The sequence below is a fragment of the Photorhabdus aegyptia genome (assembly GCF_000612035.1).
GTDB classification, from domain to species: domain Bacteria; phylum Pseudomonadota; class Gammaproteobacteria; order Enterobacterales; family Enterobacteriaceae; genus Photorhabdus; species Photorhabdus akhurstii.
On record NZ_JFGV01000033.1, the window covers coordinates 1 to 56,537 of the forward strand.

The 56,537-nt window shown below is 46.3% G+C and carries 40 protein-coding genes and 1 pseudogene; 2 read left to right on the top strand and 39 right to left on the bottom strand.

All coding sequences use genetic code 11. The annotated features are described in order from the left end of the window. Positions 1-100 precede the first annotated feature (100 nt). From BA1DRAFT_RS11605 to trmJ, 22 genes are all read right to left on the bottom strand, one after another. Positions 101-886, bottom strand: coding sequence for a toxin Tle1 chaperone Tla1 (locus BA1DRAFT_RS11605; RefSeq protein ID WP_036779173.1), 786 nt, complete (start codon positions 884-886; stop codon positions 101-103). A gap of 3 nt (positions 887-889) precedes the next feature. Next, positions 890-3,289: a type VI secretion system Vgr family protein gene (locus tag BA1DRAFT_RS11610; protein ID WP_036779176.1), complete on the bottom strand. Its 2,400-nt coding sequence runs from the start codon at positions 3,287-3,289 to the stop codon at positions 890-892. A gap of 177 nt (positions 3,290-3,466) precedes the next feature. After that, the gene (locus BA1DRAFT_RS11615; protein ID WP_036779179.1) at positions 3,467-3,958 is read right to left on the bottom strand and encodes an Hcp family type VI secretion system effector; all 492 of its coding nucleotides are present in this window, start codon (positions 3,956-3,958) and stop codon (positions 3,467-3,469) included. Positions 3,959-3,975: 17 nt separating this feature from the next. After that, positions 3,976-5,715 (bottom strand): OmpA family protein, encoded by a 1,740-nt coding sequence (locus BA1DRAFT_RS11620; RefSeq protein WP_036779182.1) that lies wholly within the window; start codon positions 5,713-5,715, stop codon positions 3,976-3,978. Next, on the bottom strand, positions 5,712-6,386 hold the full coding sequence (gene tssL, locus BA1DRAFT_RS11625) for a type VI secretion system protein TssL, short form (RefSeq protein WP_036779184.1): 675 nt from the start codon (positions 6,384-6,386) through the stop codon (positions 5,712-5,714). The genes BA1DRAFT_RS11620 and tssL overlap by 4 nt, the downstream gene beginning before the upstream one ends. After that, positions 6,383-7,732, bottom strand: a complete 1,350-nt coding sequence (gene tssK, locus BA1DRAFT_RS11630) for a type VI secretion system baseplate subunit TssK (protein WP_036779186.1) — start codon at positions 7,730-7,732, stop codon at positions 6,383-6,385. Before tssK ends, tssL begins: the two co-directional genes overlap by 4 nt. A gap of 15 nt (positions 7,733-7,747) precedes the next feature. Then, positions 7,748-9,280 carry a type VI secretion system contractile sheath large subunit gene (gene tssC, locus BA1DRAFT_RS11635; protein ID WP_036779188.1) on the bottom strand — a complete coding sequence of 511 codons (1,533 nt, stop codon included), beginning with the start codon at positions 9,278-9,280 and terminating at the stop codon, positions 7,748-7,750. A gap of 158 nt (positions 9,281-9,438) precedes the next feature. Next, positions 9,439-9,936, bottom strand: coding sequence for a type VI secretion system contractile sheath small subunit (tssB, locus tag BA1DRAFT_RS11640; RefSeq protein ID WP_036779191.1), 498 nt, complete (start codon positions 9,934-9,936; stop codon positions 9,439-9,441). Between the two features lie 1,008 nt (positions 9,937-10,944). Beyond that, the gene (locus BA1DRAFT_RS11645) at positions 10,945-26,553 is read right to left on the bottom strand and encodes a non-ribosomal peptide synthetase (RefSeq protein ID WP_036779194.1); all 15,609 of its coding nucleotides are present in this window, start codon (positions 26,551-26,553) and stop codon (positions 10,945-10,947) included. Between the two features lie 120 nt (positions 26,554-26,673). Beyond that, complete coding sequence (locus BA1DRAFT_RS23545) at positions 26,674-26,820, bottom strand: hypothetical protein (protein WP_160170004.1); 147 nt, start codon at positions 26,818-26,820, stop codon at positions 26,674-26,676. Positions 26,821-27,617: 797 nt separating this feature from the next. Beyond that, the gene (gene prtA / locus BA1DRAFT_RS11650; RefSeq protein WP_036779197.1) at positions 27,618-29,060 is read right to left on the bottom strand and encodes a serralysin; all 1,443 of its coding nucleotides are present in this window, start codon (positions 29,058-29,060) and stop codon (positions 27,618-27,620) included. Positions 29,061-30,220: 1,160 nt separating this feature from the next. Beyond that, positions 30,221-30,643, bottom strand: a complete 423-nt coding sequence (locus BA1DRAFT_RS11655; protein ID WP_036779200.1) for an enhanced serine sensitivity protein SseB C-terminal domain-containing protein — start codon at positions 30,641-30,643, stop codon at positions 30,221-30,223. A 36-nt stretch (positions 30,644-30,679) separates the two neighbouring features. Continuing rightward, positions 30,680-31,975, bottom strand: a complete 1,296-nt coding sequence (gene pepB / locus BA1DRAFT_RS11660) for an aminopeptidase PepB (protein WP_036779203.1) — start codon at positions 31,973-31,975, stop codon at positions 30,680-30,682. Positions 31,976-32,157: 182 nt separating this feature from the next. Further along, positions 32,158-32,358 (bottom strand): Fe-S cluster assembly protein IscX, encoded by a 201-nt coding sequence (gene iscX / locus BA1DRAFT_RS11665; protein ID WP_036779206.1) that lies wholly within the window; start codon positions 32,356-32,358, stop codon positions 32,158-32,160. A gap of 18 nt (positions 32,359-32,376) precedes the next feature. Continuing rightward, a complete protein-coding gene (gene fdx / locus BA1DRAFT_RS11670) occupies positions 32,377-32,712 on the bottom strand; it encodes an ISC system 2Fe-2S type ferredoxin (protein ID WP_036779209.1) in 336 nt (111 codons plus the stop codon). A 2-nt stretch (positions 32,713-32,714) separates the two neighbouring features. Further along, the gene (gene hscA / locus BA1DRAFT_RS11675; RefSeq protein WP_036779211.1) at positions 32,715-34,565 is read right to left on the bottom strand and encodes a Fe-S protein assembly chaperone HscA; all 1,851 of its coding nucleotides are present in this window, start codon (positions 34,563-34,565) and stop codon (positions 32,715-32,717) included. An 11-nt stretch (positions 34,566-34,576) separates the two neighbouring features. Then, positions 34,577-35,098, bottom strand: coding sequence for a co-chaperone HscB (gene hscB / locus BA1DRAFT_RS11680; protein WP_036779213.1), 522 nt, complete (start codon positions 35,096-35,098; stop codon positions 34,577-34,579). A gap of 37 nt (positions 35,099-35,135) precedes the next feature. Then, positions 35,136-35,459 (bottom strand): iron-sulfur cluster assembly protein IscA, encoded by a 324-nt coding sequence (gene iscA / locus BA1DRAFT_RS11685; protein ID WP_036779216.1) that lies wholly within the window; start codon positions 35,457-35,459, stop codon positions 35,136-35,138. Positions 35,460-35,561: 102 nt separating this feature from the next. Further along, entirely contained in the window at positions 35,562-35,948 is a 387-nt protein-coding gene (gene iscU, locus BA1DRAFT_RS11690; protein ID WP_011147477.1) for a Fe-S cluster assembly scaffold IscU, read from the bottom strand. Between the two features lie 24 nt (positions 35,949-35,972). Further along, on the bottom strand, positions 35,973-37,187 hold the full coding sequence (locus tag BA1DRAFT_RS11695) for an IscS subfamily cysteine desulfurase (RefSeq protein ID WP_036779220.1): 1,215 nt from the start codon (positions 37,185-37,187) through the stop codon (positions 35,973-35,975). A 49-nt stretch (positions 37,188-37,236) separates the two neighbouring features. Continuing rightward, entirely contained in the window at positions 37,237-37,731 is a 495-nt protein-coding gene (iscR, locus tag BA1DRAFT_RS11700) for a Fe-S cluster assembly transcriptional regulator IscR (RefSeq protein WP_036779223.1), read from the bottom strand. Between the two features lie 87 nt (positions 37,732-37,818). Beyond that, positions 37,819-38,544 (bottom strand): tRNA (cytosine(32)/uridine(32)-2'-O)-methyltransferase TrmJ, encoded by a 726-nt coding sequence (trmJ, locus tag BA1DRAFT_RS11705; RefSeq protein WP_036779225.1) that lies wholly within the window; start codon positions 38,542-38,544, stop codon positions 37,819-37,821. 132 nt (positions 38,545-38,676) lie between these two features. Between trmJ and suhB the strand changes: the two genes are divergently transcribed. After that, positions 38,677-39,480, top strand: coding sequence for an inositol-1-monophosphatase (suhB, locus tag BA1DRAFT_RS11710; protein ID WP_036779226.1), 804 nt, complete (start codon positions 38,677-38,679; stop codon positions 39,478-39,480). A 101-nt stretch (positions 39,481-39,581) separates the two neighbouring features. Here the strand turns inward: suhB and treC are convergent, their stop codons facing one another. From treC to glyA, 5 genes are all read right to left on the bottom strand, one after another. After that, positions 39,582-41,243, bottom strand: coding sequence for an alpha,alpha-phosphotrehalase (treC, locus tag BA1DRAFT_RS11715; RefSeq protein WP_036779229.1), 1,662 nt, complete (start codon positions 41,241-41,243; stop codon positions 39,582-39,584). Positions 41,244-41,301: 58 nt separating this feature from the next. Next, positions 41,302-42,723 carry a PTS trehalose transporter subunit IIBC gene (treB, locus tag BA1DRAFT_RS11720; protein WP_036779231.1) on the bottom strand — a complete coding sequence of 474 codons (1,422 nt, stop codon included), beginning with the start codon at positions 42,721-42,723 and terminating at the stop codon, positions 41,302-41,304. A gap of 148 nt (positions 42,724-42,871) precedes the next feature. Beyond that, positions 42,872-43,819 (bottom strand): trehalose operon repressor TreR, encoded by a 948-nt coding sequence (gene treR, locus BA1DRAFT_RS11725; RefSeq protein WP_036779233.1) that lies wholly within the window; start codon positions 43,817-43,819, stop codon positions 42,872-42,874. Positions 43,820-43,892: 73 nt separating this feature from the next. Next, on the bottom strand, positions 43,893-45,038 hold the full coding sequence (locus tag BA1DRAFT_RS11730) for a 3-phenylpropionate MFS transporter (RefSeq protein ID WP_036779235.1): 1,146 nt from the start codon (positions 45,036-45,038) through the stop codon (positions 43,893-43,895). 190 nt (positions 45,039-45,228) lie between these two features. Then, complete coding sequence (glyA, locus tag BA1DRAFT_RS11735) at positions 45,229-46,482, bottom strand: serine hydroxymethyltransferase (RefSeq protein WP_036779238.1); 1,254 nt, start codon at positions 46,480-46,482, stop codon at positions 45,229-45,231. 364 nt (positions 46,483-46,846) lie between these two features. On the opposite strand from glyA, the pseudogene hmpA reads away from it, so the two are divergent. Then, positions 46,847-48,040 (top strand): annotated as a pseudogene (gene hmpA / locus BA1DRAFT_RS11740) (NO-inducible flavohemoprotein); the annotation flags it as partial. Between the two features lie 244 nt (positions 48,041-48,284). Here the strand turns inward: hmpA and BA1DRAFT_RS11745 are convergent. The 12 genes from BA1DRAFT_RS11745 to BA1DRAFT_RS11795 all read right to left on the bottom strand — a co-directional run. Further along, positions 48,285-49,019 (bottom strand): ABC transporter permease, encoded by a 735-nt coding sequence (locus BA1DRAFT_RS11745; RefSeq protein ID WP_235201064.1) that lies wholly within the window; start codon positions 49,017-49,019, stop codon positions 48,285-48,287. Positions 49,020-49,071: 52 nt separating this feature from the next. Continuing rightward, positions 49,072-49,878, bottom strand: coding sequence for an ABC transporter permease (locus BA1DRAFT_RS11750; RefSeq protein ID WP_036779244.1), 807 nt, complete (start codon positions 49,876-49,878; stop codon positions 49,072-49,074). Then, on the bottom strand, positions 49,871-50,857 hold the full coding sequence (locus BA1DRAFT_RS11755; protein WP_036779247.1) for an ABC transporter ATP-binding protein: 987 nt from the start codon (positions 50,855-50,857) through the stop codon (positions 49,871-49,873). Before BA1DRAFT_RS11755 ends, BA1DRAFT_RS11750 begins: the two co-directional genes overlap by 8 nt. 404 nt (positions 50,858-51,261) lie before the next feature. Then, a complete protein-coding gene (locus BA1DRAFT_RS11760; RefSeq protein ID WP_235201071.1) occupies positions 51,262-51,729 on the bottom strand; it encodes a TauD/TfdA family dioxygenase in 468 nt (155 codons plus the stop codon). A 192-nt stretch (positions 51,730-51,921) separates the two neighbouring features. Then, positions 51,922-52,050, bottom strand: coding sequence for a PAAR domain-containing protein (locus BA1DRAFT_RS24380; RefSeq protein ID WP_268747235.1), 129 nt, complete (start codon positions 52,048-52,050; stop codon positions 51,922-51,924). 46 nt (positions 52,051-52,096) lie between these two features. Further along, positions 52,097-52,819, bottom strand: coding sequence for an Imm52 family immunity protein (locus BA1DRAFT_RS11770; RefSeq protein ID WP_036779248.1), 723 nt, complete (start codon positions 52,817-52,819; stop codon positions 52,097-52,099). A gap of 12 nt (positions 52,820-52,831) precedes the next feature. Next, positions 52,832-53,605: a Tox-REase-5 domain-containing protein gene (locus tag BA1DRAFT_RS11775; protein WP_051560757.1), complete on the bottom strand. Its 774-nt coding sequence runs from the start codon at positions 53,603-53,605 to the stop codon at positions 52,832-52,834. A 175-nt stretch (positions 53,606-53,780) separates the two neighbouring features. Beyond that, positions 53,781-54,503 (bottom strand): Imm52 family immunity protein, encoded by a 723-nt coding sequence (locus BA1DRAFT_RS11780; protein ID WP_036779251.1) that lies wholly within the window; start codon positions 54,501-54,503, stop codon positions 53,781-53,783. Positions 54,504-54,515: 12 nt separating this feature from the next. Further along, positions 54,516-55,277 carry a restriction endonuclease fold toxin 5 domain-containing protein gene (locus tag BA1DRAFT_RS11785; RefSeq protein WP_036779254.1) on the bottom strand — a complete coding sequence of 254 codons (762 nt, stop codon included), beginning with the start codon at positions 55,275-55,277 and terminating at the stop codon, positions 54,516-54,518. A gap of 20 nt (positions 55,278-55,297) precedes the next feature. Next, positions 55,298-55,408 carry a PAAR domain-containing protein gene (locus BA1DRAFT_RS24815; protein WP_477707062.1) on the bottom strand — a complete coding sequence of 37 codons (111 nt, stop codon included), beginning with the start codon at positions 55,406-55,408 and terminating at the stop codon, positions 55,298-55,300. Positions 55,409-55,454: 46 nt separating this feature from the next. Continuing rightward, complete coding sequence (locus BA1DRAFT_RS11790) at positions 55,455-56,177, bottom strand: Imm52 family immunity protein (RefSeq protein WP_036779257.1); 723 nt, start codon at positions 56,175-56,177, stop codon at positions 55,455-55,457. A 12-nt stretch (positions 56,178-56,189) separates the two neighbouring features. Next, positions 56,190-56,537: Tox-REase-5 domain-containing protein (locus BA1DRAFT_RS11795; RefSeq protein ID WP_036779265.1), on the bottom strand; the 348-nt coding region annotated here is incomplete at its 5' end.

Sequence of the window (56,537 nt, forward strand, 5' to 3'; positions counted from 1 at the left end):
GCTTCAATGATTCCCGCCTGTGCCGAAAACTGGCTACAGGCGGCCAGCAGCAGACATAAAACTGCCAGCCTCAGTTGTTGTTTTTTCATCTTCTATACCTTCACACTGGTGATAATCTGGATTTGAGGTGTTTAAGTACGAATGACTCTCTGTCGTCATCCAGTAAAATGGACTGGTCAGTTGCCTCAATCATCAATGCATAACAGTGGTTAAACAGTTGTTCATTCGAAGCTTCCAGAGATTCGTTCTTATCATCCAATTGCAATATCAGCCGATGCGCATCAGAAACACACAAGAGGCTCTCTAGTTGCTTATCAGTGAGATCAATTTTCTCAACGGCATCATTAACCGGTTCTTCATTCCCTTCACCCAAAAGAAAATTTGAAACGCCGTCACGATTAAGCCAGCTCCAGAACAGCGCTGGCCGAAGTAATTGTTGCTGTTGTCCCGTATCCAATACATGGGAAAACAGCACAGCAAAAATAGACGGATCAAAAAAGCGTAAAATTCCCGCCTGTCCCTCCCATGTTGCATCCACACATTGAATTAAATGCTGAGACAACAAATCAAATGACCATGATGAGCATAAAATTAGCAGCGACCGTTTTTCCTTTAAGCGCAGGATAACTTCCTGCATCCATTGCCACTGGTCAGGGTGTGTCAAATCAATCCGCATCAATATCGGCGCATCATCCGCCATAATTTCTTCAGGCAATCCCTGAAACAGCGAACACCATTTGATTTCAGGCGAAAAACTTTGCAGCTCTGGGATCAAGGAGAACGCTTCCCCAGACTGATCCACAATCATATTGAGGTAACTCATGTCGTTATCTGTTGCCGCCGCCTTAAGTGCGGCAATCCAGTCAGTGATCAAATCGTGATTCATTAGCTATTTCCTCAAAACAAACCCTTTCATGCTCTCTTTCGCTGCCTTAACGCACTCTACACACACCGATTCAGGCAGGTCAGGCAAAGGAAAGTCCTGTTTCGCCGGTGACGCCATTTTGTGCTGCCCTTTCAGGCTTAACAGGCCCGGCCCGTGAATTTCAATTTCTCCTGCCGGAGAAAGACGGATGTACGCGCCGCCACACGCCAATGTCAGGCCATTTTTCGCCGTAATCTGGACGTGACCCTGTGTTGAATTGACGGTGACATCGTTTAATGCGGTGATACCTAAACTATCGCCATGTGATTCAATGGTGAGCGGCCCTTTCCCTGACACCAGACGCATCCCTTCGTTTTGTGCTAACAGGGAGATAGCCTGTGTCGCATTCATCCCAATCCGGTTTGCACTGGCAATATGCACATCCCCCGCACTTTGTGCATAGAGCGCCTGACCACTTTGCACCATCACGGTCTGCGGGCTGACAATCCCCACTCCTTCCGGCGCACTGAGCAGCATGGCCGCCATTTTCAGTTGATCCACATGCTGTAAGTAGGTTTTCAGGCTTTCAGTATCCGGCTGATGATTCAGGTGAGTTTTGGTCACCGTTCCCCACTCCAGCACCTGATTCACCGCGCCTTTGACCAGACTGATTGCCGGCGCCATCTCCAGCACTTCGCCACCCGCGCGGGCCTGTTTATCCGCGCTGATAAACAACCCTTTACCGGCCCGGATCACGCCCCAGTCGTCGGTTCGCAGCTCAAAGCCTTCTCCCCGTTTATCCGGGTGTGGGCGCTGGCTATCAACGAGATGACCGAGATTTAACTGGCTTTTACCGCCGTATTCGGTACTCAGTTTGATATGTTCCCGACCGCGTTCGTCATCCATCCGCAGTTTGTTATTCGCCGGGGTGCGCAGAACGTTGCGTTTGTAGTTGTAGAGATTGACGTGATCCGGGTGCACTGAGTCGTGCAGAGCATGGGCAATATAGGGCCGGTCCGGGTCGCCCCCTTCAAAGGCGATCGCGACTTCGGTGCCTTCCAGCAACGGCCAGTGAAAGCCATAGTTCTCCCCCGCGTACGGGCGTGCCAGACGCACCCACAGGCTTTCGCCCCCTTGCGGCCATTTCTCCCGGTCAAAGTTAAACGCCACCCGATACAAGCCGTCTTTGTCGATATCGCCGTAGATATCATTCACTTTCGTGCTGCTCACCCGCGCGGGTATCGTGCCGGCCATCACCGGTTTCGGCACCCGTTCCGGGCGAAAGCACACGGTCTCGGAATAGGGAATGGCGGTGAATGTCATCTCAAAACTGCTGTCCCGGCGGGCGCTGTTGGTGATCTGGGTGATGATCGCCCCTTTGCGAAACGCTTCCGGCGCGTCGCCCTTCACTTTCAATTCCTGCCCCGGCACCAGCGTGGCGGAAGTGGTCATCCCCCGCAGGCGGATGCGTTGATTCAGGTAACGCTCATGATGCAGGCGGGCATAAAACACCCCACTTTCCGTCTCCGGTTGATAGGCGTAACGGTCACCGGGTATCCGGTAGTCATCGCGGTAATGGTACGCTTCGCCATAGGTGGTTTGGTCGCCCCGTGCCACATCTACCTCGGTGTTCAGGCCGGGATACGGCCGGGCATCGTGGTAGTCATAATTCCGAGTCGCAATTTTTCCCTCCACCACCTGATACGCGGTCTCCATGCCCCAGACCACCGCGTCTTCCTCGCCGTGCATGCCTGACGGATTACGGGCAGGCAGGTAGACGTTGAACTGGTAGTCACGCTGGTCGTCGTAAAATTCCACCACATCAATCTTTAACCGGTCATCCGCCGTCACTTTGTACCAGATACCCACTTCCGCCAGCAGGCGTTGGATAAAGCGCAGGTCATCTTCGCCATACTGCATCACCTGTTCCCGCCTCGGATAGTTGTGTGTCAGACTGAACAGGAAGTCCTGCCCGCGAAAGCCATGCCGCTCACGCAGGACTTTCTCCACAATCTCCGGCACGGAGAGTTTTTGGTAGATGGCGTATTGATGGCTTCTCGCCAGCAGCGCCAGCCGGGGCTCCAGCGTCACTTCATAACGGCTTTCGTCCCGCGAGGTGGAGAGCAGTTTAAAGCCGCTGATCACCCCGTAAACCGAGCGCAGCGGCTCCGGCGGCACAATCGGCATCCACCGTATCCCCGGATTGATCGCAGGCGAAGTTAGGGTAAATGAAGCCTGCTGCATCAGCATCTGTGCCGGTTCAATCCCTTTCTCCGCACTGGTGAATTCAATGGCATAGCGAAACGGCTGGCTTAAGGCTTCCTGCCCGGTAAAGGCCAGCACATCCAGCGGCGCTTTGTTGTACCACACTTTTAGTCTGTAGCGGCTGTGATCAAAGATGATCATCGGTGTTGGATTCGTCATATTTTCTTCCGATTATTCCTCAGTCGTTTGGGTACGCTACCGCCCATAGCCGTATACCGAGGCCCATAAGGTCATGATTTATCTGGTTTTCAATTTTTTTATCACGGGGCCTCCCGCCCCCGCGATCACGCAAAAAATGAAAAAACAGCAGACGGATTAATCCGTCTGCCAAGCTTGTTACGCCGTCGTGCGCTCATTCCACGCATCAGCGTGAATGATGTTGCCGTCTTTGTAGGTCCAGGTGATTTTTTCGTAACGCAATTCAATGCGTTCCAGATGGTTGTGCTTTTCTTTGGCAGGGTCTTTGATGTCATGCATCAGCGGTGCCACTTTCACCACTTTCACGTTGTCCAGTTGGGTGATGAAGTACTCTTTCTCCTGACCTGCGTCATCAATGCTGTACCATTTGATTTCAGCAGATTTCAGGGTCTGGCCGGTGGTGACCGCTTTATACAAATAGGGACTTGATGCATCCACCTCTTTGGTGAATACCAGCGGAGCGTGTACACGGGTCCCCGTCAGTTTGCCGGTATTGTTGTCCGTCGGGATGTGCAACATATGTTCCAACGCCACAATTTCAATACTGCCTTCCCGGCCCTGTACATCGACAGAACCCTTGATGTCAGCACCGCCATCATCTTTCAGCCATAAATAAGCGGGAATCGCCATAATAATTACTCCAATTGTTACTTGAGTGATGTCGCCGGTAGCGGCGACGTTGTTGATAAAATGTCCGGTACTTTCTGCGGCCGCGCACAGGCGGCTGCATGCGGTATCAGACGGATTTCAACCCTGCGATTGGCAGCTCGCCCCGCAGCGGTTGTGTTAGTCGCGATCGGACTCGTTGCTCCCTTGCCTTGTACAGTGAAGCAAGCCGGCGATATGTCACTGGTTTGTAACATCCAATCGCGTACTGCTTCGGCGCGTGCCAGTGACAGCGCCTGATTTTTCGTGGCATCACCGGTGGAATCCGTGTGTCCGGTGATGAGGATCATCCAGCCCGGTTTGGCGCGGATGTTCATTAGCGCGTTGACTAATACTTTGGTCGAACCCGCTTTCAGTTTCGCCTGTCCCACATCAAACAACGCCAGACTGTTAAGGCTGATGGTCTGCGGTTCCACCGGCGTTACCGGCGTTTTCTCCCTCGGTTTAGCCTGATAATCGGCAATGGCCGCCTGCAATGGCGGACGTAATCGCGCTCCTTGATATAGCCCCAATCCCAGACGCCACGGCACGCCATCCCGGTGATACTCTTCAAGCCGATCAGCGTCACTCCTCAGTACTGCCTCCGCCTGTGCCTTGCGGCTATCATCCGTCGCGGCAATGGACCGGTAATGCAGCAAGTCACTCTCCACCTGACGCAATAACTGTCGGTTATGCCAGGCCGAGCAACCTAGCGCAGTTATGCCCGCCAGCAGAAACAGCCCCAGAGCTATCCCCACGGCCCGTTGTACCGCTGTTTGTAGCGCACTTGTGGGCAGCAGGCGCACTACACTGTCCGGAAATGGCAATGTAACGGCAGCATCACCGGTAGCCGATGTGACTATCGGATCGCCCGCCCTGTTCAGCGCCGTTTTGGTCTGTAACCACTGTTGCCAAACATGGCCGGTTAACCAATGCGGTAATGCCGGTACAAACTTCAATACCATCGCCAGCGGCGGACAAGGAGATAAACCATCTTCCGGGGTCAGGCAGACGGGCAATACCTGCGCTTTCATCCAATCAGCCCAGTCAGTCAGCTCAACCCCTCGCTGAAAACGCGCCATCTGTTCTGCCAGCGTGCCCTGTTCCAACCAATCCGCGAGTGGTTGAAAAGAGGCACCTTCACGCCAGGCCGTCACCGTGGTTCGTCCTGATTGCCACTCAAACCACGGTGAGTCGTCAGGTTGTCGGGATGGTACGGCTAAGTAGCCCGCTAACAGTAAAGGCAGCGGGATAGCATGCCGTTGACGCACTTGAGATAGCTGCCAGCGCAGTTCTCGCACCCAACCTGCCAGTACGGCGGCGTCACGGTATTGCTGCGGGTTTATCACTGCCATCACGCTTAACTGACCGCCCCAAGAAGGCCGGGCCGCCAGCAAGCTAGCTACCCCGTCGGACAGAGAAGTCCCTGACGGTAAGCACAACCAGTAGCCTTGCGGCGTCTGACGCAACAGTTCATCACCAAACAGGCTGTCCTGGATGTTGCTATATACCAACACTACCGGCAGGCGATTACTTTCAGGCGGCAGCATCGCTGACAGGCTGTTAAGGCACTCTCGCCGTTGAAAACGCCCACGATAAAACAGCCCCACCAGCGTGCAGAGCAGGATAATGACTGCCCCCTCCCACCGGCCCACCGGCGATAAGGGCAACCAGACCAGACAGAGCAGCAGCGCCAGCCCGGCTCCCCATCCCCATAACACCCGTCGCAACATGACACTCATCTCGCCAACCCCGGAAATAGCGTTGCCAGATAGTGACCTAACCCCCACCAGACACCGAGCAACACGATGACCATCCCGGAGATCGCCGCGGCTAGTTGGCCGACGATGGGACGTAGCCTGTAACTGGACGGCGGCTCCGTGGTTAACGCCGGTGATTGTTGAGCCGTGCCAAAAGGTACGACCTGTTGACGTAAGCGTGTTACCAGTTGTTCGCGTATCAATGAGGTATCCTCCTGACACTTTCCCTGAAATCCCAACAGCAACACGCGGTGAAAACAGGTCAGTACTGCCCGATCAGGGGCCGGTTCATGCAGTACAGTACGCATCCGTTCATACAACTGGTTACCGGCCTCGGCGGTATTAAAGAAATGCTCCTGTAATGATGTTGCTCGCCAAGGTGCATATCCCTGTTTCGGTGCCCGCTCCAATATGGTTTCATCCAACAGGGCGCACTGAGCGTAACTGATATGATTAATCGCGGATTCACTGACATCCGCATCACGCAGCGCTTGCCGTGTCTGTTCTATCTCACGGGTGCAGTGCTGCCACACCACCTCCGCCTGTTCCACCGATGCGCCCTGACATAGCTCTGCCACCAACAGGTAACTGCTCTGTAACAGGGCATCGATATCCGGTGGCGATTTTTTAGTTAATAAAGGTGATTTATTCATGTCCTCAATACCGCAAATAGTTCAAGCTGAATATCGCCCAGTACTCCGGGCACGTAGAAAGCACAGCTCCCCGCCGCCAGCATGGCTTTGCCCTCCGGATGGGTGAGATCAAGGGCGAAATACTGGTTCTCCAGCCGCAACGGGACCGCGGCCGGGACATGGCTAAGTGCGACTAAGGGGATGCCGGTTAATGCCCGGCTAATCATCCGGTCAACCTCATCCGGCGCACCGGCTTTACATAACAGCGGAAACCGGGTGTATAACTGGTGCGCCGGTATGGAAGAGCGGACAGAAAGATAAAAATCCGCCGCTTCACATAAGCGAGCATCGTGGAGAGTGGCTATCCACTGCTGTTCTGATGGTTTCTTCAACTCAATCGTCACCATCCGCGACGGCAAGCTGATCTCCAGCAATTGACTCAGCAAGTCAAATAGCGGCGGGAATACCGCCGTCAAATTATCGTGCTGATAACGCGGGATCACGCTGGCGTTATGGTCCAGTGAAAAGGTCAACAGACTGCCCGCTAGCCTTGCCGCTTCACGGTAGAACAGTTCTGGATGCACATCTGAGTGAGCCTTAAAATCACTCAATATCGGTTCATAACTGTTAAGCGCGTTAAGCAGCCAGAACAACGACACATCCGCCACCGCAAAATCCGCCATCCGCTCATTGCTCTCTCGGCGCATTGCCATCAATCGAGCCTGTTTTGCACGTAGCTGCGTCAACAGTCGATCGAGCCGAGCTATCGAACCGGCATGTGCGCTAAGACGCAGTAATGGCGGTACAAATTGCTCATCAACAATCCATTTTCCCTGAGCGTCGCGCAACAGACGCGCCACCGGGCAGGTGAGATATTGACCGTTTTCCATGCTGTCAAAACGTAGTGATATCGCATAACGAGCAACCGCCATCGACTCACTGCGATCACTGAATTCATCCTGTACCGGCACCCACTCCTGCTGGTAACGCACCGGACGATCAGCGCGTTCATCTGGTTTAAGGCAGTTACCTCCATTAGCGTAAGTGTGCGGCAATGCCAGTAATACCGTGACCTGCTGCGCGTCTGTCGGCAAAACGGCTGCCAATTCCAGCACCGGCGGTAAGTGATCCGCCTGATCGGTGTCAATCAGCGATCCATCGGCAAAACGCACACACAGGTGATCGGCTTTCAACTGCCCCAACGCTAAGGTGTGTTGATCAAATACCGCGGTCAGCACACCCCAAGGATGCGCCAGCCCCAGACGAGCAATCGACTCATTGGCATATGCCTCCCAACGAGCCTGCTGCTGAAACTGTTGGGGAGACAAGATGGTTCCTGTCGCCCATAGCGGACGCTCAATTTTCATGATGTTCCCCTATTGTTAACCTTTGGATTTCGGCATTTGAGAAACCAGAGAGAGGTTGACGTCGAGCCCCTCTACCTGAAAATGCGGCACCGCATACAACTTGACGCGGAAGAAACCTGGATTGTCGTCAATATCTTCAACAATGACGTGCGCTTCACGCAGCGGATGAGAAGCCTGCAAATCATCGGAAGGATCGGTCATCTCGGTTACCAAGGTGTTGATCCAGTTGTTCAGTTCAATTTCGAGCAGACGCCGATCTTTGGTGGTGCCGATGTTCTCCCGCTGAATCAGTTTCAAATAATGGGAAATACGTGACAGTAGGAAGATATAGGGCAGACGCGCATTGATACGGCTGTTAGCCGTCGCTTCATCGGTGTCATACAACTCCGGTTTTTGCGCCGAGTTAGCGGAAAAGAAGCAGGCATAATCCCGGTTTTTGTAGTAAGAGAGCGGAATGAAGCCCAGATTCGCAAATTCAAATTCGCGGGTTTCTGGAATCATCACTTCTGACGGAATTTTGACCTGATTACCGGTCCCCAAATCGTAGAGATGGATCGGCAAATCGGTCACCGCGCCCCCCGCTTTCGGACCGCGGATCTGGACACACCAGCCATTACTGACAAAGCTCTTGATCATGTTTGCGCCAAAAGCAAAGGCGGCGTTGGCCCATAAATATTTATCGTGATCCGGACCGGTGACCTCTTCAACATAGTTAAAAGTCCGCACCGGTACGGTGTCTGGACCATAGGGCAAACGCCCTAGCACTCGGGGTAAAGTCAAGCCGATATAGCGAGCATCGTCACTGTCGCGGAATGCTTGCCACTTGATGTACTCGGCGCGGTCGAAGTAGTTGCCGATATCTTTAATCGCGGCCACTTCATCCATCGTTTGTTTGCCAAAAAAAGCCGGGCCAACAGCGGCAATGAATGGCATATGCGCCGCCGCCGAGACTTTGGCGATATTACGCAACAGCGCAATATCCTGCGTGCCGGCATCAAATTCATAATTGGCAATCACCGATCCGATAGGTTCACCGCCCGGCGTATCGTATTCTTGGATGTAAGTGTGGTGATAGAAACCGCTCTGAACAATTTCCGGCGCATCGTCAAAATCTTGCCGCAAATCCTCTTTGGTAACGTCCAACACTTCAATCCTGACGTTCTGACGAAAATCAGTGCGATCAACCAAGAATTTCAGTCCACGCCAGGCAGATTCCACCTGCTGAAATTCAGGGTGATGCATAACCACATCCAATTGACGGCTGATTTGCTCATCCAACTCGCGGATATGGTTATCCAATAATGCTTTATCCAGCCGTTTAACCCTTTGCGCCGAGGTTTTCAGCATAGAAAGAAAAACACTGACAGCCGCCGTGACTCGCTCGTCCGCCGTCACATCAGCCAGCGCATCACTGCTCTGAAAGCGTTCAATATCGCTTAACTGCTCTACCGGCTGTAAATTGATTTTCTTAAATAACGATTGATAAACACTGCCTTCGGCGTGAGTCGTTACCGCCGCCGCAGCGGTTTGTTGTTCTTGTACTGTCATTAATCCTATCTCCTGATGTATACCCGTCATCTTTCAAGTTGCCTCTTTGTTGGCTGCACTCACTCACCCCGGTCACATAGTTATCTATGCTCCCGGGGATTCGTTCCCTTGCCGCCGCGATACATCTTGAAATCCATAGGGTATGAATACCGTAATAATTAAATGGTTTTTGGTGCCAATGCGGCCAATTCAGCGCGTAGCTCATCGCTTAGCGCTTGATCCTGGAGGATATGTTCCAGCTCCCGGCGAAAGGTGGCGTTGTCGAGCAGGTTGGATCTCAGATCGCGCAATAGATGGCGCATAGAAAGCAAGACCCGCAGTTGCGGGATTTGGCGAGCGATTTGTTCAGGCTCGAAGTCTTTTATTTGCCGAAAAATAAGGGCGATATTCTCCTCGCTGCCATCTCCGGCCAAGGTATTTTCGACCGTCAAGTTAATAGCGGGGCTGAATTCAGCCAGTACGCTATCAAAATTGTTTTTATTGATAGCCACTTTTTTTCTTTCCCCGAGAGGGCGATTCTCCTGCCCGTTGCTGTAATCTCCCATGACCAATAATTTCAGCGGCAGTTCAACTTTTTTCTGCGCACCTCCTGTATGCAAGTCCAATTTGATATTAATACGCGATTTAGGGATCTCGTTTTGAAAACTATGTGTCATAAGTGACTCCTCAACAACAAAATAGAATGAGTGGCATGATGTTCATGCCACAATGCATTTCAGAAACAAAACCGGATTCAGATATTTAAAAGCAGGCACTAACCAAGCGGAAAATAAGAGAAAACCGACAACACCCACCGCGATAGATAAATGGATTTATCAGGCAGGCCATTTTCTGGGTAAGGGGATTTTCTAAACAGATTTATATAAAATCAAGTCATTTTTTATCAAAAAGCATTTTTTGCTTCATTTCCATCAGATATAAGACATCTTAATCAAGAGATTAAATAAACAATATATCAACGAAATCTAAACGGAATTGAATTTATTTTAATAAAAATTGAACTTATTTTAAAAATATTAATCGACTAGTAAATCATATTATCCCCATAGGTCAAACAAATGATTTAAATATTAAATAATCCTTTATTTTCAATAAATTAACAATAAAATCAACAACCAAAATAATTTTCATCCCCACAGCATAACAGGTAAAATATTTAGTAAAACAAGTAAAAGAAGCATGATTATCAGCTTAAGTTAATGCGAATGAGAATAAATTCAGTTACACAGAAGAGAATAGTCGATTACGATGGATTAATAAGAACTGCCATTACTGATATTTTCATAGAGCATCTTCTGTTTTAAAGGATAGTAACATGACTATTATTATTTTAAACCTCATAGGATTATAAGTGTGCAAATGACAGCAAATAACTTCCATTATATTCGGCATTGAAGCGTTAAGAGTGTTTAAATTCATTTAAAAGTGTAACAATTGTTTAAAAGTGTAAACATTGTTTACAAATGTAAGCAATGCTGAAAAATAGGATTTCTCCTCTAGCGTCAGGTGTAGAACTTGATAAAAAATAAGGCACCGAAGTGATTAACATTCGGTGCCCATATTCAGCAAGGTTGTCCGGCTATTATAAAAACCTTTAGCCGGGCAAACTGATCTTTAACTATTTTTATTTAAGTATAACTTTTCATCCCGCAATATCACTGGCATTACAGCGCCTCCGCCTCACAATTCATTGCCAACGCCATGCTTAAGGTCTTAGCCAAAACAGTTTTATTTTCACTATTTTCCATCAGGCTAAAATGGTCCCCCGGTACCGAAGTTAACTGTAGCGAAGAGTCAGGAACTATCTGTTCCCAACCTAACGACGGTTCCATCGTTACGGACTGTAGCGCAACATCGGTAACAAACGGGATCTGCGGATAAGATTCCATTGCATAGAATTGATGTAGCGTTATCGCCAGAGCTTTCGGCTGATAATCCTTGACCATTTGGACATAATTTCCCATCTGTAGCCAACGTTTGGCAATTAAGTCAGGGCGCAGATTTGATGGGTATAATTCCAGCTCCTGCGCTGCGGCAATAAATTGTACTAAATTCAGTTCGTCCATTTTCTCATGCAATGCCGCAATCTCTTGAGGATGCTCATCCACTGATTGCCTTGCCAATTCAGCAAGGAACTGAAGTTTAGGTTGATCGACTCGTGTCTTGAAACAGTGAGGAGCCGGTGTATCAATTAGCCCCAAGAAATTAACTGTCTCTCCGGCATGCAACAGTTGCTGAGCAATGGCATAAGCCAGTATACCGCCAGAAGAGTAACCGTATATCCGATACGGGCCTTCTGGTTGCACTGCTTTCATAAAGGTGATCATTTTGCTCGCCAGAACTTCAATGGTTGACACCTGTTCCTCATTGATAGACGGCCAAGGTAGAGCATAAATCGGATAATCCGCCTGAATATGTTGAGCCAGCCCGAAAACATATGAGTAATCATCCATGCCGCTCGGTACGAAGAATAGCGGCGGCTCGGTACCATCCGGTCGTACCGGTATGGCGCTGCTTTGCCACTGAAACAGTTTATCTGAGGTGATCTCCGCCACCAGTTCCGCTAACACCGGGAATTGGAACAGATTATTCAATGAGCAAATTAATCCCCGTTCTGCGGCTAGATTGATCATCCGCATAGCGAGCAGCGAATGTCCCCCCAAGGTAAAGAAGTTGTCATGTCGGCCAATCCGCTCAACCCCCAGTAATTCACGCCAGATAGCCGCCAAGATGCTCTCCGTTTCTCCTTGCGGTGCCTCATAGATCTGACGAGCAAACGCGCTCTGATCAGGCGCTGGCAATGCCCGGTGATCCAGTTTGCCGTTCGGCGTCAACGGAAAGGCGTCCAGACGTACAAAGGCTGACGGCACCATATAGTCAGGCAATATAGCTCTTAAATGACGATGTAATTGGCTTGCCAACTCGTTATTCTCTGGTGCTGCCACATAAGCCACCAGACGTTTATCCTGACCATTACCTAACGCCAATACAATCGCCTCACGCACATCAGGATATTCCGTCAACCGCGCTTCGATTTCACCCGGTTCAATGCGGAAGCCGCGGATTTTAATCTGCTGATCGTTACGCCCCACAAACACCAGATTGCCATCCGGCAGGTAGCGGGCTAAATCTCCGGTGCGGTACATGCGAGCATCCGGTTGATCACTAAACGGATCTACCAGAAAGCGTTCAGCCGTCAAATCAGGACGGTTGAGATAGCCACGGGCGACACCAGCACCACCAATGTACAATTCTCCCACTGCCCCAAATGGCACTGACTGGCCGTGATTATCCAAGAGGTAGATACGTGTATTCGCTGTCGGATGTCCGATAGGGATCAGCACATCCGTATAGTCTGACGGGCAACGCCAACAAGTTGCACAGACGGTGATTTCTGTCGGGCCATAAGCATTAAACAGCGTTGCCCGACCACGTAGTGCCTGCAACAGCGCTGCACCGGGTGCTTCTCCACCCAGTATTAAAGTGGGTTTTATCGTTATCGCCGGTAAATCAGCTCCATCCCGTAGCAGAGCCGGAGTTAAACAGGCGTGTGTTACCCGCCGTTGTTCCAGATAACGCCAAAGGCGCAGCGGGTCCTGACGAACCGTATCAACCGGAATGTCCAGAGTCGCTCCCCCACACAGCGCCATCATGATTTCCCAGACACTGGCATCAAAACCAAATGAGGCAAATTGTAACAGCCGACTATCCGTGCGAATGTCAAATTGAGTGATTTTATCTCTAATCAAATTGACCAAGCCACAGTGCTCCACCATTACCCCTTTCGGTGTGCCGGTGGAACCGGATGTGTAAATCACATAGGCCAGATGTCGTGAGGTTAACGCCGGGACGTGTGGATTGCTATCCGGCTGATCAGGCAGGATCGTGGGATCAAGCACCGTTAATGCAGCAAGTGCCTGTTCGCCTAGCGCGGTACGGCCCGCATTATCCACCAGTACCACTGATGGTGCCGCATCCGTAAGCATATAAGCCAACCGATCACCCGGATAAGATGGATCTAAAGGAACATAAGCGCCACCCGCTTTCAGTACCGCCAGCAACGCGACCACTCTTGACGGTGAACGGGTGATGCAAATCGCCACCCGTTGATCAGGCTCCACGCCGAGTTCAATTAACTGATGAGCCAATCGGTTAGCACACGCATTCAATTCTGCATAGCTGAAAGTCTGCTCTTCATATACCAGTGCCGTAGCCGCAGGATTGTTCGCCACTTGTTGTTCAAACAGGTGATGAATGCACAGCGGGTCGGAATAGGCCGTTTGCGGGCCATTACCGATTTTCAGTAGCAGTTTCCTTTCTACTGCCGGTAAAACTTCCAACTGCCGAACCGGCGTTTCTGGAGCGTGTTCCAGCGCTGCCGCCAGACTTTCCAGCGCCTGTTGCATATAACCACACACCCGCTCGGCATCAAACGGCTGGACGATTTGCGCTGTCAGCCCCAGTGCATCACCAAAATCTTCCACCGATAGCGTAAACGGATAGTTAGTCCGCTCCTGTGCACCGAGGAATTCGACGCCGCTCATGATTTCATTCGACGTCGCCGACGATGCATTGTGTCGATAGTTCAGCAAGGTACTAAACAGCGGCGTTCCACCTTGTACGCCACTACAACGTTGAGCCAGCGCCAGCGAGGCATATTCGTGTTCCAATAATCCCGCCAGCCGGTTATGTGCTACCTGTACGCTGTCTCGCACCGAGGTATCATTCATATTCAGGCATAGCGGCAAGGTATTGATGAACAGCCCCATGCCATTTTCAGCCCCTTCACCCGCTGCCATACGTCCAAATAACACGGTGCCAAATACCACCTGCCGCTGTCCACTGGTACGCGACAACACCTGTGCCCAAGCCAAATGGCACAGCGCCGCCAGACTGACACCCAACCGCCGCGCCTGACCACGTAAACTGTCATTTAACTCAGGGGTCAACATCCGGTGCGATTCGACCATCTGCGAACCATCATGGCGAACCTCCGTCAACCCAAACGGTAACGTTGGTTCAGTCACCTCAGCCAACATTTCAGTAAAGAAACGGGTATGTTCTGCCTGACTCATCCCTAACCGGGACTGGGCCACCAGATTACGGAAGGGTGCCGGAGCAGGCAAGCTGCTCTCCTGACCGTCAAGGTATGCCTGAACTTCGTGACTCATCACATCCAGCGCGGTATGGTCGCCAATCAAATGATGCATCAGTTGCAAAACAATCCAGCGACCATCACTCTCCTGTGCCACCACAAAGCGCAACAGCGGTGCCTGTCCCAAATCAAGGCGATATTGGCGTGGGTTAAAACGTTGCGTTAATTGGTCGCTAATCGGCCCATCAGCCGGATCTAATGTCAATTCCGTCACCGACAACCGCACCTGGCGGTAAACAACCTGTGCTGGCACGGATAATCCTTGCCAGATAAAGGCTGTTCGCAGGATGTCATGACGATTAATCACCTGTTGAACCGCCACCAGATAACGATCTAACAGCTTCCGATCAGCAAAGGCCATTTGACCAGCCAACAGATAAGGATCGCCTTCATTTGCCAGCAAATGGTGGAATAAGATCCCATCCTGTAACGGTGATAAGGCATAGATATCCTGAATATTAGCTATCCCGCCCGGTACCTGTTCGACAATGTGATCAATTTCAGACTGAGTGAGATCAATCAGCGGTAACATCGCCGGTGTCAACACGGTGGTAGCCGGTGTAATGACGTTGACCGGCACTTTTTCGACCTGATTCAACGTCAATGTTTGCGCTAGTTCAGACAGTACCGGGGATTGGAACAGATCACGCACTGCCAGCGTTAACCCCAAGTTACGCAGACGTTCAACCATGCGTACCGCGAGTAATGAATGCCCACCCAAAGCAAAGAAGCTGTCGTATCGACCAATCTGTTCAATGCCCAATAATTCACGCCAGATAGCCGCCAGTACGGTTTCGGTTTCTCCCTGTGGCGCAGCGTAAATCTGACGGGCAAAGGCTTCCTCCCCCGGCGCAGGTAACGCCCGACGATCCAACTTGCCGTTAGGCGTCAACGGAAAAGCCTCCAGACGCACAAAGGCCGCCGGTACCATGTAATCAGGTAACAACCCGCTCAGGTGTTCACGCAGGTGGTTAACCAATCCGTCATCCTCTGCCGCCGCCACGTAGGCAACCAGCCGTTTGTCCTGACCATCACCCAAAGCCAGTACCAGCGCTTCACGAACTGCGGGGTGTTCTGTCAATCGAGTTTCAATTTCCCCCGGTTCAATGCGGAAACCACGGATCTTAATCTGTTGGTCATTACGGCCAACAAATACCAGATTGCCATCCGGTAAGTAGCGAGCCAAATCCCCGGTTCGATACATTCGGGCATCAGCAATTTCACTAAATGGGTCTGTAAGGAAACGCTCGTCAGTCAATTCAGAGCGATTGAGATAGCCACGCGCCACACCCGCACCACCAATATAGAGTTCACCCACGGCCCCTAGCGGCACAAGTTGACCAAGGGCATCCAACAGATAGATACAAGTGTTGGCTGTTGGGCGTCCAATAGGAATGAGTTCATCCCCACAATTTGAATAACTTGAATAGTTTGATGGACAACGCCAGCTAGTGGCACAAACGGTGATTTCTGTCGGGCCATAAGCATTGAATACCGTTGCCTTGCCGCACAGCGCCTTAAGTAATGCCGCACTGGGCGCTTCACCCCCCAGTATTAATGTGGGTTTTATCGTTATCGCAGGCAAATCAGCTCCATCCCGCAACAGAGCCGGTGTCAGGCAGGCGTGCGTTACCGCGTGCGCTTCCAGATAATGCCAGAGAAGATTGGGGTCCTGACGAATAGTGTCAACAGGAATATCCAAAGTAGCGCCACTACACAGCGCCATCATGGTTTCCCAGACACTCGCATCAAAGCCAAATGAGGCAAACTGCAACATCCGGCTAGCGGGGAAAATGTCGAATCGGGCGATCTTATCTTGGACAAGGTTGACCAACCCATGATGTTCCACCATTACCCCTTTCGGTGTGCCGGTCGAACCAGAGGTGTAAATCACATACGCCAGATGACGGGCGGTCAATGTAGGCAATTGTGGGTTGCTATCCGGTTGATCAGGTAATGAATTCGGATCAAGGAGAGTCTGCCCGGCAAGCATTTGCTCACCTAATGCTGAACGTCCAACACTATCAGCTAATAAAATAATCGGTTCAGCATCAGTCAAAATATGGGCCAGACGTTCACCCGGATAGGCAGGGTCCAATGGTACGTAAGCACCTCCCGCTTTTAACACCGCCAACAGTGCCACTATCCGCGCTGGTGAGCTTGCTACGCAAATCGCCACCCGTTGGTCCGGCGCTACACCCAGAGCAATAAGTTGATGCGCCAACCGGTTAGCATCGGTATTCAATTCCGCATAACTGAGGGACCGCTCTTCACACTCCAACGCCGTGGCATCCGGGGTTTTCTCCACCTGCTGTTCAAACAGTTGATGAATGCACAACCGCTCAGGGTACGCGGTTTCAGTGGCGTTCCAGGTTTTTAATAACAATGTGCGTTCGGTTGTCGGCAGAATGTCTAATTGCTGTACCGGCATGTCGGGCGTCCGCTCAAGGGAATCCACCAAACTTGCCAACGCCTGTTGCATATAGCCACATATCCGTTCTGGATCGAATGGTTGCACTACTTGAGCTGTCAGCCCTAGATCGGCCCCCCCATCCTCTACCGACAAGACAAACGGATAGTTGGTCCGCTCCTGTGCGCCAAGGAATTCAATACCGCTCATAATTTCATCCGGTGTGACCGGCCGGGTGTTATGTCGATAGTTCAACAGCGCATTAAAAAGTGGCGCTCCACTGGCTACGCCACTGCAACGTTGCGCCAGCGCCAGTGAAGCATGTTCATGTTCCAACAATCCCGCCAGTCGGCTATGTGCTGTGCGTACACTGTCCCGCACCGGGGTATTATCGATATCCAACCGTAACGGCAAAGTGTTAATAAATAGCCCCATGCCACTATCAAATCCTTCACCCGCTTGCATACGTCCAAACAATACGGTGCCAAACACCACTTGTTGCCGACCACTGGTACGCGACAATACCTGCGCCCAAGCCAAATGACACAGCGCCGCCACACTGACGCCCAACCGCCGCGCCTGACCACGTAAGCGATCGTTCAATTCCGCTGTCAGCATCCGGTGAGATTCCGTCACCTGTGAACCATCATGATGTGCTTCCGCCAACCCAAACGGCAGCGTTGGCTCATCCACCTCAGCCAGCATGTCAGTAAAGAAGTGAGTATGTTCTGCCTGACTGACTCCCTGCCGAGCCTGTGCCACTAAATGGCGGAACGGGACCGGCGCAGGCAGACTATCTATTTGCCCCAAGAGGCAAGCCTGTACTTCGTTGTTCATCACCTCTAACGTGGTGTGGTCGCCAATTAGGTGGTGCAACAATTGCAATACAATCCAACGGCCATCACTCTCCTGTGCCACAACGAAACGTAACAACGGTGCCTGATTCAGGTCAATACGATGTCGGCGCGGGTCAAAGCGTTGAGCTAGCTGGTCACTGATCGGTCCATCTGCCGGATCGAGCGTCAATTCCGTCACTGACAAAGGTGCCTGACGGCAAACCACCTGAGCCGGTACAGATAATCCCGCCCAGATAAAGGCAGTACGCAAGATATCATGGCGGTTAATCACCTGTTGAACCGCAGCCAGATAACGGTCTAGTAAAGGCCGTTCAGCAAAAGCCTGTTGAGTGATCAGCAAATAGGGATCACCCTCATTTGCCAACAAATGGTGGAACAAAATACCATCCTGCAACGGTGACAGCGCATAGATATCCTGAATATTGGCAATCCCACCCGGTACTTGCTCAACAATGCGGTCAATTTCAGCTTGTGTCAGATCAATCAGCGGCAACATTGCTGGCGTCAGCACCGTCGTATCCACTGTAATACGGTTATCAGGCACGCTAATTTCGCGATGTTGCGCCAAGGATTGAGCCAATACACTTAATGTCGGATGCTGAAATAGCGTTTGCACCGATAAGCCCAAACCTATACGCCGTAAACGTTCGATCATCCTGACAGCCAACAGCGAGTGACCACCCAAGGCAAAGAAACTGTCATGTCGGCCAATCTGCTCAACATTCAGTAACTCGCGCCAGATAGTGGCTAATGCTATCTCAATTTCCCCTTGTGGCGCTTGGTAAGCCTGGCGAGCAAAGGCGTCCTCCCCCGGTGCGGGCAGCGACCGACGATCCAGTTTACCGTTAGGGGTCAGCGGAAAGGCATCCAAACACACAAAAGCCGCCGGTATCATATAGTCAGGCAAAATATCACTCAGGTACTCACGCAGTCTGGTCGCCAGTTCGTTATCCGCTGGTGCCACCACATAAGCCACCAGACGTTTATCCAGTCCGTCACCCAACGCCAATACCAGCGCTTCACTTACCTCAGAGTGTTCAATTAGTCGTGCTTCAATTTCTCCCGACTCAATGCGGAAACCACGGATTTTAACCTGTTGGTCATTACGGCCGACAAACACCAAATTACCGTCCGGCAAATAGCGGGCCAAATCTCCGGTACGGTACATCCGGGCATCCGCTTCATCACTGAACGGATCATTCAGGAAACGTTCAGCCGTCAATTCAGGACGATTGAGGTAACCACGCGCTACCCCAACACCACCAATATACAATTCTCCCACTGTGCCCAATGGAACTGGCTGGCGGTGTTCATCCAGCAGATAGAGACGTTTGTTGGCAGCCGGGCTACCGATGGGGATGACTCCTCCGGTATAATCGGCCGGGCAATCCCAAGTGGTCGCACACACGGTGGTTTCCGTCGGTCCATAAGCGTTAAACAAATCGGCCCGGCTGCACAGTGCCTGAAATAACGCGGCACTCGGCGCTTCTCCTGCAAATATTAAGGTTGGTTTTACCGCTATCGTCGGTAAATCGGCACCGTCATGAAACATAGCCGGCGTCAAACAGGCATGGGTCACCGCCTGTTCTTCCAAGTAATGCCAGAGACGCTGTGGATCTTGTCGCACTGTTTCGGTAGGAATAACCAGCATGGCCCCACAATTCAGCGCTATCATGATTTCCCAGATACTGGCATCGAAACCAAATGAAGCAAACTGCAACATTCGGCTGGTGGCACAAAAATCAAACTGGGTAATTTGTGTCAGTGTCAAATTAACTACACTACGATGTTCAATCATCACGCCTTTTGGTCTGCCGGTTGAACCGGAGGTGTAAATCACATAGGCCAGATGCTGTGAGGTCAGTCCAGAGACTTGCGGGTTACTATCCGGCTGCTCCGACAAGGTATTCGGATCGAGCACCGTCAGCGTCGCCAGAATGTCTTCACTTAATGCTGCCCGCCCGACATTATCCGCCATCAAAATAACCGGTGTCGCATCAGTGAGCATATAAGCCAGACGTTCACCGGGATAGGCTGGATCTAACGGCACATAGGCCCCGCCTGCTTTCAACACCGCCAACAACCCGATTATCCTCGCGAGTGAGCGTGTCACACAAATCGCCACCCGCTGATCCGGCGCTACGCCTAAAGCGATAAGCTGATGGGCTAACCGATTGGCGCGGATATTGAGTTCCGCGTAGCTGAGCGTCTGGTTTTCATAGATTACTGCTATGGCGTCCGGGGTCTTCTCTGCCTGTTGTTCAAACAACTGATGCACACATAGCTGAGTAGGATATGGCTCTTTGGTCGCATTCAAATTCTCCAGCAATAACTCTCGTTCAGCGGATGACAAAATGTCGATAGCCGTGACAGGTTGTTGAGGCTGGTTCACTATTGCCCGCAATATAGCCTGCAAATAACCCACCTGTCTTTCAATGGTTTCATGGTCGAACAGGGCAGAAGAGTAGTTCAGCTCTCCAACAATTTCGCCCGCCTTCTCCGTTAATTCCAGTTGCAGATCGAATTTCGCTATATCATATCCCAGCTCGAATGGTGTTACCGTCAAGTCCGGTAATTGCCATTCCTCTGTTTCACTCTCTTGCCAGGCAAACATCACCTGGAACAGTGGTGTATGCTCCGGTCTGCGCGGCGGTTGCACAATTTCCACTACCTGCTCGAAAGGCAGATCTTGATGCTCCTGCGCTCCTAGTGTCGTCTGCCGTACACGCCGCAGCAGTGTGACCACATCCGGCATGCCAGATAAATCGATACGCAACGCCAATGTGTTAACAAAGAAACCAAGCAGTGGTTCAATTTCCCGCAAATTACGGTTAGCGCTTGGTATACCAATGACGACATCATCCTGCCCGGACAAGCGTGATAGCAATGCAGCCCAAGCGGTTAACAGCGTCATAAACAGTGTGGTACCGTGCTGTTGCCCCAAATGTTTTAGGGCCTGTACCAACGGAGCATCAATGTGCACCGCTACCCGGCCACCGGTAAATGATTGTTGGAAGGGGCGAGGTCTGTCTATCGGCAACTCAAGCAAGACCGGTGCGTCTGCCAGTGTACGGTGCCAGTAATCACTCTGTGCCTGTACTCCTTCACCAGAAAATACCTGCCGCTGCCAGGCTGCATAATCAGGATATTGAATGGTCAATAGCGGCAATGGATCTGGCTGTTGATTTAGACCAGCAGCGTAAAGTGCAACCAGTTCTGATTCAAATATCTTTAAAGACCAAGCATCGGAGATAATATGATGCTGAGTCAGTAAGAATATATGTTCTTCATCGGCCAGTTGGATCAATGCGCAACGAATGAGGGGACCGCGAGCAAGATCAAACGGCGTTTTGGCTTCCTGTACACACAAGCGCTTAAATTGTTCGTCCACGTTAGATGCTTTACGCAAATCGTATTTTTTCACTGGTAGACCAAATTCCGCCGGTAACAGTTCAACCTGAGGCTGACCATCAACGGTGATAAAAATAGAACGAAGCGCCTCGTGGCGAGCAAACAGGCGATTCAGGGCCTGCTGCCAGGCAGAAAGGTTTAGTCGGCCACGTAAACTCAAGGCTGTCGGAACATGGTAGGTATCACTCACCCCCTCAAATTGCGCCAGAAACCACAGACGCTGTTGACCAAACGATAAGGGCAAGACACTATCACGAGATATTGGCCTAATTGCAGGCAATTTATCATTGGCCGCATGACGTTGTGCGCAGATCTTCTCGGTAAACGCAGACAGTGACGGAAACATAAACAACGTAGCCAACGGCAGATCGACACCGAAAACCGCTATGCGGTTCATCATCCGCACCGCCAACAGGGAATGTCCGCCCAAGGCAAAGAAATTGTCATGTCGGCCAATCTGCTCAACGCCGAGCAATTCACGCCAGATAGCCGCCACTGCAATTTCCATTTCCCCTTGTGGCGCGACATAAATTTGATGGGCAAAGGCATCCTCCCCCGGAGCCGGTAATGCCCGATGATCCAACTTACCATTTGGCGTCAACGGGAAGGCGGCCAGACACACAAAGGCCGCGGGCACCATATAATCAGGCAATATAGCACTCAAATGGGTGTGCAAACTGGCCGCCAGTCCGCTATCCGCTTCGGCTACAACATAGGCAATTAAACGCTTATCCGGTCCATCCCCCAAAACCACTACCCGCGCTTCGCGCACCATAGGGTGTTCTGCCAATCGAGCTTCAATTTCCCCCGGCTCAATGCGGAAACCACGGATTTTAATCTGCTGGTCGCTACGGCCAACAAACACCAGATTGCCATCCGGCAAGTAGCGCACCAAATCCCCGGTCCGGTACATCCGGGCATCGGCAGCATCACTAAATGGATCAGCCAGAAAGCGCTCGTCAGTCAGATCAGGACGATTGAGATAGCCACGAGCAACACCATCGCCACCAATATAGAGTTCCCCTACCGCGCCCAATGGGACTGGCTGGCCGTGGTTATCCAGTAGGTAAAGACGAGTATTCGCCGTCGGACGCCCAATAGGAACCAACACATCAGTATAGTGTGACGGACAACGCCAATTGGTGGCACAGACGGTAATTTCTGTCGGCCCATAGGCATTAAATAGAGTCGCCTGATGACTTAGTGCCCGTAGTAGCACAGGGCTAGGAGCTTCACCGCCCAATATCAAGGTTGGTTTTATTGTTATCGTTGGCAAATCAGCCCCTTCTCGCAACAAAGCCGGGGTCAAGCAGGCATGTGTCACTGATTGCTCTTCCAGGTAATGCCAGAGGCGACGCGGGTCTTGACGAACGGTTTCGGCCGGAATAACCAGACAGGCTCCACTACCTAATGCCATCATGATTTCCCAGACACCGGCATCAAAGCCAAATGAAGCAAACTGTAACATCCGGCTAACAGGGCGAATGTCGAATTGGCTGATTTTATCCCGGATAAGATTGACCAACCCACGATGTTCAATCATCACCCCTTTTGGCGTCCCGGTCGATCCAGAAGTATAAATCACGTAGGCCAGATGGCGTGAGGTCAATGCAGGAACCTGCGGATTGCCGTCCGGCTGGTCAGGTAAGATATTCGGGTCTAGTACCGTCAGCTCCGCAAGCGTTTGCTCACCCAATGCAGCCCGCCCGGTACTATCCACCAACACGATTGTTTTCAACCCCGCCGGGGCTGCATCGGTCAGGATATGCAACAGTCGTTCTCCCGGATAAGCCGGGTCCAACGGCACATAAGCTCCGCCCGCTTTCAGCACCGCCAGCACCGCTATTACCCGCGCCGGTGAACTTGTCATGCAGATCGCCACTCGTTGATCTGGCACGATACCCAAGGCAAGCAGTTGATGGGCAAGCCGGTTAGCGTCAGCATTCAGTTGTCCATAGCTGAGCGTCTGATTTTCATACACCAGCGCCGCAGCCTCTGGGGTTTTCTCCGCTTGTTGTTCAATCAACTGATGGATACAGAGTTGTTCAGGATAAGGGGTTTCTGTCGCGTTCCAGTTTTCCAGCAATAATGTACGTTCCGATGCAGGCAAAACGTTTAGCTCCCGTACCGGCGTTTCCGGTGCCAGTTCAAGGGCATCCACCAGACTTTCCAACGCCTGTTGCATATAGCCGCATACCCGTTCTGAATCAAACGGTTGTACCACCTGAGCAGTCAGCCCCAGTGTGGTGCCGCCATCCTCCACTGACAAGACAAACGGGTAGTTGGTCCGTTCCTGTTCACCCAGAAATTCGATGCCCGGCATTGCCTCATGCGGGATCATCGGTTGCTCATTATGCCGGTAGTTTAATAAGGCACTAAAAAGCGGCGTGCCTCCCTGTACCCCGCTGCAACGTTGAGCCAACGCCAGTGAAGCATGCTCATAATCCAGCAATCCGGCTAATCGGGTATGCGCCACCCTAACGCTATCCTGAACCGGGGTATCATCGATATCCAACCGCAGTGGTAAGGTATTGATAAACAGCCCCATGCCATTGTCAGCCCCTTCCCCCGCCGCCATGCGTCCAAACAGCACGGTGCCAAACACCACTTTCTCTTGTCCGCTGGTACGCGACAACACCTGCGCCCAAGCCTGATGACACAGGGTTGCCAGACTGACGCCCAGACGTCTTGCCTGCGCACGCAGACGATCATTCAGCGTGGGAGACAGCATCCGGTGCGCCTGTACGACCTGAGAACCATCACGATGTACCTCAGTCAGCCCAAACGGTAACGTCGGTTCATCCACTTCTGCCAACATGTCGGTAAAAAATCGGTGAGGTTCTGTCTGGTCAACCCCTTGCCGAGCCTGAGCCACCAGATTGCGGAACGGTACCGGCACCGATAGGTTATCGTCCTGTCCGTCAAGATAGGCCCGCACTTCGCGGTTCATGACTTCCAGCGTAGTATGGTCGCCAATCAGGTGATGCTGTAATTGCAGTACGTACCAACGACCATCCGTTTGCTGTGCTATCACAAAGCGTAACAACGGGGCCTGACTGAGATCGAAACGGTGTTGCCGCGGATCAAAACGTTGCGCCAGTTGGTCACTGACCGGCCCATCAGCCGGGTTTAACGTCAGTTCAGTCACTGACAACAGGGCCTGACGCCAAACCACCTGCGCCGGGATGGATAATCCTTGCCAGATAAAAGCGGTACGCAAAATATCATGGCGGTCAACCACCTGTTGTACCGCAAATAAATAGCGGTCTAACAAACCACGGTCAGCAAAGATCATTGGATAGGCTAGCAAGTAAGGATCACCCTCTTTCGCCAGCAGGTGGTGAAATAAGATACCGTCCTGCAACGGTGACAGCGCATAAATATCTTGAATATTGCCCCCCCCTCCCGGTACCTGCTCGACGATGTGATCAATATCAAGCTGAGTCAAATCAATCAGCGGCAACATCGCTGGCGTCAATTCAGTGGTCGTCGGGGTAATGACATTCGGCGGCACTGCCACAATCTGATGCTGCCCCAATGTTTGGGCCAACTCCGCCAGTATTGGTGATTGAAACAGGTCACGGGCAGATAACGTCAGTCCTAAATGGCGTAGCTGTTCAATCATGCGTATGCCGAGTAGTGAATGGCCGCCCAGTGCAAAGAAGCTGTCATGCCGGCTTATCTGCTCAATACCCAGTAACTCGCGCCAAATAGTAGCCAATGCAATTTCCCGTTCCCCTTGCGGTGCGGCATAAACCTGACGGGCAAAGGCGTCTTCCCCCGGTGTCGGCAATGCCCGGCGATCCAATTTGCCATTAGGCGTTAACGGGAATTCATCCAGACGCACAAAGGCCACCGGCACCATATAATCAGGCAACCGCGCACTTAAATGTTCACGCAAGTGAGTTGGCAATTCGTTATCCGATTCTGCCAGCACATAAGCGACTAATTGCTTGTTCTGCCCTTCACCTAACGCTAATACCACCGCTTCTCGTACTGTCGGATACTCCACCAAGCAGGCTTCAATTTCCCCCGGTTCAATCCGAAAGCCCCGAATTTTCACTTGCTGATCGTTGCGGCCAAGGAATTCTAGATTGCCATCCGGCAGGTAGCGGGCCAAATCCCCGGTCCGGTACATCCGCGCATCTGGGGCATCACTAAATGGATCAACCACAAAGCGTTCAGTGGTCAATTCAGGGCGATTGAGATAACCGCAGGCCACCCCGTCGCCTCCAACATAAATCTCGCCAACCTTTCCCAATGGCACCGGCTGGCCCTGTTCATCCAGTAAGTAAACCCGCGTGTTAGCAATTGGTCGACCAATAGGAATGTTGGTTGTTACTGCGGCCAAAGCATCAATCCGGTATGTGGTGGTGAAGGTGGTGCCTTCGGTCGGTCCATAGGCATTCAATAACTGCTGAGGCGGGCTCTTACGTAAAACTTGGGCAATCACATGGGGATCAAGGATATCGCCGCCGACAATAAGATTTTTCATCTGTGGAAGGACTGGAGATAACTCCGCAGCCAGCCGGTTAAACAGGCCGACACTTAACCATAAGATATTAATTTGATAACGGTCTAATGCCTGTACAAATTCCTGTGGCGTCAACAAAGTCGTGTGATCAATAACTACCAGCGCCCCACCATTGAGCAAAGGGGCCCAGACTTCAAAGGTGCTGGCATCGAACGCAGGGTTAGCTGCAAAGGCAACCCGATCATTGGGTACAATTTCAACATAGCTATTATTAATAACTAGTCGGACCACAGCGCGGTGAGGCACGATCACCCCTTTTGGGGTGCCAGTCGAGCCGGAGGTGTACATAATATACGCTGGCGCGGTACTGGAACAAAGTAAATCAGGATTAAAACCTTCTTCCTCCTTGCTCACGTCAGTCTCATCAGAGAGACGAATCAGCGGAACATCCAGATCAGCCGGGATATCCACTTCTGCACCGGTGAGCAACAATTTGGCTAAGCAATCGTTTATCAGCCAATTTTTTCTCTCGTTCGGCGCTCCGGGATCAATAGGGACATAAACCGCCCCCGCTTTGAGAATAGCCAATTGAGCTACCACCAACTCGATAGATCGCTCTAACAGGATTGCCACATGGTCATTCGGGCCAACCCCTTGTTTAATCAGTTGATGAGTCAGTCGGTTAGCACGAGCATTCAATTCCGCATAACTCAGGACCTTATCCCCTGCTATTAACGCCGTAGCTGTCGGTTTTTTTTCCACTTGTCGTTCAAACAACTGATGGATACCCAACTGATCAGGATAGACGGTTTCAGTGGCGTTCCAGGTTTCCAATAGCAGTGTACGTTCAGCCTCTGACAACAAATTAAGTTTCTGAACAGATATGTCATCACCGACCTTTTCTGACGGTACTTGTACTAATCCAGCGTCAAAGATAATTTCCTTTTTAGCCATGCTATCTTTCATCTACTTACTACCTCAACGAATCTGTTAGTTATTTGAAAACTGTCATTCTCAACAGTCATCACAAATTGTTTTGCCCTTCTTTCTTTCCTCAAAGAAATAAAAACGGGCATACACCAGGCATCAATTAAGATCCTCAAACAGCACATTCTCTTGGACGCTGGATGTAATAGCCCAGTTGATAACTGCATAATTAACAATTCTGCGACAATTATTTTCCTGATAACGGAATAAACGATTCACACAGTGAACCGGCAAAAGATATTCCATTTTTGTTCCTATCTCTTTAATAAGCGCCTTTGATTTTGTGCAATTTTTTATTGGCTGACGCTGAATTCCATAACTAAATAAAAATGGATTTATTGAATATATTTACTGGCATGAGTGCTAAATCCCTGCTGTGTTTTGTCCATTTTGAATTAATATCACATGTAAATTATTTCATAAAAAATTAAACAGTTAGCGAGACAAATTAAACCTCCTGATCCCCAATTAACACTGAATTTACTTTAATAATTCTCTGCAAAATGGACCTACCCATATTCCAGCAGGAAACAGATTGCACCATAAAAAACATGATTTATCATTTAGTTATATTGATTAATGTATATTTATACACGTAAAAATTATCAACCTGCCTGATTACATACTATTTTATAATAATCAAATTATACAACTGATGTAAACGTTAATTATATTTAACACCGACATGAAACAATTTCAAATTAAAACTAACTTCCATATATATTGTTTTGTCATAATAAAATAATACGACTGATGTATATATTAATTATGTTTAATATCACCAATAAATAATTTAAATTTAAAAATAAATTATTTTGAGATTATTTTTAAATAAAAAAGTCACATAATTGATTACTTATTTAAATGTATTTGACTTATTATATAATAGAAAAATAGTAGATTAGGAACTCCAACCACATGGACAGGAAACAGAAGATAGAAGACAGAAGACGGGATACAGAAGACAGCAAAATTGTACGCCCAAACATTTAAAGTGACTAAATGAATAACCGCATCCGGTCAGATGCGGTTGTGTTGTTGTGTTATGAAAGGATGAAATCAGCTTCTGTCAGCGCTTCTCCAACGATTTTCACGCCAAAACCATTTTGGGATAATTCTCCCCCCATATTAATAACGAAATCATTTACATTGTTAACGCTGTCATAGCTGATCACAGCTTCCCCAACGGTACCGGTAAATTCCTCGACAAATTTAATAGTGCCTTTTCCTGCTTCACCCAGATCGAACAATGACAAATCAATCTTGTCTTCACCGGAAATAAAGTCATGAATCCAATCACGCTCAAGGAAAGGTGATTCCTTGGCATTCAAGTAGACAAATGTATCTTTGCCTTCCCCACCCCAAAGATGATCAGCTCCCAGTCCACCGTAAATGATGTCATCACCTGTACCACCCTTCAGAGTATTATTGGCATCATTCCCGATCAGAATGTCATTACCACTGCCGCCAATCGCATTTTCAATTGTGACACCACGGGCGATAGAAATGTTTCCTTTCAAACCACCAACATCCGAGAAAGAAGCTTCATTCAAGTTAATGCGTTGATCCTGAGTAAAACCAGAGAAATCAAAGGTATCATTACCACCCGCATCCCAGGCAGTGAACACGAGTTTGCTCTTTGCATCTTTTGCCGTAAAGAAATCGCGATCAGTGTTGGAATTAAAACCATATACAGTATCATCGGTACGAGTAGTATTATTTGCGCCATACAACGACTGAATAGCAGAAATATCGTTAAGTAATGGCGCAGAAGAATCAATACCTTTAAAGTCCTGTCCGGTATTTTTTTCACTGAAATAACCCATGATGGTATAAGCACCGCTATCTTCAAAATAAGTAGCCTTATTCTTGTAAGTCGGTACTACCTTATCAGACGCATCATAATCAGCCGGATGATCCAACCCCAGTGTATGGCCGATTTCATGAGTAAATGTATGGCGACCATAACCATTCACTCCAATATCGTTTTTTAAGAAAGTACGGCTTTCCGCGTTATACCAAGTTCCGACTTGTTTCAAACCTGGATTCGGCATCTCAGCAAACGCATAATCCCCTGTTAAACTAAAATCAAAGAAACCAAAAGTGACATTCGCCTTACTCGCATCAGAGGTTTCCGTGAATTTAATATTTGCGACATCAGTCCAAGATTGAATTGACAGTTTTGCAGCCGCTTTTTGCTGTTCATTAAATGCTGAAAATCCATAAATACTCCACGGCATGTCATCCGGCTCACTCTCCAGGAAATTATACGTTAATTGGAAAGTTTCAGATTTGTCATTACTCTGATGCCCCCAACGGTAATCACTTCGGATTAACTCTTTCGCCGCATCTTTACTTGGCTCATGCCCAACGACAATATTAGGATCTTTACCTGGAATATAAGCCTGTAGCCAAGTCAATACCTCATTTGCCTTTGCTGAACCACTAACTTCTTCCAAATATGAAATTTTCCTCTTTAAAGACATATATTTCTCCATAAGTTCAAAGCTTAGATATAAAAAACTTTATATTTAATTAAACACCTGTCAATAAAACCTAGAAGTGATGGGCTATCCCGGCCACGCAATTTAAAATCCCTGTCCATAAAAGTAACACTAAAGTTAATTACGTAAAAAACAATTAACATATTTTTTTAATATAAACATGATAAAAGTAGCATAAAACAAATAAACAATTGTTTTATATAACATAGCTATTTAAGACAAAAAATATCGCTAATTTTTATCAGTATTTTCTTTTAAAATTATTACCAATTTAATTATCCATATAGTAAACTTAAAAAATTTTATAAAGTCATTATTAATAATTTTATTAAGCAACTATTAAAACAAGCCCAAAAAATAAGGGCAATATGTATTACCAGATAATACTTTATCTATTATATAAAGTTTTTTCCTGAGAGAATTAAATTGGATTGCTATGAAAAAATGGCAGTATCAATTATAAATGATTTCATTCGTTTAAAAAATAAGAGTTAATATATAATGGAAGAATTTAATCATTTACAGATTATTATGAGCTGAATTTGTTTTTTCGTCATTATCTTTGGCATTAAATTTTGCTATTACATGGCGAAGGGGAATCTGGTCGGCTTTTCAAGTTAAAAACCTGGTAGAAGTTATCGAGCTTTACTACCAAATACAGATAAAGCTGCTAGTTACTTAGAGTGCTAGAAGGGAATCTTTGAACTATCTTTGCTTCACACTTTAAGTTAAACAATTATGCATCAACACAAGAGTTGGTATATATACCCAATGGATTTCAAGATGCATCGCGACGGCAAGGTAGCGAATCCCCGGGAGCATAGCGAACTGTGTGACCAGAGTGAGGTGAATGCAGCCAACAAAGAGGCCACTTGAAAGATGACGGGTATATATATGAAATAAAACCAGATTATAATTATATCTTTATGATTTTTAATTTATTCAAAAATATGGCAGACAAAATCATCCCGATTTTATGAATTATCCCCAAAAATTGAGCAATTAAACACACGTTTATCAAGGTCTGAGCCCTGTATTTTACTGAACTCAGACTCTTTAATTTTTACTTGATTCGGTAATGATTTCGGTAATAAATGGGGACTTCAATTCTACCGACAACTATATTATCACTCGCTAAATAGTCACTTATTCATTACCGGAATGCTTCCACGTAACCAACTGCCTAATTTACGCTGGTAAAATGGCTGCGTATGCTGAATCAAATAATGGCTGATACCACTCTCTTTTTCATCAACTAGACAGAAGTCAATCGGCTCTTCTTCCGATGTGTATTCACAAGCAATAGTGCCCGCTTCATGGATTAGTTGTTCAATTTCGTCTGCGGTACCATTTATTTCCAGTCCAATTAATAAATTAGGGTTTTCATCCACATTTTTATCATAGACTTGTATGATAAAAGCACGGCGAACAGGTTTACGTTGGCTAAATAAACTGACCAAAGCTTCAATGAGCTGCGCAGGATATTCTTCCGGTTGGCTAAGTGTTAGCTTACTACCACTTGGAACATCAATCTCAACCGAAACTAATTCACTCAGTGAACCCATAAAAATCTCCAATCAGTTTTTTTAGATAAAATAAATTTATTTCGCCTTCGCCAACAACAAATTAGCAATCGAACGAACCCCATAACCTGTTGCACCAGCGGACCAATGTTCTACCGCGGATTTACGATAAGTTGCCGAGCAATCAATGTGAATCCAACCTTTTTGGTATTCTTCCACAAAGTGAGACAAGAAAGCCGCCGCAGTACTAGCACCCGCAGTATGCGATGACGCAGCAACGTTGTTCAGGTCAGCAAAATTTGATGGCAGTTGGCTACGATGGAATTCAGCTAATGGTAAACGCCAGAATAGTTCATTCTCGGATGCAGCAGCCGCCAACAGATCAGCCGCCAGTTTGTCATCAAAGCTGAATATAGAGTGGTAGTCATTACCCACAGCCGTTTTCGCCGCACCGGTCAAGGTTGCCGCATCAATGATTAATTTCGCTTTCTCTTTGCTGGCATCAATTAAACCATCAGCCAGCACCAGACGACCTTCCGCATCCGTATTCATCACTTCAACAGATTTGCCATTACGGTAATGAATAACATCACCCAGTTTAAAGGCGTTACCACTGACCATGTTATCCGCTATGCAGAGGAATAGTTTAACTCGTTGTTTCAAACCACGACTGATTGCCAGCGCCAATGCACCTGCCAAGGTTGCGGCTCCACCCATATCCGATTTCATGGAATCCATAAAGGAAGATTGTTTCAGGCTGTAGCCGCCAGTATCAAATGTGATGCCTTTACCTACCAAACAGGCAAACACCGGCGCTTGCAGGTTGCCAGTTGGGTTGTAATCCAACGCCAATAGAATCGGATCGCGAGAAGAACCACGGCCAACGGTGTGAATGCCAGCATAACCCTGTTCACGTAAATCTTCGCCTTTAATAATGCGATAACTGACTGATTCACCAGCCATACAACACATCAGGTCAATCGCACGCTTCGCCAATTGTTCCGGCCCAAGCTCTTCCGCTGACATATTGATGGTGTCACGCACCCAATCAATAATTTTAATTCTGCTTTCCAGTTCCTGTTTTTCAGCCGCGGGCAGTTGAGGCCATTCAATAGAACGATTACCTTTCGGCGCACGGAATCCTTGCCAGAAAGCCCAACTTTTCTCTAAATCCCAACCTTCGCCCACCAGAGACACATGACGAATTCCCTGCCCGTCAATTTTACGCCCGGCACGTTGCACTGCCCCTAATTTACCTTTACCAACCAGATGAATCGTCACCCCTTGATCACTGGAACTAATCAGCGCTTTTTCACCCCAGCAAGCTGCTGCTGGTTCATAAGACAGTGTTATTGGCATGATTTGTTTATTCATTCTTTTCTCACCTCTTATTATTACCGCTTGATGGCAGTGAGGAGCTTATTTAAGCTTCTACCGATATAATTCTTCGTCTGCCAGATATTCATCCTATAAAAAAACCGGCCAAAGCCAGTTTTTCATTGAAGAGCAGCCTACCTTAAAACGATAGTGGATAAATAACAAATTAATGCTATTTGTTATTCAAATTCATCCAACCAAACAAGCAGGATCGCTTCCAAAATCTTTTCACTGGATTTTTCAGGTGCATCATCAAAATCATCCAGTTCACAGATCCACTGGTGCATATCAGTAAAGCGAACCGTTTTTGGATCTACCTCAGGAAATTTGTCATATAGCGCTTCACCAATTTCACGACTATTGGACCATTTCAGGCTCATTTATTTTTCTCCTGCCAATCAGTGCTCACGGGCATGGTTAATGGTGTATTTTGGAATTTCTACCACCAAATCTTCGTCAGAAACTCTAGCTTGACAACTCAGACGACTTTCCGGCTCCAGCCCCCAAGCTTTATCCAGCATGTCATCTTCCAGTTCAGAGCTCTCTTCCAGTGAATCGAAACCTTCACGAACGATACAATGGCAAGTGGTGCAAGCACAGGATTTTTCACACGCATGCTCGATTTCAATCCCATTGCGCAATGCAACATTCAGAATGGATTCCCCTTCTTTGGCTTCCAGAACTGCGCCATCGGGGCAAAGATCGTTATGAGGTAAAAATACAATTTTTGGCATAATTAAATCTCGTCCACAGAATGGCCCGCCAACGCCCGACGAATAGATGAGTCCATCCGGCGTGCAGCGAATTCCTGCGTTTGCTTATCCAGTTGTTTAATCGCGTTTTCAATAATTTCAGGATCATTGCCCTGAACGCTTGTTATAAGTATTTCCACGGCAGCATCAATTGCCGCCTGTTCTTGTTCATTCAGTAGATCGGCATCTTTTTCTAACGCACTGGTGACACTTTCCAGTACTCGCGCCGCTTCAACTTTTTGTTCTGCCAGTTTGCGCGCACTGATATCTTCCTGAGCATTTGCCATAGAGTCTTTTATCATGCGAGCGATTTCTCCATCAGATAAGCCATAGGAAGGCTTCACCTGAATAGAAGCTTCGACGCCAGTGGATTTCTCCAACGCGCTGACACTCAGCAAGCCATCAGCATCTACCTGGAAAGTAACCCGGATATGAGCCCCACCAGCGGGTAATGGCGGAATACCACGTAGGGTAAAACGGGCTAGTGAACGGCAATCACTGACCAATTCCCTTTCCCCTTGCACTACATGAATACTCATTGCACTCTGGCCGTCTTTGAAGGTAGTGAACTCCTGCGCTTTGGCAACTGGAATGGTCGTATTACGTGGGATAATTTTTTCAACCAAACCTCCCATCGTTTCCAACCCAAGTGAAAGCGGAATCACATCCAACAACAGCATGTCGCTATCTGGTTTGTTACCCACCAGAATATCCGCCTGAATCGAAGCACCCACAGCAACCACTTTATCAGGATCAATGGAAGTCAGCGGTTCGCGGCCAAAAAACTCGCCAACCATGTGACGAACCAATGGTACACGGGTTGAACCACCCACCATAACCACCTGTAAAACCTCATCCGCAGAGACTTCTGCATCTTTCAATGCCCGACGACTTGCCAGTAAAGTCCGTTTTATCAATGGTGTTATTAGGGCTTCAAATTCGCAACGGGTGATTTTACCCTGCCAGCCGCCAATGTTTATTTCTGCAATATCAGCATCACTCAAGGCGATTTTTACCTGAGTAGCCATATCTAATAGCTGGCGTTGCAAACTATGGTCATTTCGATCGCCAATACCCGCCTGTTCACGGACCCAATCAGCCAGTATCAAATCGAAATCATCACCACCCAGCGCAGTGTCACCACCGGTTGCCAGCACCTCAAAAACACCACGGCTTAACCGCAAAATAGAAACGTCAAAGGTACCGCCGCCTAAATCATAAACCGCAATGACACCTTCTTGACCAGAGTCCAGTCCGTAGGCAATCGCAGCGGCAGTTGGTTCATTAAGCAAACGCAGAACGTGTAATCCAGCTAATCGCGCCGCATCTTTTGTTCCCTGACGCTGTGCGTCATCAAAGTAGGCAGGAACAGTGATCACAACACCATCAAGCTTACCATCCAGTGTTTCTTCTGCACGCTGCGCCAGCAATTTAAGAATTTCAGAAGAAACCTGAATAGGATCAACCATACCCGCTGCGGTGTTGATTAACGGCAACCCGTTTTCACTCGCTTGAAATTGATAAGGAAGATTTGGATAACGTTGCTGAATGTCAGCCAGAGAACGTCCCATCATACGTTTTACTGAACTGATAGTATTAGCAGGATCACACGCGGCCTGTTGACGGGCCTGCCAACCAATTTCAAGCCCCTTTTCATGGTAACGAACAACCGAAGGAAGCAGATAACGATCTTCACTATCCATCAATGTTTCCGCTTGCCCACTGCGAACAGTGGCAACTAATGAATGTGTCGTGCCTAAATCAATACCGGCAGCTAAACGACGTTGATGTGGTACAGCGGATAACCCCGGCTCGCTAATTTGTAATAAAGCCATATACGCCTTCCTTAAAAGTCGTCCAGTAAACGTTCTTCCAGTTGCTCAACCTGCTGTTGCAATTTATCCAGAAAACGTAATTTGCGCACCGTATCGGCTGCTTGTTCCCACTGCTGTTCATCCAATCGCTGCACCATTTGCTGACTACGGGTTTTAATCATCCCATTCAGGTGAGCAGCAAAATCAGCCAATGCCACTTCTGGATTAGCTTTGTCGGCAATACATTCCAACTCTTCCCGCAACATAAGCTGTTCCATCAGGAAAGCGTTGTCATTCATGGTGTGCTGTTCGTTGGCTAAATCAAAACCATGCAAAGAGAGCATATATTCAGCGCGTTTCAGTGGATGTTTGAGCGTTTGATAACCGTCATTGATAGTCGCGGCTTGCTGCAACGCCAGCGTTTTTTCACGCTCTGGCTGATTAGCAAAGCGATCCGGATGAAACTGACGCTGCAACTCTTGATAACAGCTTGCCAGTTGTTCACGATCAACAGCATAACGAGCCGGCAGCCCAAATAAAGTGAAATAGTCCATAATCTAAACTTACTCTGGATTTGGCCGAAAAACGGAATTAAACGTTAAAACTCTCTCCACAACCACATTCACTGGAAACATTTGGGTTGTTGAACTTAAAGCCTTCGTTAAGGCCCTCTTTAACAAAATCCAGCTCTGTACCGTCGAGATAGACCATGCTCTTGCCATCTACGATAACTTTGACACCCTTATCTTCAAACACTGTGTCGTCTTCGTTAATCATATCGGCAAATTCAAGCAGGTAGGCCATACCTGAACAGCCTGATGTTCTGACGCCCAGACGCAAACCAACACCTTTTCCACGGTTACTCAGGAATGATGAAACGCGTTGTGCAGCACTTTCTGTAAGGGAAATTGACATACAACAACCTCACTTATTAAAACCAGCAAAGGCGGATACCGGATGGTATGTAACAACCCGTATCCACCAAATTTTTTTCTATCTTGTTATTATCAAGGGCCGTTATCTGCCCTGGCGTTTACTTTTGTAATCCGCAATCGCTGCTTTAATCGCATCTTCCGCCAGAATAGAACAGTGGATTTTCACTGGTGGCAGTTCTAATTCATCGGCAATTTCAGTATTTTTAATCGCTTCCGCCTGCTCCAGAGATTTGCCCTTCATCCATTCTGTGACTAAAGAGCTGGACGCAATCGCAGAACCGCAACCGTAAGTTTTGAAACGCGCATCTTCAATAATGCCTTCATTATTGACTTTGATTTGCAGTTTCATCACGTCGCCACACGCAGGGGCGCCGACCATGCCGCTGCCAACCATTGGATCTTCACTATCGAAAGAACCGACGTTACGTGGATTTTCATAGTGATCAATTACTTTTTCGCTGTAAGCCATGTTGTTACTCCTGAAACCGTCTGATTAATGATGAGACCATTCGATACTGTTTAGATCCACACCTTGTTTAAACATTTCCCACAGTGGAGAAAGTTCACGCAGGCGGCCAATAGATTTGTGAATCAGTTCAATGGCGTAGTCGATCTCTTCTTCTGTTGTAAAGCGCCCTAAAGAGAAACGGATAGAGCTGTGAGCCAGTTCGTCATTCATCCCCAACGCACGCAATACGTAGGAGGGCTCCAAACTGGCAGAAGTACATGCAGAACCCGAAGAAACCGCCAGATCTTTTAATGACATCATCAGTGATTCACCTTCAACATAGTTGAAGCTGACATTCAGAATATGCGGAGCGCCGTGCTCCAAATCTCCGTTAAGGAAGACCTCTTCGATATCTTTGATACCCTGCCACAGACGCAACCGCAGGCCGCGCAGACGCTGAGATTCACTCTCCATTTCCTGCCTGGCAATACGATAAGCTTCACCCATACCCACAATCTGATGAACAGGCAAAGTACCAGAACGCATACCGCGTTCATGGCCGCCGCCATGTTGCTGTGCTTCAATACGAATGCGTGGTTTACGGCGAACGTACAGTGCGCCAATTCCCATCGGCCCGTAAATTTTATGGGCGGAGAAAGACATCAAATCGACTTTCAGTTTGGTTAAGTCAATTGGCAGTTTGCCTACGCTCTGAGTGGCATCAACATGGAAAACGATACCGCGGCTGCGACACATTTCACCGATGGCGGCAATATCCTGCACCACGCCAATTTCATTGTTAACATGCATGATAGAAATCAGAATGGTGTCATCACGCACTGCGGCTTCCAGATCGTTTAAATCAATCAACCCGTTGCTCTGAGGCGCCAAATAAGTGACTTCAAACCCTTCACGTTCCAATTGACGGCAAGTGTCCAGAACCGCTTTATGTTCGGTTTTGCTGGTGATGATGTGCTTGCCCTTTTTCTGGTAAAAATTAGCCGCGCCTTTGATGGCAAGATTGTCAGACTCCGTTGCGCCAGAAGTAAAAACAATTTCTCGCGGGTCCGCACCCACCAAATCAGCAATCTGATTACGGGCAATATCAACCGCTTCTTCAGCCTGCCAGCCAAAACGGTGTGAACGAGAAGCGGGATTACCAAATATCCCGTCCCTGGTCAGATAGTTCATCATTTTTTCAGCAACACGCGGATCAACCGGCGTCGTTGCTGAGTAATCTAAATAAATTGGTAATTTCATTGCTCACATGCTCCCTACTTCTAATACTTCAATTCATCACAAGCTCTGCTTATGGGCGCAGATTGACATTAATTGTTTCTTGTGCTCTACCGTGAGGTGTACGGCGTTTATCGTTATCCTGGCGACCAGCAACGTCCAATACTTCTTGGTTATTGACTAATTCTTCTAGACTGATACTGCTCAGGAAACCGGTAATACGATCACTTAAATCGCGCCATAAAGCATGAGTCAGGCAGCGATCACCGCCCTGACACCCTTCTCTACCCTGACAACGGGTAGCATCTACCGATTCATCAACTGCGAAAATCACTTCGGCAACAACAATTTCACTGGCATCTTTGCCCAATAAGTAACCACCACCCGGACCACGGACACTTGAAACCAGACCATTTTTGCGCAAGCGAGAAAATAACTGTTCAAGATAGGAGAGGGAAATACCCTGACGTTCAGAAATGTCGGCCAGTGGTACCGGGCCTTCTTGTGAGTGCAACGCCACATCAAGCATGGCAGTTACTGCATAACGCCCTTTAGATGTCAATCTCATAAATGAATTACCCCGTGGTGAAATATGAGCGAAATTGTGTCATTCCTGAGTATTTTAGTCAACTATTTAACCTAGTAATTTACTCAACTATTTCTTCGCCCATTTTTCAACAGAGGACAAGATGCCACGCAGAATATTCAGTTCCTGCATCTCAGGCCGGGCACGGGTAAAAAGCCGCCTTAATCTATTCATTATCTGGCCGGGATGCGCTTTTCTGATGAAACCAGAATCATTTAACACACGTTCAAGATGATGATAAAAGCGTTCCATATCATCAGCTAATGGATATTCCACTTCATCAGTTTTTCGCTCATTTTTATCCTGACGCGCTAAATAAGCCATACGGATTTCATAACTGACAAGCTGAACCGCCATCGCCAGATTTAATGAACCGTACTCGGGGTTAGTTGGGATATTCAGATGATAATGGCACTTCTGCAATTCTTCATTGGTCAACCCTACTCGCTCACGGCCAAAAACAATGGCAACCGACGCGTGTTCAGCCTCTTGAACACTACGTTCACCACATTCACGAGGTTCCACCATCGGCCATGATAACGTTCTTGAACGGGCGCTGGTGCCAATCACCAATCCACAACCGGCCAGCGCTTTATCCAAACTATCGACCATCGTCGCATTACCAATAACATCGCTGGCGCCAGCAGAAAGTGCAATCGCGTGAGAATCTGGCTGAACCAGTGGATTAACCAAATAAAGATTAGTTAATCCCATTGTTTTCATTGCCCGGGCGGTTGACCCCATATTCCCGGTGTGGGAAGTTTCAACCAGGATAATGCGGATATTTTCTAACATGGCAACTTCTGAATAGTCTGGATGGTTATAAGAACCAAATATCTTAACACAACATTAGTATTTTTCCGAATTACTGCTATACTATGCGCCGATTAATTACCCGTTCTTTAACATCCTGGTGGAAGATATCCCATGCATCCGATGCTGACCATCGCCATACGCGCTGCGCGTAAAGCTGGCAACCTAATTGCTAAAAACTATGAAACTCCCGATGCGGTTGAAGCGAGCCAAAAAGGCAGTAACGACTTTGTTACCAATGTTGACAAAGCCGCAGAAGCGCTCATTATCGACGTTATTCGCAAATCTTATCCCAAACACTCGATTATTACCGAAGAGAGTGGCGAGCTGCTAGGCGAAGAGACTGATATTCAATGGGTAATCGATCCACTGGATGGCACGACCAACTTTATCAAACGCCTCCCTCACTTCGCCGTTTCTATTGCGGTACGCATTAAAGGCCGTACTGAAGTTGCGGTTGTTTACGATCCAATGCGTAATGAGCTTTTCACCGCAACCCGCGGTCAAGGGGCACAGTTGAATGGCTACCGTCTGCGTGGCACTAATGCCCGCGATCTGGATGGCACTATTCTGGCAACAGGTTTCCCATTCAAAGCAAAACATCATTCCACTGTTTTTATTAATACTTTGGGTAAATTATTTGTTCGTTGTGCTGATTTCCGTCGTACAGGCTCCGCTGCTCTGGACCTGGCTTATGTTGCGGCTGGTCGGGTAGATGGTTACTTTGAAATTGGCCTAAAACCGTGGGATTTTATGGGCGGCGAGCTGTTAGTTCGTGAATCTGGCGGTATCGTAACTGATTTCGTTGGCGGTCATAATTACATTCATTCCGGCAACCTTGTCGCAGGTAATCCACGCGTTGTTAAAGACATTCTGGCCGAAATGCGTGATGAATTATCAGAAGCATTGAAACGTTAATTCAAGTGAATTCTAAATAGAATTGCAAGACGGTATTTTAGGTAGACCGCAAAAAATGCGGTCTACTCTGCGATTGATTTAACTAGCAATAAAGACCACTGTTACTCCGCTAACCAATAAACAGCTTCATAAGGCTGTAGCTGCATATTTTCTACAGGTAACTGGTTTTCAGGATAGTTCCCCATCAATTTCACCCATGAACAGTGGGATAAAGAAGCATCCAACGACCACTCTTGCACTTCTGCGCTGAGGTTAGCAATAACCAGCAACGTTTGGTTTTCCCAACGGCGAACATAACACCATAGCCAAGGGTGAGACGGCAACAAATCCTCATAACTGCCATAAGTCAATACCGGATATGTTTTACGCAGTTTTATCAAGCGGGCATAACAATGGAAAACTGAATCCTCATCCTGGATGGCATTTTCAGCGTTCACAGCCTGGTAATCACTATTCAACGCTATCCACGGCTTCCCTTGAGTAAACCCGGCATTGGCAGTCGCATCCCATTGCATCGGCGTTCGCCCATTATCACGAGATTTCTTCGCTAAGACCGATAAGATTTGCTGTTTATCACTGCCCTGCTCAATCTTCTCTTGATAAATATTTAAACTTTCTATATCCCGATACTCTTCAATATGCGAAAAATGAGGGTTAGTCATTCCCAGTTCTTCCCCTTGATAGATATAAGGGGTTCCCTGCATGCCATGCAGTACCATTGCCAACATTTTGGCGGACGGCACCCGCCAAACACCTTCACCGCCAAAGCGTGAAACAATACGCGGCTGATCGTGATTACACCAGAAAAGCGCATTCCATGCCCGTTCGTACATGCCTTGCTGCCACTTGACAAAAATTTTCTTCAATTCAATAAAATCAGGCGGCGCCGCAACCCATTTTTCACCATTAGGGTAATCGACTTTTAAGTGATGGAAAGCAAAAACCATCGACAACTCTTCACCATCCAATGAAGAATAGCGTTGACAATGTTCCAGTGAGGTAGAAGACATCTCCCCGACCGTCATCACTCCGGCAGGCTGGAATACTTCTCTGTTCATTTCTTGCAGAAATTCATGAATACGCGGGCCATCAGTGTAGAACTGACGCCCATCTCCCTGAGTTGATTCAGGGAAGTCTTGCTGCTTAGAAACCAGGTTAATGACATCCAGACGGAAGCCATCAACACCAAGGCCAGCCCAGAATTCACAAATCTTTTTCAGTTCAGCCCGTACAGGTTCATGCTCCCAGTTTAGATCGGCCTGCTCAACAGCAAACAAGTGCAAATAATACTGTTGGCTTGCTTCATGCCACGCCCAAGCATTGCCGCCAAATTTCGACGCCCAATTATTAGGCGGGGTTTCAGGTACCCCATCCCGCCAAATGTAATATTGCCGATAAGGGCTATCAATATCCTGTGCTTGTTTAAACCAAGGGTGTTGAGTCGATGTATGGTTGAAAACAATATCTACGATGACACGGATATCACGTTGATGTGCCTCATCAACCAAACGCTTAAAATCATCCATTGAGCCATAAGCCGGATCAATCGCACAATAATCAGCGACATCATAACCGTTATCTACCTGTGGCGAGCGGTAAAAAGGCGTCACCCAAATAGCGTCTACACCCAGTTTCTTCAAATAATCAAGCCGATAAGTAATGCCGTTAAGATCGCCCGTTCCGCTACCTGTCGTATCCTGGAAACTCTTAGGATATATCTGATAGATGACGCCTTGTAACCACCACGGAATGATTTTGTCCATCAAAAACACCTTATCAATATATTTCCTGAATTAAATAGCCATGAATTGAATAACCACATCATTCAGCAGCTAACATACCGGTCATATTCTTCTTCCGATACACAACGGTAGTGAGAATCAACGGAACAATAATGGCGACAAGCATAGCTAATGCGTAAATTAGCCAAAATTGCGGTTTGATCGAAAGAATACCTGGCAAGCCACCCACACCAATACCGTTTGCCAATACACCACCCAACCCACAAATCAACCCGGCTAAACTAGAACCAATCATGGCACAGAGCATAGGGAATCGATATTTGATATTAATACCGTACATTGCCGGCTCAGTGACGCCCAGATAGGCGGAAATAGCCGCAGGTACGGATACTTCACGTTCATTATGTTTTTTACTGATTAAAATAATACCAACAACTGCGGAGCCCTGAGCAATATTGGATAATGCAATAATAGGCCATATCGGTGTTCCTCCTATACTCTGCACCATCTGCATATCTATGGCTAATGTGGTTTGATGGATACCTGTAATCACCAATGGCGCGTAAAAGAATCCAAATAAAGCTGCACCAATAGGCGCAAAACTTCCCGTCATCAATGCCTTAACAACCCAAGCAACTCCATCACCCATTAACCGACCAAATGGCCCAATAAGGCTATGTGCTAAAAAAGTCGCCAATATTAACGAAACTACCGGAACAATGACTAAATAGAGATAACTAGGAACCACCCGTTTTAACTGAACTTCAATCCACCCCAAAGTAACGCCCGCCAAAAGTGACGGAATAACCTGCGCCTGATAACCCACTTTTCCAATCGTGAACAGGCCAAAATTCCATAGTTCAGGGATTTGTTGCCCTAAATGATAAGCATTCATTAATTGCGGCGAGACCAGTGTTACTCCCAATATAATGCCTAATATTGGTGTTCCACCCATCATCCTAACCGCCGACCAACAAATACCCACTGGCAGATAGAAGAATATTGCCTCTCCTAACAGCCACAGAAAATCATATATTGTTTTCCAAATAGGATATGTTTGAGCTAAAGTTTTACCTTCACTAAAAGGAATATCACCAATAATGTTACGGAAACCTAGAATGAGTCCGCCACTAATTAATGCTGGTAAGAGAGGAAAAAATATCTCCGCAAACTTAGAAATGAAGCGCTCTTGCCATTTCATATTTTTCTTCTCAACCTGTTGTTTATCTTTTTTGTTCAATTCAGATTGACCAAGATAACTATTTAAAACCTTATAATAATCGCCAACATTAGTGCCTATCACTACCTGGAATTGCCCTGCATTGGTAAAACAGCCCTTAACCATCGGTAAGTTCTTTATCTCATCCGGCTTGGCTTTAACTGGTTCAACTAATACAAACCTCAATCGGGTAATACAATGACTTACACTGGCTATATTTTCACAACCACCGATTAATGTAATTAGTTTTTCTATATCTTTAGAATTTATTTTGTTTTTCATAACAGCCAGTCATCATAAGTGAATATCAATTACTAATTAGCATGCTTAGTAAACTAATTTCATCCTAATATCATTTGGTTATGCTTGTCATGGGAACGTTCCCAAAAATGGGTTGAAGATCACATTGAAACGGCAATATTTCTTATTTTTAAGCCAACTTACTCGGAATGATTACTTGTTGTTTAGGGTATTGCTGGTTTATCTGAGCAATTAATTGACCAGCCGCATATTTACCTGCCTCACTATAACCCAGATCAATAGAAAGCGTGTTAGGGTATAAAAAGTTCAACAAAGGTGTATTACCAATGCTACCTATTTGTATATCTTCCCGATTATTTTGCTGCAAATATTTATATGCACCTAAAGCCAAACTATCGGTTGCACAGATTAAAGCTGTTGTTTTCTCTCTCAATACCTTATTAACATGCTGAAACCCACTCTGATAGCTTAAATCACATTGGGCGGAAAGTGGGTGCAGATCTTTCTGTTCACAACAAGCTAGATAAGATTGATGGCGAAGCAAACCTGTCGTGGTATCACAATCATCTACGCCGAGAAAACTGATATTTCTGTGTCCCCGCCGATAGAATTCATTCATCAATAAACGCACAGCACCAATATCGTCATAACATACAGAAGAAAAACCCGTATATTCGCGGGCAAATACCACTATTTTGTCACGCCAAGGGCAGAGGAGCTCTTCTGACAATCCAGTGAAACCGAACAAAATAATGCCATCTGCATGACGCAATGCCAATTGACGTAGATGTTCCTGTAAAAGCTGTAGATCAAAATTACTTTCCATAATAATCGGATCGTAACCACGCTGGTAAAACAGAGGTAACATGGTACTTATCGATAAATTCTCTGAAAAAGATCCCAGACGCGACACAATTAAGGCTATGATTTTGTCACTTTTCACTCGCATCGCTCTTGCTGATTTAGATGGAACAAAATTATTTTGTTGGATAATCGCCTCAACTCTTTCACGTACTTGTGGACTTACGCTATTTTCATTGTTTAATACCCGCGAAACGGTTGATTTACCGACATTAGCCAAACGAGCGATATCTTTTATTGTTAATTTATTCGACATGATATCTCATAAAAATATTATTTGAGATACTTAGTTTCTTACAAAAATATTGTAAGAAACTAAATTTATATTATTAATAATTATGAGCTTTAACCTGTGGCCGCAAGAAGATAGCAGGAAAAGCAACCAAAGCCATCATCCAGAAAATGCCGCTGTGCAGATAATCATACATAAATCCGGCAATGACCGTCATGATAGCGATCCCACCCCCCATTGCCAATGCGGAATAAGCCGCTTGCAAACGCACAATTTCCCCTTCCTTTCTCGCACCGATAAAACGCATCGCAGCCAAATGGCAGACGGTGAATGTGCCACAATGCAATATTTGAACAACAATCAACACCGGTAATGCGGTGAATGTTCCCATCAATCCCCAGCGAACAACACCACATATACCAGAAAGCAGCAAAAGATTACGGGCATTCCAGCGGCGAAATAATTTATTACTCAGAGTAAAAATAATCACTTCAGCCACTACGCCCAATGACCAGAGATAACCGACTACCGAGGCAGAATAACCTGCGTTTTCCCAGTAAATTGCACTGAAACTGTAATATCCCGCGTGGGCGCCCTGCAATAAAGCCACACATAACAAGAATCGGCGTACTGATTTTTCAGACAACAACTGTTTAAATGACACAACATCCACTTTGGCAGATTTGGTTTCACCAACCGGCATGATAGAGGGCCGAAATAATGTCACCAACAAGGTAGAGAAGACGCTAAACAATATCGTGATGAGGATGGCCCGATGTCCCCAGACAGAGATCAATTCCCCGGTTAATGCTGAACTGATAATAAAGGCAATTGAACCCCAAACCCGTATTTTGCCGTAATCAAAAGAAAATTGTTTTTGCCATGTTCCTGCCAACGCATCACCCAATGGCATCATCGGCGAAAAAAATAGATTGAAGCCGACCATAATGAACAGGAGCCACGCCCAATGATTTCCTAATGTAAAACCAACAGCGAAAATCAGAGTCAGTAATGCCAATATACGCAGCGCAAGAATAAGTTTTGCGGGATCTTTAACTGTAGGCGCAATTAATAAACTTCCCAGGAAACGGGAAACCAAACCAGCCCCCAATAAAATCCCTATCATATCGTGCTCTATACCTTCACCCTGGAGCCAGGTTGCCCAGAAAGGTAAAAATATCCCGTAAGAAAAGAAATATGTGAAGTAATCTAACGCCAGCCAGCGCGTCGATCGAATAACCATTAATCCCCCTGGTAAAAAATGCAAAAAACCCGCCCTTAACTAACTTAGTTAACTCAAGAAACTAGATATTGAGCGTTATCTTGAAGTGGATCTTCCCCGGAGGAAAATCCACACATCACTCCTCAATATCTCACTTAAGCAAACGATGTTAGCCGGAGCAGGTTTTGTAACAATCTATTGAAATTTTAATTTATGCGTAAACCGGATATTTCGCGCAAATAGCCAGAACTTTCTGCTTAATTGCTTCAATGGTCGCTTCATCATTGATGTTGTCCAATACATCACACATCCAGCCAGCCAATTCACGCGCTTCTGCTTGTTTAAAGCCACGACGGGTAATCGCAGGCGTACCGATACGCACACCAGAAGTCACAAATGGGCTCTTCGGATCATTAGGCACACTATTTTTGTTTACCGTGATATTTGCACGGCCCAACGCAGCATCGGCATCTTTACCAGTGATATCTTTGTCAACCAAATCCAACAGGAACAGGTGGTTTTCTGTACCGCCAGAAACCACTTTGTAACCACGTGCCAAAAACACTTCAACCATCGCTTTTGCGTTATCAGCAACCTGATGTTGATATGCTTTGAATTCTGGTTCCATTGCTTCTTTCAATGCCACCGCTTTACCCGCGATAACATGCATCAGAGGCCCACCCTGACAACCAGGGAACACAGAAGAATTCAGCTTTTTATACAGCTCCTCATCGCCACCTTTCGCCAGAATCAAACCACCACGCGGACCGGCCAGTGTTTTATGCGTCGTGGTAGTGACGATATGAGCATGAGGAACCGGGTTAGGATATACTCCTGCGGCGATTAGGCCAGCAACATGCGCCATATCAACGAACAGATAAGCACCAATGCTGTCTGCAATTTCACGCATCTTTGCCCAGTCAACCACACCGGAGTAAGCCGAGAAACCACCGATAATCATTTTTGGCTGATGTTTTTGAGCTTGTGCCGCGATATCGTCATAATCGATTTTACCGCTCTCATCGATGCCATAAGGCACAACGTTATATAACTTACCAGAGAAGTTAACCGGAGAGCCGTGAGTCAAATGACCGCCATGTGCCAAATTCATCCCCAGAACCGTATCGCCCGGTTGCAACAAAGCCATATAAACTGCCGCATTCGCCTGAGAACCAGAATGTGGCTGAACGTTGGCATAATCGGCGCCAAACAGCGCCTTAGCACGCTCGATAGCTAACTGTTCAACAACATCTACATATTCACAACCACCGTAGTAGCGTTTACCCGGATAACCTTCAGCATATTTGTTAGTGAGTTGAGAGCCCTGTGCCTGCATAACTCTTGGGCTGGTATAGTTTTCAGAAGCAATTAACTCAATATGTTCTTCCTGACGAACAACTTCCTGCTCCATCGCCTGCCATAGTTCGGGATCATAACTAGCAATATTCATTTCACGCTTTAACATTGGGTTCTCCTGACTCAGCTAACTTCTCTTCAAAAACACCCCAAGGGGCCGAATGGCACACAGTGTAAACCCTTTTCACCAAATGAGATAGTCTTGACAAAATATTTTACGCAAACGATTGCATACCGAATACAAGCAAGACATCTGCTCTAAATAATGGCATGAAAATTACACTGCATTTTTCCTCTTTTGTCGGAACTTATGACCTAAAGTAGTCCCTTCCTTAGTGTAAATATCTTTTACGAGTATTTTTTTCACCATAAAGACCACATTCTATATTTACAAAATCCTCAAAAGGGTATAAGTTGCATTTAAAATACATGTTATAACTTTCATTATCACTTGAAAGAAATTCAGGAGTTTCACCATGCTGGATAGCCAAACTATTGCAACTGTCAAATCAACTATTCCATTACTTTCTGCTACCGGACCAAGACTGACAGCACACTTCTATGAGCGGATGTTTAACCATAATCCTGAGTTGAAAAACATTTTTAATATGAGCCATCAACTTAATGGCGATCAGCGTGAAGCCCTATTCAACGCGATCTGCGCCTATGCAGCCAATATTGACAACTTAGAGGTACTACTACCGGCAGTAGAAAAAATCGCGCATAAACACGCTAGCCTGAATATTCAACCAGAACATTATCAGATTGTCGGTACTCACCTGTTAGCAACATTGGATGAAATGTTCCAGCCGGGAAATGAAATTCTGGACGCCTGGGGAAAAGCTTATGGCGTGCTCGCTGATGTTTTTATCAATCGTGAAGAGCAAATCTATCATAGTGGTGAATCAACAGATGGCGGCTGGCGTGGTTTACGTCCATTCCGTATCAGCCGGAAAGAAGTAAAAAGTGAGGTGATTTGCAGCTTTGAATTTATACCACAAGATGGCGGGAAAGTGATGGATTACAAACCTGGCCAATATCTGAGTATTTATCTGGCAGATGATAGTTTTGACAACCGAGAAATTCGCCAGTATTCACTGACGGCAGCACCAAATGGTTCCAGCTATCGGATTGCCATCAAACGTGAGCCACAAGGAATCGTTTCCAACCATATGCACGATAAGATGCAAGAAGGCGATACCGTCTGGCTGGCCGCCCCACGCGGTGATTTTTTCCTTGATATTAAACCAGAAACACCGGTTACTTTGATTTCTGCGGGCGTTGGCCTGACCCCCATGATGAGTATGTTGCATCACCTCCACCAACAAAATCACAACAGCCAGATTAACTGGTTACATGCGGCGGAACACGGCGGCCATCACGCGTTTAGCAATGAAGTCGCAACAATGGCGCAAGCAATGCCAAATTTTGCTAGCACAATTTGGTACCGCGAACCAAGGGATGAAGATCAACAAGGTATTCATTATCAACACCAAGGCTTTATGGATCTGACTGTTCTGAATGAAGCGTTGAAAACAGAAGGAATGCATTTCTATTTCTGTGGTCCTGTTCCCTTCATGCAATATATAGCGAAACAGTTATTGGATATGGGAATTGATAAACAATTTATTCACTATGAATGTTTTGGTCCACACAAAGTGATTTAAATTTTCAGCTTAATATTAAAAACGTTATAAGGTGATAATAGCCAATAAAGTGAATAGAGCAGAAACTATCTTTAATTTATAGTCTGATATTCAATATTCATCTGTACTGAATATGCTTAATGTGACTGAAAAAACCAATTCATCACTATTTTAGAGACCTTACTGGCGTTTATTTATCATGGAGCCCGTCCCATTGGGCGCCAGCTCCATTGATTTCAAGAGTCATAGGTAAAAATACATATCATCAGCTACTTGCGCTGCTATATCTTGATAGAGCTTTAAGCCAGAGATATCGGGTGAAGAATAACGTCCCTAATGCGTACATAAAAGCCATAGCCAACGTGCCGAAATTAAGCATGCCCAAGGCAGCTTGCGCAGGTATGTTACTTACGAAAACAATTGGTAATATAAAACTCAGAACGAATCGCATAGCACCTGGATAAGCACTGACAGGAAACCGTCCCATATCCATAAGAGAGTAGCAAATAATCCATACATCAGAAACTTTAGTGAACCAAAAGGCAATGAGATTTGAACACATAAACAGTGAATAGAAAATACATGCGCCCAATAATAGTGCCAGATTAAACTGCATGAAATTTGAAAATATCAAAGCATCTTGTTGATGCATAGCCACCAGAACAACTATATAACCAACGACAAAATTCGCACCATCCCACACATTAAAACGATGAAATGTGATAAAAAACTGATGGTCAACGGGGCGAATAAGCATAAAATCCAAGTCACCTCGTCTGATGTATTCAGATAAAGAGTGGATACTTGGAAATAACCAGCTATCGATTAATGACTCCACAATGAGAGTCACACCAAGTAAGGCAACCATTTGATTGAAATTCCACCCCCCTACTTGGGATACCTGACCGAAAAAACCCGTCAGAACAAGTAACGCCAGCAGGCAAGCGAGAGAGGAATTGATCAAGTTAACCAAAGCATTGAGTCGAAATTCAAGTTCCAAGACGAAAGAATTCCTTATCAATACCAACAATAGTAAACAGTACCGCATTTAGTTAGGCTCCTGAAGCCGTATATTTTTTCAATCCCATCGACCATAGCAAAGCACGAATTAACATGAGAGCGATAACCCAGAATAACTGTATCAAGAAACCTATTAATAATTCACCATGATCTAGTTTTCCTAATATTATTTGCACTGGAAAATCCATTGCCGATGCAAAAGGCAAAACTTTTAATAATCCGGCGATACCAGGCGGATATAAATCAAGAGGAATGAGCGAACCTCCAAGTATCGTATAAAGCGCCCAAAGCAATGGGTCAAACGCCATTGTGTTATTAATCCAAAAAGCCAACAAACCTAGACAATAATAAAGATGAAAAATGATAATCCAAGCAAGCATGAGTGAGGGCAAAAAAGCCAAAAAATTCCAGATATCCAAGCGTTGCAAGTTACCACTTAAAACGATACCAGAAATAAAAACCACTAATATAATCGGCCCCCGAACAATCATTTGTCCCACGTGATCCGCAATATAACAATAGAGGGGAGACACCGGGCGCAACAATAGCATAGAAAGCTCCCCTCGGCGGATATCATAATCCAAGCTCTGCATTACCCAAATGGACGTTAATTGACGTACTAAGTAAATAGAAAGGAAATAAACCGCGAAATCGCTGGGTGTATAACCGCCAATAGCCCCCCCATCTGCCAGACTAAGCCAAACCAACATCACCGCGATAGGCATAACACCACCTATCATCCAAACCATCGACTGCGCTCGATACGCAATAGCTTGGGAGAAAGATTGGCCAATGAGCACCCTCCATAACTGTAGAGTCCGCTTAAAGGATTTACACATTAAACTCACCTTTTGAAGATAAATACCCCTCCAGAACACGATCTATCGGTTCATCATGGATCGAGATATCAAGCACGACTCGTTCGGACATCAATCTTGTTATTGCAGAAGGTAATGCGTCACGCTCTACCGTCAGTTCAATATCGTGACCATCATAGAATAGCAAGCCAGGTAACGAACTCAGCTCTGGATTGATTGGACCTGAAAGACTAGCCTTTATAATCTTTTTGGGAGAACGTTTTGCAATTAAATGCGAAAGTTGTCCATCGTAGATAATCTCTCCCGAATTGATAATAATGACACGTCGTGCAAGAACTTCTACATCCGCCATATAGTGGGAAGTTAGGAGAATCGTTGCCTTGTGCGTCTGATTATAATGCAAGATGAATTCACGGACGACGCGCTGCATATTAGCATCTAACCCAATCGTAGGTTCATCTAGAAACAAAACCTTTGGTTTATGTAGCAATGACAAAGCTAATTCGCATTTCATACGCTCACCAAGAGACAAATTACGAACCGGCCTGTTAATCACTGAACCAATAGAAAGCAATTCAACCAATTCGTCACGGCATCTGGAAAATTCATTATCTTCGAGATCATAGATAACCTTATTAAGTATGAAGGAATCATTAGGCGTAAGATCCCAAGCGAGTTGCTGTTTCTGCCCAGCCACAAATGATATTGACTTTAGATATTCGTTCTTGCGTTCATAAGGGGTATACCCCAAAACACTGACATCACCTAAAGAGGGTTGAATGATGCCAGCCAACATCTTCATGGTGGTAGTTTTCCCCGCCCCATTCGCCCCGAGAAAACCCACAATTTCTCCCTCTTCGATGGAGAAATTGATCGCCTTGACCGCTTGTACGACTGCATAATCTCTTTTAATGAATGATTTTAAACTGCCCAACAAACCGGGAGCTTTAGTGTAAATACTGTAAGACTTACTCAAATTTCTTACTTGAATATTGCTCATAGAAATCCGCTAACTAAATTGAACCAGCACTAAAGTTAACATCAGAATAGTCAACAACTACCTCGTCTAAATAAATAGGGTCTGCATATTTAATTTTAGCGTGGGGCCAACCGAGATCACCACTGTGAAACATAACGAGAATTTTCAGCTACCTGCCTTCCTTCACTACCATTTGGCAAATAAATAGGGTAGCAATCAGCAGAATCAAGGAAATTACCTCCTTGCTCGGTGAATGCGTTAAGTATTTCGTGCGCACCTCTCTCATCTACCAAACTGTTGGGTACCGAGACAAATAGGTGATACGTAGACTCCTTTATATCCAAGAGTTCTATATTTCATAAGTATATTTTGTCAGTCTAAGTCGAAATCATAGTCGAAGACAGGTCGCTTACCAGCCTGAGAGGCTATCCCTCCCCACCCACCGCCACCTTCAGGATGAACGGCAAGTTCAGGCGCATAGCGCGAAAATTTTCACATTCAAGCCAGACTCTATACATTAGCCGTTTCTTCTTAGGATCATCATTATCTTCGAATGCTGTGCGTGAGTGCAGACATAAATAATTATTGAAGAAAACCATGTCACTTTCTTCAAGAAGCGTAGTCCAACAAAAAACGGGAGATATTGCCAACTCACCAAGATAGTCAACAGCCTCTCGCAGCTTAGCGGGGACTTTTTTACCACGAGCAAACGCGGCGGCAAATATGTTAAATCTTAGGTATCGTATGCTAATGTCACCGTTACATTGAGAAAATACTGGTACGTTGTATTCGGTTATTTCATTCTCTCCCGGAGGATGTTCGCTTAACCGATGGTAAGGATAACCAGTATATAATGCAGGCAACAGATCTGGCCGACTTTTTTGAAGACACACTTATTTCCATTGATACCATAGATGCCAAACCCAGATTGCACAGGAGATTATTGATGCAGAGGAAAACTATTTATTCAGTGTGAAAGACAGCCAATTTCCATGATACCGACTGCAATGAATACCCCGGCACAGGCGCTGGCGACATATTCAGCCGCACCCACAGCGACAGGGGCTAATAAGGGTATTGGCATATTAACGTCTCCTGTTTATCTTATTTTTTGCCATAATAGGTACACCATTGTGAGTATATTCATCAATAACGGTAATAACCTTACTGCCATGATCTGTCATATCACCTAACAGAATAACCGCTTTTGACATGAAAGTTCTCCACCGTTTTTCAATTGGTAAAGAATATCATCCCCCATTAAACGTCGGTAATTAATGGCAGTAATCCCAGATTCACCAACTGAATTTCAACATCATTGGATTTATCAATATCATCCTGATTTCTTCCATCAAAAATGCCTTTTTTGGTAATAATCAGGGTGCCTATCTGTTTATTATTTTGATACACAGGAAGCACATCCTCCGCCATAGGCAGGTAAGATTTATCAATAATACGGGGCTGGTAAAGCATCCAACCAATGCTGAGACGATCAGGGAAAACTTGTTTGCCTTTTAAGGTATAACCGTTGGTTTCTACTTGAATATAAGGAAAATCACGACTGGTCGCTAAATATTTAACTAAATCAATTAATCGGGTGATATTCAATTGGTTGCTGTTAATTTTTAAATTGAATTCTAGCCAAACCCAGTTGGGACCTCTTGTAGACAGTTTATTATAACTAATACTATTGGCTATCTCATCCCGCTCACCATCCCACATATCTTCAATAAGTGAAGGAAAATCTTTTTTATAAGATTTTTCAAAATAGCTCACGGTCTTTTCTGTTGGCCCTTGTTTATCAAACACAATGTGTTTTAGGGCCTCTTTTCGTGAATAACCAGTTAAATACCATGTCTTTTCCTGCCTGAAAAAGATATCGATTTGCCGTGTAATATGAAATAAATCCATTAATGCTGTATTTACAGTAATGGTTTCCTGTTGTTCATAATACACATTGATTTTTATACGGATTATTGTCATTTGAACCTCGAATTAAATTCTCGCCATTAAATCGGCACAGGGAGTATAGTGGACACTGATATTTTTAAATTGACTAAATATTCCCTTAAAATAAGCATAACTGATTGGTTGTAAAAAATGCCATTCCACATGCGGTGTCCCCTCTAGTACATCACAAACAGTTTGATGCCTTTCCGCCTGTTTTTTACCTGATTTACTCCCTTTCCACCAAATTTTGGGTTCACCTTCAGTATCAAAAAACTGGTCATACCGCGCTTTGGCCTCTAAAAATAAACAATACGCTGGCCGCCAGCCATCAAAGGTCACTTTCAGGCACTGAAACTCCTGAATCATTTGTGTGGTCGGGTCATATTTAGTTTTAGCAATAAATCGCTGATAGTTAATTGTGATGGCGCTCCAGCGGCTAACTTTACGATATTTTTCACTCGTCACCGGAATAGCTAAGCAAGGCTGACACTCTTTTTTAGTTTCCGTTTTTTCACATTCTTCCGTCTTAGATTGCTCCTTAACTTGAACCGCACTGGTATCAATTGATTCTTCCCCTAAATCATCGTCCTCCCAGAAATCTGCATAAGCTTCGGCACTCCAGACAATATTTCGATCTTCATCCGTGATGTCAGGACTGATTACAAAATCCGTTTTCTTATGTTGAATGTTATCATCATCTATAACGGATTTATCTTTACCCGCTTCCATGATACCAACTGCAATTAATACTCCGGCACAGGCGCTTGCGACATATTCAGCCGCTCCCACTGCAACAGGGGCTAATAAGGGTATTGGCATATTAACGTCTCCTAGTTATCTTATTTTTTGCCATAATAGACACACTATTGTAAGTCTATTCATCAATAGCGATAATAACCTTACCGCCATGATCTATCGTATCACCTAACAGAATAACCACTTTTGACATGAAAGTTCTCCATCGTTTTTCGATTGGTAAATAACATCACTCCCATTAAACTTCGGTAATTAACGGCAGTAATCCCAAATTCACCAACTGAATTTCAACATCATTGGATTTATCAATATCATCCTGATTCCTTCCATCAAAAATGCCTTTTTTGGTAATAATCAGGCTGCCAACCTGTTCATTATTTTGATACACAGGGAGCACATCTTCCGCCATAGGCAGACAGGATTTATCAATAATGCGAGGCTGGTAAAGCATCCAACCAACGCTGAGACGATCAGGGAAAACCTGTTTACCTTTTAAGGTATATTCATTCGACTCCACCTGAATATTGGGTAAATTACAGTTTAAAGCCAAATAGCTAACCAAATTAATCAACCGCAATACATCGAGATGATGACTGTCAATATTTAGGTTCAATTGCAGCCAAACCCAGTTAGGACGAACACTTGGCATTTTGCTAAAATCTATGCCGCTAGATAATTCATCCTTTTCACCATCCCATATACCAGTAATAAGCGCCGGAAAGTTTTTCTTGTAATCTTTCTCGAAACTTTTTATAGCAGCTTCAGTTGGCCCCTGCTCATCAAACACTACATGTTGCAGAGCCTGTTTTCTAGAGTAACCAGTTAAATACCAAGTCTTTTTCTGCCCCAAAAAAATATCAATTTGCCGTGTGATATTAAACAAATCCCTTAATGCCGTATTTGCAGTAATTGCTTCCTGCTGTTGATAATATACATTGATTTCTAAACGGATTATCGCCATGTTGACCTCGGATTAAACTAAACTGTTGCAGGGAGTATAGTGGACACTGATATTTTTATATTTACTAAACAATACCTTAAAATATCCATAACTGATGGGCTGAAAAAAATGCCATTCCACATGAGGAGTACCGTCCAATGCATCACAAACCATTTGATGCCTTTCTGCTTGATTCTTGGCTGAATAACGGCCTGTCCACCATCTTTTAGGTTTATTATCCTTAAAAAACTGGTCATACCGCGCTTTGGCCTCTAGAAATAAACAATACGCTGGCCGCCAACCATCAAAGGTGACTTTCAGGCACTGAAACTCCTGAATCATTTGTGTGACCGGGTTATATTTAGTTTTCGCAATAAATCGCTGATAGTTAATCGTGATGGCGCTCCAGCGGCTAACTTTACGATACTTTTCACTCGTCACCGGAATAGCAAGGCAAGCTTTGCACACTTTTTCAGTTTCCGTTTTTTCACACTCTTCCGTCTCAGACTGGGCTTTAGTCTGAACCGCACTGGCATCAACAGATTCATCCCCTAAATCATCATCCTCCCAGAAATCCGCATAAGCTTCGGCACTCCAGACAATATTTCGATCTTCATCCGTGATGTCAGGGCTGATTACAAAATCCGTTTTCTTATGTTGAATACTGTCATCATCTATTACGGATTTATCTTTACCCGCTTCCATGATACCGACTGCAATTAATACTCCGGCACAGGCGCTGGCGACATATTCAGCCGCACCCACGGCGACAGGAGCTAATAAGGGTATTGGCATATTAACGTCTCCTGATTATCTTATTTTTTGCCATAAATAGGTACACCATTGTGAGTATATTCATCAATAACGGTAATAACCTTACTGCCACGATCTGTCATATCACCTAACAGAATAACCGCTTTTGACATGAAAGTTCTCCATCGTTTTTCAGTTGGTAAAAAATATCATCCTCCATTAAACTTCGGTAATTAATGGCAGTAATCCCAGATTCACCAGCTGAATTTCAACATCATTAGATTTATCAATATCATCCTGATTTTTTCCATCAAAAATACCTTTTTTGGTAATCATCAGAGTGCCGACCTGTTCATTATTTTGATACACAGGGAGCATATCTTCCGCCATAGGCAGGTAAGACTTATCAATAATGCGGGGTTGGTAAAGCATCCAGCCAACACTTAAGCGATCAGGGAAAACTTGTTTACCTTTTAAGGTATAGCCATTGGTTTCTACTTGAATATAAGGAAAATCACGACTGGTCGCTAAGTATTTAACTAAATCAATTAATCGGGATACATTCAGTTGACTGCTGTCAATACTTAGATTCAATTCCAGCCAAACCCAGTTAGGGCTAGCAGTTCGCATTTTTTTATACATAATACCACTATCTAATTCATCCTTTTCACCATCCCATATCCCAGTAATAAGCGCTGGAAAATCTTTTTTATAATCTTTTTCAAAGTCTTTTATGGCAACCTCAGTTGGCCCCTGTTCATCAAACACAATATGTTTTAGCGCCTCCTTTCGGGAGTAACCTGTTAAATACCAAGTTTTTTTCTGGTCAAAAAATACATCAATTTGCCGTGTAATATGAAACAAATCCATCAACGCAGTATGGATAGTAATAGTTTCCTGCTGTTCATAACGTACATTGATTTTTAAATTAACTATTGTCATGTTGACCTCGAATTAAAACAAACTGTCGCAGGGGGTATAGTGAACGCTGATATTTTTATGTTCACTAAATTGCACTTTAAAATATCCATAACTGATCGGCTGTAAAAAGTGCCATTCCACATGGGGGGCACCATCCAAAACGTTACAGACTGTTTGATGCCTTTGGGCTTGCCTTATAGCTGAAAAAACACCTTTCCACCATTTCTTAGGTTCCTCATCACTCTTAAAAAACTGGTCATACCGCGCTTTGGCTTCCAGAAACAGGCAATACGCTGGCCGCCAACCATCAAAGGTGACTTTCAGGCACTGAAACTCCTGAATCATTTGTGTGGTCGGGTCATATTTAGTTTTAGCAATAAA

Excerpts from the sequence above, each read along its gene's own strand:
- BA1DRAFT_RS11605 (WP_036779173.1), bottom strand. The coding sequence starts at position 886 with ATGAATCACGATTTGATCACTGACTGGATTGCCGCACTTAAGGCGGCG.
- BA1DRAFT_RS11610 (WP_036779176.1), bottom strand. The coding sequence starts at position 3,289 with ATGACGAATCCAACACCGATGATCATCTTTGATCACAGCCGCTACAGA.
- BA1DRAFT_RS11615 (WP_036779179.1), bottom strand. The coding sequence starts at position 3,958 with ATGGCGATTCCCGCTTATTTATGGCTGAAAGATGATGGCGGTGCTGAC.
- BA1DRAFT_RS11620 (WP_036779182.1), bottom strand. The coding sequence starts at position 5,715 with ATGAGTGTCATGTTGCGACGGGTGTTATGGGGATGGGGAGCCGGGCTG.
- tssL (WP_036779184.1), bottom strand. The coding sequence starts at position 6,386 with ATGAATAAATCACCTTTATTAACTAAAAAATCGCCACCGGATATCGAT.
- tssK (WP_036779186.1), bottom strand. The coding sequence starts at position 7,732 with ATGAAAATTGAGCGTCCGCTATGGGCGACAGGAACCATCTTGTCTCCC.
- tssC (WP_036779188.1), bottom strand. The coding sequence starts at position 9,280 with ATGACAGTACAAGAACAACAAACCGCTGCGGCGGCGGTAACGACTCAC.
- tssB (WP_036779191.1), bottom strand. The coding sequence starts at position 9,936 with ATGACACATAGTTTTCAAAACGAGATCCCTAAATCGCGTATTAATATC.
- BA1DRAFT_RS11645 (WP_036779194.1), bottom strand. The coding sequence starts at position 26,553 with ATGAAAGATAGCATGGCTAAAAAGGAAATTATCTTTGACGCTGGATTA.
- BA1DRAFT_RS23545 (WP_160170004.1), bottom strand. The coding sequence starts at position 26,820 with ATGGAATATCTTTTGCCGGTTCACTGTGTGAATCGTTTATTCCGTTAT.
- prtA (WP_036779197.1), bottom strand. The coding sequence starts at position 29,060 with ATGTCTTTAAAGAGGAAAATTTCATATTTGGAAGAAGTTAGTGGTTCA.
- BA1DRAFT_RS11655 (WP_036779200.1), bottom strand. The coding sequence starts at position 30,643 with ATGGGTTCACTGAGTGAATTAGTTTCGGTTGAGATTGATGTTCCAAGT.
- pepB (WP_036779203.1), bottom strand. The coding sequence starts at position 31,975 with ATGAATAAACAAATCATGCCAATAACACTGTCTTATGAACCAGCAGCA.
- iscX (WP_036779206.1), bottom strand. The coding sequence starts at position 32,358 with ATGAGCCTGAAATGGTCCAATAGTCGTGAAATTGGTGAAGCGCTATAT.
- fdx (WP_036779209.1), bottom strand. The coding sequence starts at position 32,712 with ATGCCAAAAATTGTATTTTTACCTCATAACGATCTTTGCCCCGATGGC.
- hscA (WP_036779211.1), bottom strand. The coding sequence starts at position 34,565 with ATGGCTTTATTACAAATTAGCGAGCCGGGGTTATCCGCTGTACCACAT.
- hscB (WP_036779213.1), bottom strand. The coding sequence starts at position 35,098 with ATGGACTATTTCACTTTATTTGGGCTGCCGGCTCGTTATGCTGTTGAT.
- iscA (WP_036779216.1), bottom strand. The coding sequence starts at position 35,459 with ATGTCAATTTCCCTTACAGAAAGTGCTGCACAACGCGTTTCATCATTC.
- iscU (WP_011147477.1), bottom strand. The coding sequence starts at position 35,948 with ATGGCTTACAGCGAAAAAGTAATTGATCACTATGAAAATCCACGTAAC.
- BA1DRAFT_RS11695 (WP_036779220.1), bottom strand. The coding sequence starts at position 37,187 with ATGAAATTACCAATTTATTTAGATTACTCAGCAACGACGCCGGTTGAT.
- iscR (WP_036779223.1), bottom strand. The coding sequence starts at position 37,731 with ATGAGATTGACATCTAAAGGGCGTTATGCAGTAACTGCCATGCTTGAT.
- trmJ (WP_036779225.1), bottom strand. The coding sequence starts at position 38,544 with ATGTTAGAAAATATCCGCATTATCCTGGTTGAAACTTCCCACACCGGG.
- suhB (WP_036779226.1), top strand. The coding sequence starts at position 38,677 with ATGCATCCGATGCTGACCATCGCCATACGCGCTGCGCGTAAAGCTGGC.
- treC (WP_036779229.1), bottom strand. The coding sequence starts at position 41,243 with ATGGACAAAATCATTCCGTGGTGGTTACAAGGCGTCATCTATCAGATA.
- treB (WP_036779231.1), bottom strand. The coding sequence starts at position 42,723 with ATGAAAAACAAAATAAATTCTAAAGATATAGAAAAACTAATTACATTA.
- treR (WP_036779233.1), bottom strand. The coding sequence starts at position 43,819 with ATGTCGAATAAATTAACAATAAAAGATATCGCTCGTTTGGCTAATGTC.
- BA1DRAFT_RS11730 (WP_036779235.1), bottom strand. The coding sequence starts at position 45,038 with ATGGTTATTCGATCGACGCGCTGGCTGGCGTTAGATTACTTCACATAT.
- glyA (WP_036779238.1), bottom strand. The coding sequence starts at position 46,482 with ATGTTAAAGCGTGAAATGAATATTGCTAGTTATGATCCCGAACTATGG.
- BA1DRAFT_RS11750 (WP_036779244.1), bottom strand. The coding sequence starts at position 49,878 with ATGTGTAAATCCTTTAAGCGGACTCTACAGTTATGGAGGGTGCTCATT.
- BA1DRAFT_RS11755 (WP_036779247.1), bottom strand. The coding sequence starts at position 50,857 with ATGAGCAATATTCAAGTAAGAAATTTGAGTAAGTCTTACAGTATTTAC.
- BA1DRAFT_RS24380 (WP_268747235.1), bottom strand. The coding sequence starts at position 52,050 with ATGTCAAAAGCGGTTATTCTGTTAGGTGATATGACAGATCATGGCAGT.
- BA1DRAFT_RS11770 (WP_036779248.1), bottom strand. The coding sequence starts at position 52,819 with ATGACAATAATCCGTATAAAAATCAATGTGTATTATGAACAACAGGAA.
- BA1DRAFT_RS11775 (WP_051560757.1), bottom strand. The coding sequence starts at position 53,605 with ATGCCAATACCCTTATTAGCCCCTGTTGCAGTGGGAGCGGCTGAATAT.
- BA1DRAFT_RS11780 (WP_036779251.1), bottom strand. The coding sequence starts at position 54,503 with ATGGCGATAATCCGTTTAGAAATCAATGTATATTATCAACAGCAGGAA.
- BA1DRAFT_RS11785 (WP_036779254.1), bottom strand. The coding sequence starts at position 55,277 with ATGCCAATACCCTTATTAGCTCCTGTCGCCGTGGGTGCGGCTGAATAT.
- BA1DRAFT_RS24815 (WP_477707062.1), bottom strand. The coding sequence starts at position 55,408 with ATGTCAAAAGCGGTTATTCTGTTAGGTGATATGACAGATCGTGGCAGT.
- BA1DRAFT_RS11790 (WP_036779257.1), bottom strand. The coding sequence starts at position 56,177 with ATGACAATAGTTAATTTAAAAATCAATGTACGTTATGAACAGCAGGAA.